Source organism: Pannonibacter sp. CBAS1226, from assembly GCF_055685825.1.
This window is the reverse complement of the sequence record NZ_JBVOUO010000001.1, coordinates 683,160-740,097: the sequence shown is the minus strand read 5'-3', so window position 1 is coordinate 740,097 and position 56,938 is coordinate 683,160. Positions and strand designations below refer to the sequence as shown.

At 62.4% G+C, this 56,938-nt stretch carries 48 protein-coding genes, 1 pseudogene, 1 CRISPR repeat array and 1 riboswitch (2 of these 51 only partly in view); of the genes and pseudogenes, 20 read left to right on the top strand and 29 right to left on the bottom strand.

What is annotated here, in order from left to right; translation table 11 throughout:
• The 3 genes from AC0CMF_RS03305 to AC0CMF_RS03295 all read right to left on the bottom strand — a co-directional run.
• Window positions 1–207: the 5' portion of a hypothetical protein gene (locus AC0CMF_RS03305; RefSeq protein ID WP_198585981.1), read on the bottom strand. 15 nt of this gene lie to the left of the window's left edge; only the first 207 of its 222 coding nucleotides appear in the window; the start codon lies at window positions 205–207; its stop codon lies off the left edge, out of view.
• Window positions 208–475: 268 nt separating this feature from the next.
• Window positions 476–1,033, bottom strand: coding sequence for a flavin reductase family protein (locus AC0CMF_RS03300; protein ID WP_099866420.1), 558 nt, complete (start codon window positions 1,031–1,033; stop codon window positions 476–478).
• Between the two features lie 62 nt (window positions 1,034–1,095).
• Complete coding sequence (locus AC0CMF_RS03295; protein WP_030091721.1) at window positions 1,096–1,950, bottom strand: SDR family oxidoreductase; 855 nt, start codon at window positions 1,948–1,950, stop codon at window positions 1,096–1,098.
• A gap of 203 nt (window positions 1,951–2,153) precedes the next feature.
• Between AC0CMF_RS03295 and AC0CMF_RS03290 the strand changes: the two genes are divergently transcribed.
• Complete coding sequence (locus AC0CMF_RS03290; protein WP_030091720.1) at window positions 2,154–3,095, top strand: AraC family transcriptional regulator; 942 nt, start codon at window positions 2,154–2,156, stop codon at window positions 3,093–3,095.
• Between the two features lie 382 nt (window positions 3,096–3,477).
• Here the strand turns inward: AC0CMF_RS03290 and AC0CMF_RS03285 are convergent, their stop codons facing one another.
• A complete protein-coding gene (locus AC0CMF_RS03285) occupies window positions 3,478–3,876 on the bottom strand; it encodes a YciI family protein (RefSeq protein ID WP_081876263.1) in 399 nt (132 codons plus the stop codon).
• 117 nt (window positions 3,877–3,993) lie between these two features.
• Here AC0CMF_RS03285 and AC0CMF_RS03280 point away from each other — a divergent pair, with 117 nt between their 5' ends.
• Both AC0CMF_RS03280 and AC0CMF_RS03275 read left to right on the top strand, forming a co-directional pair.
• Window positions 3,994–4,881, top strand: coding sequence for a LysR family transcriptional regulator (locus AC0CMF_RS03280; protein ID WP_472480967.1), 888 nt, complete (start codon window positions 3,994–3,996; stop codon window positions 4,879–4,881).
• A 15-nt stretch (window positions 4,882–4,896) separates the two neighbouring features.
• A pseudogene (locus AC0CMF_RS03275) lies at window positions 4,897–5,233 on the top strand (transposase family protein); the annotation flags it as partial.
• A gap of 248 nt (window positions 5,234–5,481) precedes the next feature.
• A CRISPR array of direct repeats spans window positions 5,482–8,133; the repeat unit is 29 nt; unit sequence GGGGCTATCCCCGCGGTTGCGGGGGAACC.
• Window positions 8,134–8,212: 79 nt separating this feature from the next.
• Here the strand turns inward: AC0CMF_RS03275 and cas2e are convergent.
• From cas2e to AC0CMF_RS03215, 12 genes are all read right to left on the bottom strand, one after another.
• The gene (cas2e, locus tag AC0CMF_RS03270) at window positions 8,213–8,527 is read right to left on the bottom strand and encodes a type I-E CRISPR-associated endoribonuclease Cas2e (RefSeq protein WP_374628205.1); all 315 of its coding nucleotides are present in this window, start codon (window positions 8,525–8,527) and stop codon (window positions 8,213–8,215) included.
• Window positions 8,528–8,532: 5 nt separating this feature from the next.
• Window positions 8,533–9,438 carry a type I-E CRISPR-associated endonuclease Cas1e gene (cas1e, locus tag AC0CMF_RS03265; RefSeq protein ID WP_122520092.1) on the bottom strand — a complete coding sequence of 302 codons (906 nt, stop codon included), beginning with the start codon at window positions 9,436–9,438 and terminating at the stop codon, window positions 8,533–8,535.
• Between the two features lie 14 nt (window positions 9,439–9,452).
• Complete coding sequence (locus AC0CMF_RS03260; protein WP_374628204.1) at window positions 9,453–10,235, bottom strand: type I-E CRISPR-associated protein Cas6/Cse3/CasE; 783 nt, start codon at window positions 10,233–10,235, stop codon at window positions 9,453–9,455.
• Window positions 10,232–10,951, bottom strand: a complete 720-nt coding sequence (cas5e, locus tag AC0CMF_RS03255) for a type I-E CRISPR-associated protein Cas5/CasD (protein ID WP_374628203.1) — start codon at window positions 10,949–10,951, stop codon at window positions 10,232–10,234. Before cas5e ends, AC0CMF_RS03260 begins: the two co-directional genes overlap by 4 nt.
• Window positions 10,944–12,116, bottom strand: a complete 1,173-nt coding sequence (gene cas7e, locus AC0CMF_RS03250) for a type I-E CRISPR-associated protein Cas7/Cse4/CasC (protein ID WP_374628202.1) — start codon at window positions 12,114–12,116, stop codon at window positions 10,944–10,946. Before cas7e ends, cas5e begins: the two co-directional genes overlap by 8 nt.
• Entirely contained in the window at window positions 12,113–12,634 is a 522-nt protein-coding gene (gene casB / locus AC0CMF_RS03245; protein WP_163001263.1) for a type I-E CRISPR-associated protein Cse2/CasB, read from the bottom strand. The genes cas7e and casB overlap by 4 nt, the downstream gene beginning before the upstream one ends.
• Complete coding sequence (locus AC0CMF_RS03240; RefSeq protein WP_374628201.1) at window positions 12,624–14,216, bottom strand: hypothetical protein; 1,593 nt, start codon at window positions 14,214–14,216, stop codon at window positions 12,624–12,626. The genes casB and AC0CMF_RS03240 overlap by 11 nt, the downstream gene beginning before the upstream one ends.
• Before the next feature lie 283 nt (window positions 14,217–14,499).
• Complete coding sequence (gene cas3 / locus AC0CMF_RS03235; protein ID WP_374628200.1) at window positions 14,500–17,112, bottom strand: CRISPR-associated helicase Cas3'; 2,613 nt, start codon at window positions 17,110–17,112, stop codon at window positions 14,500–14,502.
• A gap of 625 nt (window positions 17,113–17,737) precedes the next feature.
• Entirely contained in the window at window positions 17,738–18,874 is a 1,137-nt protein-coding gene (locus tag AC0CMF_RS03230) for a hypothetical protein (protein WP_374628199.1), read from the bottom strand.
• Between the two features lie 169 nt (window positions 18,875–19,043).
• Window positions 19,044–19,202 (bottom strand): toxin-antitoxin system HicB family antitoxin, encoded by a 159-nt coding sequence (locus AC0CMF_RS03225; protein ID WP_374628198.1) that lies wholly within the window; start codon window positions 19,200–19,202, stop codon window positions 19,044–19,046.
• Complete coding sequence (locus AC0CMF_RS03220) at window positions 19,142–19,375, bottom strand: hypothetical protein (RefSeq protein WP_374628468.1); 234 nt, start codon at window positions 19,373–19,375, stop codon at window positions 19,142–19,144. The genes AC0CMF_RS03225 and AC0CMF_RS03220 overlap by 61 nt, the downstream gene beginning before the upstream one ends.
• Before the next feature lie 139 nt (window positions 19,376–19,514).
• Entirely contained in the window at window positions 19,515–21,038 is a 1,524-nt protein-coding gene (locus AC0CMF_RS03215; RefSeq protein WP_374628197.1) for an MFS transporter, read from the bottom strand.
• Between the two features lie 175 nt (window positions 21,039–21,213).
• Between AC0CMF_RS03215 and AC0CMF_RS03210 the strand changes: the two genes are divergently transcribed.
• Window positions 21,214–22,092, top strand: coding sequence for a LysR family transcriptional regulator (locus AC0CMF_RS03210; protein ID WP_374628196.1), 879 nt, complete (start codon window positions 21,214–21,216; stop codon window positions 22,090–22,092).
• On the opposite strand, the gene AC0CMF_RS03205 is transcribed toward AC0CMF_RS03210, so the two are convergent.
• From AC0CMF_RS03205 to ndk, 3 genes are all read right to left on the bottom strand, one after another.
• Window positions 22,073–22,621 (bottom strand): GNAT family N-acetyltransferase, encoded by a 549-nt coding sequence (locus AC0CMF_RS03205; protein ID WP_374628194.1) that lies wholly within the window; start codon window positions 22,619–22,621, stop codon window positions 22,073–22,075. The two genes, AC0CMF_RS03210 and AC0CMF_RS03205, sit on opposite strands and share 20 nt — an antisense overlap.
• Window positions 22,622–22,858: 237 nt before the next feature.
• Entirely contained in the window at window positions 22,859–24,616 is a 1,758-nt protein-coding gene (locus AC0CMF_RS03200; RefSeq protein ID WP_374628193.1) for a hypothetical protein, read from the bottom strand.
• Window positions 24,617–25,383: 767 nt separating this feature from the next.
• Complete coding sequence (gene ndk, locus AC0CMF_RS03195; RefSeq protein WP_050471485.1) at window positions 25,384–25,806, bottom strand: nucleoside-diphosphate kinase; 423 nt, start codon at window positions 25,804–25,806, stop codon at window positions 25,384–25,386.
• 249 nt (window positions 25,807–26,055) lie between these two features.
• Between ndk and AC0CMF_RS03190 the strand changes: the two genes are divergently transcribed.
• Entirely contained in the window at window positions 26,056–27,927 is a 1,872-nt protein-coding gene (locus AC0CMF_RS03190; RefSeq protein WP_050471484.1) for an ABC-F family ATP-binding cassette domain-containing protein, read from the top strand.
• A 477-nt stretch (window positions 27,928–28,404) separates the two neighbouring features.
• Here AC0CMF_RS03190 and AC0CMF_RS03185 read toward each other — a convergent pair whose 3' ends face one another.
• On the bottom strand, window positions 28,405–29,349 hold the full coding sequence (locus tag AC0CMF_RS03185) for an AEC family transporter (protein WP_374628192.1): 945 nt from the start codon (window positions 29,347–29,349) through the stop codon (window positions 28,405–28,407).
• Between the two features lie 241 nt (window positions 29,350–29,590).
• Between AC0CMF_RS03185 and AC0CMF_RS03180 the strand changes: the two genes are divergently transcribed.
• From AC0CMF_RS03180 to hspQ, 3 genes are all read left to right on the top strand, one after another.
• Window positions 29,591–30,475 (top strand): lysophospholipid acyltransferase family protein, encoded by an 885-nt coding sequence (locus tag AC0CMF_RS03180; RefSeq protein WP_374628191.1) that lies wholly within the window; start codon window positions 29,591–29,593, stop codon window positions 30,473–30,475.
• Between the two features lie 90 nt (window positions 30,476–30,565).
• A complete protein-coding gene (locus tag AC0CMF_RS03175) occupies window positions 30,566–31,612 on the top strand; it encodes an HpcH/HpaI aldolase/citrate lyase family protein (protein ID WP_374628190.1) in 1,047 nt (348 codons plus the stop codon).
• A 103-nt stretch (window positions 31,613–31,715) separates the two neighbouring features.
• Entirely contained in the window at window positions 31,716–32,039 is a 324-nt protein-coding gene (gene hspQ, locus AC0CMF_RS03170) for a heat shock protein HspQ (RefSeq protein ID WP_050471480.1), read from the top strand.
• 108 nt (window positions 32,040–32,147) lie between these two features.
• Here the strand turns inward: hspQ and AC0CMF_RS03165 are convergent, their stop codons facing one another.
• The gene (locus AC0CMF_RS03165; protein ID WP_050471479.1) at window positions 32,148–32,771 is read right to left on the bottom strand and encodes an invasion associated locus B family protein; all 624 of its coding nucleotides are present in this window, start codon (window positions 32,769–32,771) and stop codon (window positions 32,148–32,150) included.
• Window positions 32,772–33,082: 311 nt separating this feature from the next.
• On the opposite strand from AC0CMF_RS03165, the gene AC0CMF_RS03160 reads away from it, so the two are divergent.
• The 4 genes from AC0CMF_RS03160 (at window position 33,083) to AC0CMF_RS03145 (ending at window position 38,558) form a co-directional block, all read left to right on the top strand.
• Entirely contained in the window at window positions 33,083–34,960 is a 1,878-nt protein-coding gene (locus AC0CMF_RS03160; RefSeq protein WP_472480960.1) for an extracellular solute-binding protein, read from the top strand.
• A 22-nt stretch (window positions 34,961–34,982) separates the two neighbouring features.
• Window positions 34,983–36,614, top strand: a complete 1,632-nt coding sequence (locus AC0CMF_RS03155) for an AMP-binding protein (protein ID WP_374628188.1) — start codon at window positions 34,983–34,985, stop codon at window positions 36,612–36,614.
• Window positions 36,615–36,617: 3 nt separating this feature from the next.
• On the top strand, window positions 36,618–37,790 hold the full coding sequence (locus tag AC0CMF_RS03150) for a PleD family two-component system response regulator (RefSeq protein ID WP_374628187.1): 1,173 nt from the start codon (window positions 36,618–36,620) through the stop codon (window positions 37,788–37,790).
• 93 nt (window positions 37,791–37,883) lie between these two features.
• Window positions 37,884–38,558, top strand: coding sequence for a DsbA family oxidoreductase (locus tag AC0CMF_RS03145; RefSeq protein ID WP_050471475.1), 675 nt, complete (start codon window positions 37,884–37,886; stop codon window positions 38,556–38,558).
• Between the two features lie 33 nt (window positions 38,559–38,591).
• Here the strand turns inward: AC0CMF_RS03145 and AC0CMF_RS03140 are convergent, their stop codons facing one another.
• The 4 genes from AC0CMF_RS03140 to AC0CMF_RS03125 form a co-directional block, all read right to left on the bottom strand.
• Entirely contained in the window at window positions 38,592–40,121 is a 1,530-nt protein-coding gene (locus tag AC0CMF_RS03140; RefSeq protein WP_050471474.1) for a Ppx/GppA phosphatase family protein, read from the bottom strand.
• The gene (locus AC0CMF_RS03135) at window positions 40,114–42,246 is read right to left on the bottom strand and encodes an RNA degradosome polyphosphate kinase (protein ID WP_050471849.1); all 2,133 of its coding nucleotides are present in this window, start codon (window positions 42,244–42,246) and stop codon (window positions 40,114–40,116) included. The genes AC0CMF_RS03140 and AC0CMF_RS03135 overlap by 8 nt, the downstream gene beginning before the upstream one ends.
• 133 nt (window positions 42,247–42,379) lie before the next feature.
• Window positions 42,380–43,060: a P-loop NTPase family protein gene (locus AC0CMF_RS03130; protein ID WP_050471473.1), complete on the bottom strand. Its 681-nt coding sequence runs from the start codon at window positions 43,058–43,060 to the stop codon at window positions 42,380–42,382.
• A 20-nt stretch (window positions 43,061–43,080) separates the two neighbouring features.
• On the bottom strand, window positions 43,081–44,172 hold the full coding sequence (locus AC0CMF_RS03125; protein ID WP_374628186.1) for an AI-2E family transporter: 1,092 nt from the start codon (window positions 44,170–44,172) through the stop codon (window positions 43,081–43,083).
• Between the two features lie 231 nt (window positions 44,173–44,403).
• Between AC0CMF_RS03125 and purM the strand changes: the two genes are divergently transcribed.
• Together purM and purN are read left to right on the top strand one after the other, a co-directional pair.
• Window positions 44,404–45,492, top strand: a complete 1,089-nt coding sequence (purM, locus tag AC0CMF_RS03120; protein WP_374628184.1) for a phosphoribosylformylglycinamidine cyclo-ligase — start codon at window positions 44,404–44,406, stop codon at window positions 45,490–45,492.
• Complete coding sequence (gene purN / locus AC0CMF_RS03115; RefSeq protein WP_374628183.1) at window positions 45,489–46,151, top strand: phosphoribosylglycinamide formyltransferase; 663 nt, start codon at window positions 45,489–45,491, stop codon at window positions 46,149–46,151. Before purM ends, purN begins: the two co-directional genes overlap by 4 nt.
• A gap of 3 nt (window positions 46,152–46,154) precedes the next feature.
• Here purN and AC0CMF_RS03110 read toward each other — a convergent pair whose 3' ends face one another.
• On the bottom strand, window positions 46,155–47,579 hold the full coding sequence (locus AC0CMF_RS03110) for an amidase (protein WP_374628182.1): 1,425 nt from the start codon (window positions 47,577–47,579) through the stop codon (window positions 46,155–46,157).
• Between the two features lie 368 nt (window positions 47,580–47,947).
• Between AC0CMF_RS03110 and AC0CMF_RS03105 the strand changes: the two genes are divergently transcribed.
• Genes AC0CMF_RS03105 through AC0CMF_RS03095 form a run of 3 tightly spaced genes read left to right on the top strand, consistent with a single transcriptional unit; the run spans window position 47,948 to window position 49,004 of the window.
• Window positions 47,948–48,283, top strand: coding sequence for an NHLP leader peptide family RiPP precursor (locus tag AC0CMF_RS03105; RefSeq protein WP_050471847.1), 336 nt, complete (start codon window positions 47,948–47,950; stop codon window positions 48,281–48,283).
• 32 nt (window positions 48,284–48,315) lie between these two features.
• A complete protein-coding gene (locus AC0CMF_RS03100) occupies window positions 48,316–48,648 on the top strand; it encodes a hypothetical protein (RefSeq protein WP_050471846.1) in 333 nt (110 codons plus the stop codon).
• Window positions 48,649–48,662: 14 nt separating this feature from the next.
• Window positions 48,663–49,004 carry an NHLP leader peptide family natural product precursor gene (locus AC0CMF_RS03095; protein ID WP_123194313.1) on the top strand — a complete coding sequence of 114 codons (342 nt, stop codon included), beginning with the start codon at window positions 48,663–48,665 and terminating at the stop codon, window positions 49,002–49,004.
• A 56-nt stretch (window positions 49,005–49,060) separates the two neighbouring features.
• Here AC0CMF_RS03095 and AC0CMF_RS03090 read toward each other — a convergent pair whose 3' ends face one another.
• Complete coding sequence (locus AC0CMF_RS03090; RefSeq protein WP_374628180.1) at window positions 49,061–49,741, bottom strand: energy-coupling factor ABC transporter permease; 681 nt, start codon at window positions 49,739–49,741, stop codon at window positions 49,061–49,063.
• A 47-nt stretch (window positions 49,742–49,788) separates the two neighbouring features.
• Window positions 49,789–50,010: riboswitch (cobalamin riboswitch) on the bottom strand.
• Between the two features lie 270 nt (window positions 50,011–50,280).
• On the opposite strand from AC0CMF_RS03090, the gene AC0CMF_RS03085 reads away from it, so the two are divergent.
• Window positions 50,281–51,441, top strand: coding sequence for a hypothetical protein (locus AC0CMF_RS03085; protein ID WP_058899805.1), 1,161 nt, complete (start codon window positions 50,281–50,283; stop codon window positions 51,439–51,441).
• A 142-nt stretch (window positions 51,442–51,583) separates the two neighbouring features.
• Complete coding sequence (locus AC0CMF_RS03080) at window positions 51,584–53,743, top strand: hypothetical protein (protein WP_472480950.1); 2,160 nt, start codon at window positions 51,584–51,586, stop codon at window positions 53,741–53,743.
• A 169-nt stretch (window positions 53,744–53,912) separates the two neighbouring features.
• On the opposite strand, the gene AC0CMF_RS03075 is transcribed toward AC0CMF_RS03080, so the two are convergent.
• Complete coding sequence (locus tag AC0CMF_RS03075) at window positions 53,913–54,299, bottom strand: Ig-like domain-containing protein (RefSeq protein ID WP_050471465.1); 387 nt, start codon at window positions 54,297–54,299, stop codon at window positions 53,913–53,915.
• A gap of 158 nt (window positions 54,300–54,457) precedes the next feature.
• Between AC0CMF_RS03075 and AC0CMF_RS03070 the strand changes: the two genes are divergently transcribed.
• Complete coding sequence (locus tag AC0CMF_RS03070) at window positions 54,458–55,315, top strand: hypothetical protein (RefSeq protein WP_374628178.1); 858 nt, start codon at window positions 54,458–54,460, stop codon at window positions 55,313–55,315.
• Between the two features lie 46 nt (window positions 55,316–55,361).
• On the opposite strand, the gene AC0CMF_RS03065 is transcribed toward AC0CMF_RS03070, so the two are convergent.
• Window positions 55,362–56,938: the 3' portion of an ABC transporter ATP-binding protein gene (locus AC0CMF_RS03065; protein WP_374628176.1), read on the bottom strand. It continues 196 nt past the right edge of the window; 1,577 of the gene's 1,773 nt are visible here — the last part of the coding sequence; its start codon lies beyond the right edge, outside the window; it ends in the stop codon at window positions 55,362–55,364.

Genomic DNA, 56,938 nt, shown 5'->3' with positions numbered 1-56,938 from the left:
AGGACGCACGACGATGCTGCCGATCTCGACATCGTCGGGCTGCTCGACGGCAAAGGCGATGGCCCGTGCGATGGCGTCAGGAGAGACGGCCATTTCCTCCTTCCGCTTCAGTATGGCTGCCTTGACGGCAGGATCGTCGATGGCCGCATCTGCAAAACCCGTATCTATGAAGCCAGGCGAAATCTCGGTGACGCGCAGGCCTCTCACGCATTTCTGCCGTAGCGCTTCCGTGGCGGTCCTTAGGCGCGAGCCGGCCTGCACAGTTAACGGCGAACTTCGCGGCGCTTTCGCTGCATCTGTCCGAGGATCACCGGGCGCGGCTTGATGCAGCCAGAGTACTGCCGGTCATCAATCCGTATTTTATCTTTCAACTGCCGATGCCGATGTTGTTTGGCGGGATGGATGTCCAGTCCTGGCGGCGGAACTGATACCTCGCTGAGCCGCAGTATCGGCTCCGCTATCTCTGTCCGCGGGATCAGTCCATGAGATAGCGCCATTTGACCATGCGTTCACCAAGATCGATGGTTCCGCCATCGACGCTGAAGCGTCCGTCACCCTGATGGTGGATCAGCCGCTTTTCGCGGCGCTTGGTGTCAGCCCAGATGCGCTGCACTTCCAGCACCACCATGTCATAGCGGTTTAGCCAGCCATCATCGGCGATGCGGCATTCCAGATTGGCCCAGCATTCTGTGACGAGCGGCGCGCCCACGGTCTGCGCCGGTAAGGGCGTCAGGCCGAAATGATCGAACTTGTCGATTTCATCGCCCGAGCAATTGCCGATATCGACCACCGTCTCGGCCAGATCAACGGTCGGCACCGCAAGCACGCATTCGCCGGTTTCCAGCAGGGCCTTCTGGCTGTGATCCCAGGACCCGATGACCGCGCCGACGAGCGGCGGCGCGTGGCTGATCATCATGTGGAAGCCCATGGTCATCAGATTGGCCTTGCCCGCGTGCGAGCGGGTGGAGACCATGACGATGGGGCCGGATTCGAGAATGCGATAGGCTTTTTCTGGCGGGATTTCGTCGAACATGGCAAGCTCTCACAGGGTTGGCCCCGGGCAGGTACAGGATGGGCCTGCCCGGTGCTTGAGGTTCAGTCCTCAAAATCAGTGGCATCCGAGGCTGTGCGCCAGGCGTCGAGATCCGTCTTCACCGCGTTCATCTTCTCATCAGCCAGCGTGGTGGCGATTTTGCCTGCAAACAGGTGCAAAGGCGGCTCGGCAACCTTTGAGGCCTCAATAATCAGTGCCGCCACCTTTTCCGGGTCGCCAGCCTGCTTGCCATCCAGCGCATTCAGATGCAGGTCGAGCGAGGCCTGCGCCTCGGTATAATCGGCAATCGCGCGTTCGGCGACGACGAGGCTGTCCTTCGACAGGAAGCCGGTGCGGACGGGGCCGGGGTAAACCACCGTGGCCTTGATCCCCAGTTCTGCCACCTCGGCGCGCAGGCTTTCGGTCAGACCGGCCAGCGCGAATTTGCTGGCGACATAGCTGCCCCAACCCGCATAACCGCCCTGAAAGCCGACGATGGATGCGACGTTGAAGATATGCCCGCTACGGGCGGCGCGCAGATGCGGCAGCGCATGGCGCAGCACGTTGAGCGGGGCGAAGACGTTGACGTCGAAATTGCGCCGCAGCTCGGCATCCGACAGCGCCTCGATCGCGCCCTGCTGGCCGTAGCCTGCGTTGTTCACCACGCGGTCGATGCGGCCGAAATGGGCGATGGTGCGCTCAATGGCGGCCTTGGTGCTGGCATCATCGGCCAGATCGACCGCGAGCGCCAGAAACTGCGCGCTGTCTTCGCCAAGCGCATTGCGCAGGCTGGCAAGATTGCGCGATGTGGCGGCGACGGCATCGCCCCGCGCCAGAACCTGACGGGCCAGCGACAGGCCGATGCCGCGTGCGGCCCCGGTGATGAACCAGATGTTTTTGGGAGAGATGTTTTGCATGGAAGGCTCCGTTCGTTCACTGCGATGCGCCCGCCTGGGGTCGGTGTTGCGATGGTGGGAACCTAAGGAGCGATAGAAGGCCGGACTAGGCCGAGGGCTATTTCATAATTGCCTAATCCTATTTGGTATTCATAAATTCATAGATTGAAACGCATATAATATGCCATGTTCATCTTGAACTTAAATTTTCAGGACCGTGCAGCATGCATGCACCCGACCCAATGCTACAGCAGGAGATGATCGCCCTGATTCAGCAACTGGCCCCGCATGAGGGCCACACCAGAACCGCGCTGGACGGGGTGCGGCTGATGCGCACCGATCACCCTTTGGGACGCACGCCGGTGCTTTATGAGCCGAGCATCGTCATCGTCTGTCAGGGCCACAAACGCGGCTATCTGGCGGATCAGGTCTATCATTATGATGCGCAGCATTATCTGGTGCTCTCGGTGCCGCTGCCGTTTTCGACCGAAACCGAGGCGAGCCCGGAGGAGCCGCTGCTGGCCGTATCGGTCCGGCTCGACATGACGGCGCTGGCCGATCTGGTGATCGAGGTCGATCAGAGCGCCTCGGTGCCGCCTGCCACGCCCGTGGGGATCCTCTCGACGCCGCTCGATGCCACGCTGGCCGATACCACCTTGCGACTGCTACGCGCCCTGCAATCGCCGCTTGAGGCGCGGGTACTGGGGCCAGCAATCATGCGCGAGCTGTGTTTTCGGGTGCTGATTGGGCCGCAGGGCGGGGCCATCCGCGCAGCTTTGGCAAGTCATGGTAATTTCGGGCGCATCGCGCGGGCGCTGCGGCGCATCCACAACGACTACGGCCAGTCGCTGGATGTGGCGACGTTGGCGGGCGAGGCAGGGCTGAGCGTCCCGGCCTTTCACGCGCATTTCAAGGCGGTCGCTGCGACCTCGCCCATTCAGTACATCAAATCCGTGCGTCTGCATCAGGCGCGGCTGATGATGATCCGTGACAATCTGACGGCAGCGGCGGCGGCGGCGCGGGTGGGCTATGAAAGCGCTTCGCAGTTTAACCGTGAGTTCAGGCGGCTCTTTGGCCGTTCCCCGGGCGAAGAAGCACGCGAGATGCGTTCGGCCTTCGCGTTAATGGCGCCCACGCAGCTTGAGGCGCTGGCCGTCACGCATTAGCCCCGCGCGAGGCTGGCGCGGAAAAGCCCTGCGCCGTAATCGGCGCCAGGCAGCTGGAGCGGTTTTGGTGAACAATATCCGGTAGATCACCGGGGCCACGACCTGATCGAGCAAGGTTTCTGCTAGGAATGACTCGCACCTCACTCAACGATCGGACCGCTTTTGCCGCCGTCGTGCGCCGCCAGAGCTTTACTACTGCTGCGGCCGATCTCGGAGTATCACCCTTCCTACACTCCGCCACGCGATGCGATGACTGGAGGAGCGCCTAGGAGTGCGGCTTCTGGCGCGCTGACTCGATCCGTCGCGCCCACCGAGGCCGGCGCGGCGTTGCTTTCAAACTTGCAGCCCGCACTTTGCAGATCGAGCAGGGCTGAGCGCGCTATCACATTGTCCGCCCTAGATCAGGGTCGCGTGGATCGGCACCGGGGAGCCGACCCCAGGCGTACCCAAGTTTTTCGGCAATCGCATTGAGGTCCGGCGGCAGAGTTCTGCTGGATTCTTCGCCGAAGACGCCGAAGAGTGGATCCCATTCTTCAATGGAGAGCGACACGATCAGTTTTTCCCGGCTGAAGGGATCTTCTTCGATCAGGGCTTCGACCTCCGTCCTGCTGTTCGCGACTATGATCAGAAAGCCTGACCGCAACGGCGATCCCTTCAGCGGGCCGGAGGCCTTCAGCTTTTCCTTCTCGACCAGTTCCAGCAGATATTCGACATGTTCAGCGACGTGACGGTTCCATTCCGGTCCGTCGGGATGAGACATGGTGACGATATAGAATGCCATGATCGATGTCCTTTTATTGCGAAGGCACGACTAACATTGGCAAACAGTAATGATAAATCGTAGTTTCTACCGTACAGAAACAACCAATGGTGTTGAATGCCTGACCGGCTCGAAAGCATGGCCGCCTTCGTCAAGGCGGCAGAACTAGGCTCCTTCGCCGCAGCGGCTGAGAGCCTCGGAGTATCGCCGCAGATGGTGGCAAAGCATGTTGCCGCTCTTGAAAGCCGCCTCGGCCTGCGCCTGATCAGCCGCACCACACGGCGGCAGAGCCTGACCGAATTCGGTCAGCGCTACTGTGAAAGCTGCCGGACGATCCTTGGCGATATCCAGGACGCAGAAGCCGAGGCGACCGAAGTCCGCAAGGTTGCGCGGGGCGTCTTGCGGATCAATGCTCCCGTGACGTTCGGTACCCATGCGCTCCTCCCGGTCATCACCCGATATCTTGTGGAGAACCCCGAAGTACAAGCGGACGTCGTCTTGTCAGATCGGTTGGTTGATCTGGTCGAGGACGGCTTCGAAGCCGTGATCCGTATCGGTCCACTTTCGGAAACCAGCGCACTTAGCGCGCGAGAGCTCAGCCCTTATAAATTGATTGCCTGCGCCGCACCTGGCTATCTCGAAGAGCGCGGCGTCCCCGCCACACCTGACGATCTGAGCCGGCATGAATGCCTAGGCTTCAGTTACTGGTCGCAGGCGATGGCGCGTGAATGGACTTTCCGGAAAGCAGGCACGCTGTTTCGTATACCCGTCCATGGCAGGTTGAGGGCGAATGACTGGAAGGGCCTTCACCATGCGGCGCTGGTCGGCTTTGGAGTGACGCTCGGGCCAATGGTTGCGCTGCGCGACGACATCGCAGCCGGTCGTTTGGTTCAGGTTCTTGCCGACTACGACGGGCCTTCCCGCCCTATGCATCTTCTCTATGCGCAGGATCGCCGGATGACGCCCAAGCTGCGGCACTTCATCGACACGGTGCTGGCTGCGTTCCCTCGCGAGCCGGAGGCGTAGCGGCAAGGAGTTCGCTACCTGACCTTCGACAGGACCATCGCGCAGGCCCACCGACACGCAGTAGGCGCAAAAATGTCTGATAATTCAGTATATTGTCCGCTCCCGCGGCGACCTTAGCACCAAGATCCACCTGGCCGTGCGCAGCCTTGACTGCCCGGCCAGGATCATCCTGACCGCCGGTCAGCGCGGCGATGCGCCCCAGGCTGCTGCCCTGCTCGGTGAGGATCGGCCCGACGGGCGGCTGGCCGATGCCGCCTACGGCGCAAATCACTTCCGCGAGGCCATCACCAAGGCTGGCGCTGTCGCGATCATCCCCAACAACCCGTCACGGATGAAGAAGCGTCCGATCGACCGCTTATTTGGGAGGGTAATAGAGGGCTATGGAGTAGATATCGTTCTCATCGCTATCCCGCATGGCCCGCCATCGCCCGCTGATCTTCCTCTGTGGTCCGATATTGCTGCCGATTACCGCACCTGCCGGGTAGGACAGCAAATCGCTGATTTGACGCTACAACCTTGCAAATCCTGGGTGCAGCGGCGCGGATTCCACCCCAATTCGGTCGGGACGCATTCCGAGAAACGGCCGATTGCTTGCCTTTGGAGGCTATCCCCGCGGTTGCGGGGGAACCGCCTCAATGGCACGCGCGGCGTCATGCGGATCGGGGCTATCTCCGCGGTTGCGGAGAAACCATGGCACGGCGATACTTGCTCCTTGCGCTCATGGGGCTATCCCCGCGGTTGCGGGGGAACCGATGACACGGCGTGGCTGGGTAACAGCGGATGGGGGCTATCCCCGCGGTTGCGGGGGAACCTGCGTCAAGTAACGCCTGGGCCAGGTCGAAGCGGGGCTATCCCCGCGGTTGCGGGGGAACCCGGCAATATCCGGCTGCCGCAGTGTCTGCTGCGGGGCTATCCCCGCGGTTGCGGGGGAACCTGGGACGCTAACCCGTGGGTCGCTGCCTACACGGGGCTATCCCCGCGATTGCGGGGGAACCGACAGCCCGCGCGACTGGCGGATGCGCTTGATGGGGCTATCCCCGCGATTGCGGGGGAACCGGCGCGCCGCCCGTCAGCCATTTGCTGGCAAAGGGGCTATCCCCGCGATTGCGGGGGAACCCCCGGCTTCACCTCTGCCGGTGAGGCTGATCTGGGGCTATCCCCGCGGTTGCGGGGGAACCCGTGACCCTGTGTACCGGATGGAAGCAGCGGAGGGGCTATCCCCGCAGTTGCGGGGGAACCACCCCTAGTTTGTTCTGACCGGATGCAGTCTGGGGGCTATCCCCGCGGTTGCGGGGGAACCATGTCTGACATTCAGGTTCTACGCGTTGACTCGGGGCTATCCCCGCGGTTGCGGGGGAACCGAAGTCACGTACAGAAGAGACGGCCTGGACAAGGGGCTATCCCCGCGGTTGCGGGGGAACCAACGAAATGCGGTTGAACGGCACACTCGCAGTGGGGCTATCCCCGCGGTTGCGGGGGAACCCATAGTAGCCGCTGCGGCTGCGGTCTATCACGGGGGCTATCCCCGCGGTTGCGGGGGAACCGTACTGTCAAACATCAGAGCCAGGTCATCGCCGGGGCTATCCCCGCGGTTGCGGGGGAACCCGTGAAACGGATCCAGGGCATCACAGCGCGACGGGGCTATCCCCGCGGTTGCGGGGGAACCGCGGCTGCGGCAGGTCTCGCAGGCTCATGTCAGGGGCTATCCCCGCGGTTGCGGGGGAACCTTGGTCGCGTAATTTCATACGCCACAATAGGCGGGGCTATCCCCGCGGTTGCGGGGGAACCTCCCGCTTCCAGCTTGAGACGGTCCGCTTTGCGGGGCTATCCCCGCGGTTGCGGGGGAACCTCCAACATCGAGGGCGGCGAGGGCTTCGACTGGGGGCTATCCCCGCGGTTGCGGGGGAACCGGGGTTCAATCTCACTAAATGCCACCAAGTCGGGGGCTATCCCCGCGGTTGCGGGGGAACCATGTCTGACAGTACGGTTCTACGCGTTGACTCGGGGCTATCCCCGCGGTTGCGGGGGAACCGCGTTGCCGAAGCTCTTCCAGAAGCTCTCGCCGGGGCTATCCCCGCGGTTGCGGGGGAACCACATAAGGCCGAGACGGCACATTTTGCTTGAGGGGGCTATCCCCGCGGTTGCGGGGGAACCCGCTATCAACCGAGGGCGCTGTCCGCCTCCCGGGGGCTATCCCCGCGGTTGCGGGGGAACCGTGAGCGATGCGGTGATGGGCACGATCCGCAAGGGGCTATCCCCGCGGTTGCGGGGGAACCTCACCCACCCAGCCGCTGCCAGTGCCCGCTGCGGGGCTATCCCCGCGGTTGCGGGGGAACCGCCGATTCCGTGCCGGTAAAGGTTGAAGTCCAGGGGCTATCCCCGCGGTTGCGGGGGAACCGACTATTTCGCGCAGGTGCAATCCTCGGACCTGGGGCTATCCCCGCGGTTGCGGGGGAACCTGGAATGCCTCTGAAGTCGACCTGCGCGGCAAGGGGCTATCCCCGCGGTTGCGGGGGAACCGCGACAACGAGGCGCGGGTAGCGCCGAAGGGGGGGGCTATCCCCGCGGTTGCGGGGGAACCAGCCGCGAAGCGCCGACATCATTCGTCCGGCCGGGGCTATCCCCGCGGTTGCGGGGGAACCTTTTTCTGCCTCTGCTTTCTCGCGCTCTGCACGGGGCTATCCCCGCGGTTGCGGGGGAACCTGAACGGTGAAGCCGTAGACTGCGACAAAGGGGGGGCTATCCCCGCGGTTGCGGGGGAACCTGGCCATCCTTCACGAGAACGGATCCCAGCGAGGGGCTATCCCCGCGGTTGCGGGGGAACCGCATCGGGTGTCAGGCCCAGGCGGATGATCGCGGGGCTATCCCCGCGGTTGCGGGGGAACCTGGATGTTGCCGGCCGTCACCACGACATTGCCGGGGCTATCCCCGCGGTTGCGGGGGAACCTCGATCACGCTGCCGCGCTCGCCGGTGGCCGGGGGGCTATCCCCGCGGTTGCGGGGGAACCATTACCCTGTACAGGGCCGCATTGCCGCAACGGGGGCTATCCCCGCGGTTGCGGGGGAACCGGCACGGTCTGCACCGCCGCCACGGCAAATTCGGGGCTATCCCCGCGGTTGCGGGGGAACCGCCTCCTATCAGGCCTCGAATTCGAGGACGCCGGGGCTATCCCCGCGGTTGCGGGGGAACCGGAATGGCGACCATCCACAGATCCGAGCTGCGGGGGCTATCCCCGCGGTTGCGGGGGAACCTCTGATGCTTAACCGATTGAGATCTATAAGCAATGTCAAAGAACAGGGAAAGATTTAATGTTTACCTTTCACTTTGATTCTACCTGCAATTTGCTGTTTCCGGTGGCACCGGGCGGCGTACCAGAAGCATTGCGTCGTGGGCTACGATATCCTTTGGTGGCTCGCCCAGAGCGGAAAGACCAAGGCCGCCGTTCGCTGCACTGTCGGCCCAGATCATGACGATGCTTCCCCGCCCCAATTGGGCGTACCAATCGGTCAGCACGGTCCAGATTCGTGCTCTCACCCCGGCGCTCATGCGCGGCCCGGCGTAAACGCCTGGAGAGAGTTCGAGCATGGCAGAGCCCAGGAAGCCGCGATAACGCGATTCCACATCGCGCGTGATGATCACCACCATCGGCATCATTCTTCCCCTTGCCCGGCCTCTGTTTCCGGCTTGGTGTGGTCCCGGTCAGGGCCGATCAAAGTCTTGATCCGATCAATCATCGAGGGAATGATGGAGCGTTGACGCATAAGCTTTGCCGCCCTTTTGCGCGTCACTCTCTCGACGGGTTCGCAACTGCTTGAGGCTTCCTTTGCGGCGCCGAAGGCGATGTCGAGCGTTATGTCATGCCGGTAAAGGTCAGCAATGTCGAGGACGAAGGATTGGCCGGAATCCTCATGAACAAAGCCCAGTTGCGGGATTGCACCCACGCTGGCCACCGCTACACTCGCCGCCGCACGCATAGCGCTGGCGGCATGGTTGAGAGCCTGGTTGGGAGTGTCGCCCGCGTTTGGATTATTACGATCATAGTTGCGGCCTTTCCATGAAATGCCATGCCTTTCGGCCGCTAACTGATAGCTGCGTTTGATGCGTGCGCCCTCCTGCCCGCGCAGCACTTCGATGTCGCGGGTGCGCACGATCTCGCCAAAGCGGATGGCATACATGGCGCGGGCGACTTCCATGCGCTTCTTGAGGTCGGCCCAGAGGCGCACCTGCTCACGGGCCAGCGCAGATGTATCGGGCATCAGGGGCGGGGCGGTGTAAAAGCGCACCGCCCCCTCGCCAATTGCCGCGAGCGCACAACCATGGCGGGCCAGCAGGCGCAAGGCATCATGGGTCACGCTCGATCCGGGACCAAGCAGGATGATGGACAAGGACTGGTGGGGGATTTGATAATCGCCCGCCGCCAATTCACCGCCACCGGCGGTGACAAAACGCAGGCAGCCATCTTCCACTTCCAGGCGGCCGCGATCCAACCAGACGAGGCCATGCCGGTCGGCATGGGGGATGCGGGTTTTCTCCAGACCAAGACGCCCGATCAGCATGGATTATCCCCCTGTCATTTTCCTTGGGCTGGGCGCAAAAGCAACATGCCATAGCCATAGGCTTTGTGGCGCCCGATGCCACCGGCCAGACGCTTGGCAAAGGCTTCGCTGTTGGTAATCGTCAATTCGCCGTGGAGAGTAGCGTCCGGACCCTCCTGTATTTCACGGCGCTCGATTTTCGAGCGGGCAAAATGGGCAAGGTGCGTACAATTTCGATCCAGCAGCGCTCCGCCAGCCAGCCGCTCTTCCAACCAGTCGATATAGACGCGTTCGCGTGAAAACCCGTCTGCCTCTTCCGGCAAGCCATCCGGGAATTGCCGTTGCCGGGAGATGATGAAGGCGTCAACCTCGGCACCTTTCTTGAAGGGGGGCGGTGTTGCCTCCCCACGGGCCTGCTGGCGTCCTACATTCCGGCTCCACGCCTGCATGGGTTTGATGAGCCGGCGCACCGGGCGCACACGGACATCGAAGGCCAGGCGGCGGCCTTGCGTCCACTGTGCCGGCATTGTCTTGACGGCAAGGCGGGAAAGGCCGAGCGCGGTTTCCAGTTCCGGCGCAGCGGTCTCAGCATTCTGTTTCAGGGATGCCTCATCAATCAACGTATAGGCATAAAGCGAGGCTCCGCTCTGCCTGGGCGCAACCATCAGGCGGAATGGTTGCGCTATGGATTTGCCGAAAACCTCGCACAGGAAATGATGCAGCGCGCGGCCTTCATCGGCGGCGTAGCCACGGCTAGCGGCAAGGCGGCGCAAGGCGCGCAGATCCACCGGCAGACTCATCATATGCAGGAGATTCATGGGGTTGTCCTCTGCGGAGCTATACGACCTTCCACCACCTTGCGTACCCCGCCATGCAGGCCAGTACGCCAGTTGCGCAGATCAGGCAGATCAATGACGCGATCCACGCATTGGCCCTCCGCCGGACCTTCACCGAGCGGCCACAGGGCGCGGGTTTCCTCGGGCAAAGGGCTCTTTTCCAGCGCCTCATAGGCGTTTTTTGCCGTGATGAAGCCGCCCACAACCCGGCCTGTGGGCAGGCAGGTCTTTCGCCCGATGAACAATGGCCGCTTTGGCCGATCGAGCGCCTCGGCAAGGTGGTCTAGATCAGGACCATCTGGAGATGATTCGAGCCGCACAGCCAGGCTCACCCGCGCGTCCATGTGATAATCGCGAAAGCGGCGATGGGGGCCGCCATAGCTGTCACCACCCCGCTTTTCGACACCACCCCATGTCGTCCAACCCCTGTCGTTTTTTTCCAGATTCACGTTCTGGGTATCGGTCAAGAGACCCGAGGGATTTTCCCGCTCCCGCCTTGCGGCGAAAATCAACCGGTCCTGCAAGGCCTGGTGCTCTTCCCATTGTGTGCGCCGCCAACCCAAAGCATTGGCGAACAAGCCGGTGAGCATGGATAGCGAGGGGAAATCCCGCGTGACGCCGATGGCATCGATCGTGACACCACCAAAGGACAGCAGTGGCGCTTCGAGGTTGAGGATAAGCCAACTGCGTTCAGGCATCAGGCGCATCCTTCACCTTGGCGGCAGCCCATTCCGCCAGTGGGGTAAGTGCCTTCTTCTCTATCGCCTCGAGACTACCGGTCAGGCACAGATGCGCCCGCGCTTCGTCGGTGGCATAGGCTTCGTCATGGTTGGCAAGAGCTTGTTGCAATGCCGTGCGCGCAGCGTCGATGTCATTCTTCACGGCCTTGCGATAGGCAGTGGCCAGCGAGCGCGGCTGGCGATCGCCCGCTTCGACCAGCATCAGGTCGGCCCGGCCATAAGGCGCGGTGGAACCGTGCTTGGCCCCAGGCGAAACTTCGGCGATGAGATGGACGAGATTATGCACCACCCGGGCGGCCAGATCGCGATCCGCTCCGCAATTGGCGATCAGACCGGGCAGGTCAATGACCACATAGCCATAGAACAGGCCACAGGTGAGTTCGGTTTCCTGAATGGTGTCGGCGCTGCTATCGTCTTCATCGCGCTTGAGGTCGTCGACGGCGGTAAAATAATCGTTCTCCGTTTCCGCCCTGTGAACGGTGAAGGCATGGGCGACATGAACAGGTGCTTCGATATTGGCATCTGGATCTGAGGTAACCATGCGCCCGAACAGGGCCGCAGTAATGCCGGCGTGAAGCTTATTGTTTTCACGCCAAATTTTGATTGTCTCTTTATAGTGATCAGCCCATTTCCCCCCAAGCTCGAAAGCCCTGTCCGCATCCTCCTTGGCCTTATCGGCCAATCCTGCAAATTCTCGTTGGAGCCAATTCAGTTCCGGTTCGCCAAATAGCAGGGTCGGGCGATTTTTCTTGTCTTCTGCCTTGGCTTTCTCTCCACGTCTTTTCGGTTTATTCGTCTTGTTCCCGCTGTAGATGATAAACTGGAACCATTGTTCCAGCGCATTCACCACATCATCGGGAAAGCGCCCGCGCAGCGGCGCGATGACCTTCTGTGTCACCAGTTCACGCGAACGGAAGGAAGCGGCGAACCCTTCGATTTTCTGTATGGCATTCGGATCGGTATCCGCCATCCGCCAATGCCGCTTGAGGCATTGCGAGGAAATGCGGGTGCGGCTGACATCGCCATAGCGAAGCCGCTTGGCTTGGCCGGTATCATCGCGGTTGAGCAACGCAGCAGTGTAGGAATGCAGGGTGTGAATTTGCAGAAAACGAGGAGAAGTCATGCGGCAGCGTCCTTCTTCGGGTCTTTATCGAATTCTCGGTAATAGCTTTCGGCAAGAGTGCGGGCATACTTCACATCGCCCGAAAACAGCAGACAGGCGATATCGCGGCAGTTGACGGGCGTACCACCCCTTGCTCTCAGCCAGCGTGCCATGCGCTCCAGCGCTTCGGCACGCTCTTCAAACTGCAGTTCAAGAAACCGCGACAGACGTTTTTCGGAATATTGGGTCTCAGCGAGTTTTGTGCCGAATGATTGCTCAAAATTGTGGAACTGAGTTCGGCTACCCGGTTCGCCTTTGGGGGCCAGAATGGCCATGATCCTGACCAATTCCATACCCTTGTCATCAGTACGCAAGCCGCATGAAATGGCCAGTTTCCAGAAAATCAGTTCGCCGGGCCCATCAGCTTGCATCCGCCTGAGCCGCGCCAGTTCACCTGGGGCAAGCCGCAACATGGCGCTTGCCAGCCGTCCGATGGCTTCTCCCAGTGTTGGTGTTATTTCTTTTTCGTCAGACGGCATTGTTTTTCTCCTCCCTCTTGAATAAATCGGGATAGTTTTTGCGCAGATTCCTGTTGCCATAAAACTCCCGCCGCGCCCGAGCTTCAGCGCGATGACGATAAAGCGATGGGTATGGCATGGCTGGCAGGGCCTGCTCGAAGATCTCTTGTGTGCGCTGCCAAAGCTTGCGCAAAAAAGCCGTATCTTCGGCCTTTCTTACCTCCCCTTTCGCCTCAAAACGCCGCCAGAGATGTTCAAAGAAAATGCTATCGGCATAGCGATCGAAATGGGCGCGGGCATTCTGGACATATTCACCAAGCTTTTGTCTGTTAGACTCGCTTTTTTGCTTTTCTTTCAGAACCTCTGTATCGCCCCCAACAGCAGCGAGTTTGAGTGCGTAGGACAAGGTACCATCAAGCGCCGAGATCGCCTCGGCCTGCCATTTGCCCAGTTCATGCAAAGCCTTGCGCTGATCCCCTAAAGCCAAAGCGACCTTGCCAGAGAGGGGAAGGGCACGGGATTTGAACCCTTCCGTCTTGGAGTTTCCGCGCGCCAAGGCCTGCGCAATAATGACCATCGGCTCGCTTGCAGTTTCGAACGAGGCCGCATGTGCCAGAAGCGGCTTTATCCACTCCCCGCCAAAGAGCAACTCACTGAGGGTGCGATAGTGGAAGTCACCGCCACCGAGTGTAAAACTCTTGTTCTTCGTCTTGTGCTCAGGTGCCCACGGGTCTCCGAGAGCTCCTGCGAGGTGCTTCGCATTGATCCGCGTTTCCCTGGATGTGCCTTTGACTGCCGACAGGTTCTCACTCCGCCTGGATAGCCGGATACGGCGGCACACCTCTATGAACCAGAGATCCAGCTCCTTTATCTGAAGCTGTTCGCCCTCCAGCCAAGGGGCAAGCCATGTCAGGCCAAGACCGCGCATTTCAGGATATTCTGTATACGTCTCCAGCGCCTTTTCACGCGTCTCCAGCAGCATAGATACATCACGCCGGAACCATCCACCGGGACGCGGCATCATCTGTTTGCCATTAGCAGAGGGGCGCGGCGCCAGCGTCAGCATCGAGCGCGAGGATGAGCCGCCATTCATGCGAGCAATGCCCTGATTGCCTGCGCCGCCATACCCCTCCCCGGTTTGCAGCGTCACCAGCGCAAAAACCCAGTCCTCCTCCAGCCCTTTACGGCCAATACTCTGCTTGAGATCATGGTTCTTAGAGGTAATCAGAAGATCGAGCGCATCCGCTGTCGGAACGTCATTGCCAAGCTTCACTCCCTCCGGCACCGGCGGCTGCATGAAGGCGGGCTTCTTCCAGTCATCGACAATAAGGCACCACGGCTCGTCTCCGGCAAAACCGGCGGTTAAGCCCCGCAATAGGACTGTCCACTGCGCTTCCTCCATTGGTAAATCAACGCGTTCCGCCCTATGTAGGGCCAGAGCCCCAAGCTGAACGAGAAACATATGCCAGAACATTCCCTGATGCGCCCGCAGCGCCGGGAAGTTCTCCACCTCGTCTCGGGTGAGTGCCGCAAGCACGCCGGGCAGAGTGAGGAAGCCGAGCGGCACGGTGTTGATGAGCGGTTGAGTGAGTAGATTAGTCATCTCACCCATCCAACCGGTTTTGATTTCCACGCGAATGCGTGGGAACGGCACTATCCTGGGCATTTGTCAGAGCAGAATAGGGACTATCCCAAGGTCGTTGGTCTTGGGGAGTGGAGCCGGACAGCACGACCTCCGCCTCACTTTCAGATCGCACGCTAGCAGAAACGCCGAAATCTCTCCACGCTATGCCCCATTCGGTCAACAATTTCCATCTGAAGATCATGCTGAGATTCCCTCGTCGTTTCGCCTGCCACCTCTGAAGATACGGAGAGAACGTCAAATTTCAAGAACTATTCTGCTCTAACCCCGTTCGTGCATAACGAAACGCTTTCCCGTTCACCTCGAACCACAGCGCCTCGCCCTCAATGACCACCGGCACCGGCTCCGCCGCCAGAACGCCTTTCGACCAATGGGCGGGCAGAGTGATATTGCGGATCGTCTGCCCGAACGGGCCTATGACCGGAGTAGCAAAACAGATCACCGCACCTTCCGCGCCAAGGCGGGTACGGATTTTTTCCTCGTCTCCGGCAAACAGATTGGGCTGCCCCTCATCCCCAATGAATGTCCTATCCACCTTTAAGGCGACACGGCGCGCATTGAGCACCTCGGCCATACCCGTGCCGGAAACACCATTCCAATACTCTTTCCACGTCTTTCCCAATTCCGCATTGAGCGCGTTAATCTTTTCTTCGTGTGTTGCACTCTCGACCAGAAAGCGGTTCATTTCCGGGATGCGCCATTCGTGATGATCAATCACCAAGCGTCTTGTCAGTTCACAGGCGTGCAGATTGGTATAAATGCCACCGCCATTCCTGAGCCACCCAAGTCCATTATCAAAAGCCGGTGCGGCCAACCGTTCCAATCCGCCTTCGGGGGAGAGCACCACGCATTGCGGCGTCTCAAAGTCGGCCGGACGCGGCAGTGTGTGGCGGTGCAGGCGGCCGATGCGCTGCAACAGCACGTCAACCGGACAGAGATCGGTGATGAGAAAGTCGGCATCAATATCGAGTGATTGTTCAAGCGTTTGCGAGCCGATGAAAATGGCGCCGCCATCCGGGCGTTTTTCCTGATCCGGTGAAAGGGCAAGTTCCACCGCTTTATCGAGAACTTCACGATCCTCCGGGGCAAAGCGGGCATGATGCAGCGCGGGAGCGCCCGCAACCTGCCATAACCAGCGCCCCTCCCCCGCCTGGAGCACAGCTTCAAACGTTGCCAGCGCCGCCGTCACGGTATTACGGATCACCAGCACTTTTGCGCCTCTCTTCGCTGCCGCAATGGCGCGCGCCGAAGCTTCCCCTGCCCCCCATGAGGTGGCAAGCGTCATCGAAACAGATTTGTTCTCTCCACTGCCTCTCACCCTGTGGGGAGTTTCATCCTGCCCCCAAACGGCCGGATAGGGCGTGGCAACGGCATCATCAAATATGGGCGGGATATAGCGTTTATGCGGGCTGAGCCATTTTGAGCGCGCATCACTGCCCAATGTCGCCGACATCAGCATGGCATATCCGCCGCGTCGTATATGTGTCTTCAAGAGTCCGTTCTGCACTTCGCCCATATAGCGGTCGGAAGCATGGACCTCGTCAATCACCAGCAAGGAACGTGACAAAGCCGCGCTGCGCAAATGCGCATGCTTCACCTCCAATGCAGCCAACATTGCCTGATCAATCGTGCCCACGGCGACAAACGCAGCGAGATAACGCTTGGCATTTTCCGCTGCCCAGCGGCTGAGCCGGGCTTTTTCATCTCCATCATCATCCCAGAGCACTTCAAAATTTTCCAGCGCCCGGCCTTCCACCTCTCCGGCCTTAAAATAACTGGGCACGGCAAGAATGGCCTCGGGTGCGCCCGTGCCCAGCAGGTTATGCATCGCCTTATGCACACGCCCTTGAATCTGGGTGGCAGCCGACCGTGTCGGCAGCGCGAAATAGAGGCTCTCCACCTTGCCAGCCTGAAATAATCGGGCGAAATGCCAGAGCGCAGCTTCAGTCTTGCCTGATCCGGTTTCCGCTTCAAGAATGATGAGTTGGTCGTCAACCGGCAATTGCCCAACGGCCTCTTGCGCCGGACGCGGGGTCTTACCGGGGTTGAGCTGCGAAAATAGCCCCGCTTTGCCAGCAATGACCTGACGCCAACCGCGCGTATCGAGACCGATGGACGAAGCCGCTTCGGCCGCCCGTTCGCGAGCCGTTTCAATATATTCCGGGCTCAATTCGCCTGCGAATTTAAATATCCGCGTGTCCGACCCCAACCAGTCGGCAAGCGTGACCAAGCCGCAAAACAGATGTTGAAAACCGGGTGAATCCGGCAGTGGCGTACCCCCTTCAACAAAGGCTTGCGCAAACCAGACAGGCAGTAATTCGCCGAATTCTTTTGAGGCAGCCAACGGATCATAGCCCGCCTCTCGAACGCGGCACCATCGCAGCGACGCTCCCTCTTCGATCTTGAACGGTTGTCCGTGATGGGCAAGGGCGGCATAAAGCAGGTTTGCTACCGTTGCCTCGTTACCCCATGTTTGAAGCCGGTCGCAATGCATATTACCGGCAAGTTGCCCATTCATCACGCCGCCGAAGAAGATCGCCGCCCCTTCTTTTACATGACCGTGAAGGAAGTCTTTCCAGATACCTGCCGGCCAGCCCTTGGCCTGGAATCCCGGATGCAGTTTTCCACAATCGTGCAGAAAGACGAGAACCGCCAGACGCGCAATGTCGGTTTCGGAAAGCGCGCGCCCTGCCGCTTTCTCCAATCGTACGCGTACCGCGGGCAAAGCGACAATTGCCTCAAAACATGCCGCCACATCGGCACAATGATGAGCAAGATGATGGCGGCCTTGCTCGCCAGTTTTGCCCCAAGGTTCTTTTCTTTGTGCCCTCACTAATTTCTCCAGGAAGAAAATCAATAAGAAATGCAGGGTTAAAATTATTATTACCGAACCAAACGTGAAACTGCAGGGGGATTATGCTCTACATTCTATGCTCGGATCAAGACATGCGTGGACTATTTCTTTTGGGCTGCAATTAAACCGGTCTTGAATCAGAAGATTTCGTTTCCAGCTTCCTGAATGTGGCAGCGGAAAGCAGGGAGTTGAGCGAGGCGTTGGTCATCTTGGCGAGCCGCCGCACTCGTTTATATGCTCGTAACGATAGATATTTGGGTAAACTATCAATATATGAAGCGCGATGTAAATAAATTATGGATTAAATATCAATTATTGTCGCTGACTTAAATCGATAAATATATGTATACCATATCTGGAAATTTGCGATGGCTCTTACGATGTTGACGCATGACGCCTTGGCATAAATTTCAAGAGCGAAAGCGGTGACAGCTTTCTCACCATCGATCTCAGCTGCATTGTTCATTGCTTTGCGCTGTGGTCGCCCAGCCATTTCCGGACGCACGCAACCGCGTCTTTGTCTGTCTGCGGTGAAGGGGGCGAGCGATGAAAGACGCCGCTTCGCCGAAGAGCAATACGCCTGTTTTCAACCGCACGTGACCCCTGGCATGTGTCAGTCTGGTTCCGGTCACCCCAAATCCGCAAATCTCTCCAGAAAACGCTCTTTTCTTGCGTGAAGATCGCGAATTTCCTGAAGGCGCAGCCTGAATTCGTCAAGCGATCCGTTTTCTTCATAAATGGACCTGAGTGCTCGGATCAGATTGGCGGCTGTGTCATAGCCTGACGCATTGCGCCGTTCGGCCTCTGAGTTGATTTCATCCCAGACGTTGTACCCGTGCCGCATCAATTGATCGGCCCTGGTCCGGAAAAACTGCAGCTGTTCTTCCTCGCGCCGCCTGCTCTCGGCCGCCGCCTGCTCGGCCTGTTCTGCCTCACGTTCCTGGCGGATCACCTTGGCGCGGGCACAAAGGTCACCTGCCGTTCGCGCGGCAACGGGAGAGACTGTATTGGCAGATTTAAGGCTGTTGCGGACAAGGGCACGCAATTCGCTGGCAACATGCGCATCGCCACTGACAAGGCGGACAAGAAAACCGGACTTGTCCGCATCAGGCAGCCCGGCAATAACCTGCGCTGCGGTCTCCGAAGATGCGTCCACGCTCGTATAAGCGTCGTCTTCCCGTTCGGCGGCGGCAACCACGAGATCGCAGTCAATTCCAAAGAAATCTGCGAAAGCTTCCAGCGCATCCGATATTGGTCCGATACCGGGCATTGGCTCCATCTGGTCCGCCTCCGCAAGCCCCAGATCAACCTCCATCAGCCACATAAGATAGAAAAGCCGCAGATCACCGGCGAGCACGTCAGCACGCAACGGCGCAAGTGCTGCCAGCCATCCCGTGCCATCCTCCCAGCCATCCAATTCCATCTCATCAATGGAAATATCCAGAATGAGGTTTTGGCCAGCGGCACGCAGCTCTACACAATGGAGGCTTCCGGCCAACTGATCGAGCCGGGCGCGGCCGGGCAGATCGGCAGGCAAACGCATCATCAGCCGGCGGGCTCCCCAGTTCGCCAGATAGAGATGCAAGTCGAACCAGCGCTCCATCATGCTATCCGGATCCCCCCGGAATGAGCCCCATTCATAGGAGTTCGTGAAGCTGGTGGAGGAAATCCGGGCACGCGTGGACAAGGACCTCAGAGCCTCCAGATCTGTCCTGGTAAGCGGCTTGTCGACGGCCAGAAAATCATAAAACTGATACTCGCTCATAATCCACCCACTTCTGGAAACGGCTTATCTTCAACCGGGTGATATGGCTCTGCAAGCCTCTGGTACAGATCATCACGCTCACCTGTCATGGGTGGGGAGAAGCGGAGCCGTTTTTCCAGGCAAGTTCGCCTGCACCTTTGTGCCGCCAGAGGTAGACTGCCCGCCCCCCCTACTCCGCAGCCACACGGATTGCCGATGCGATCCATTCGTTCAGGCTTTTGCCCGCAGCGGCGGCTGCAGTGACGGCGGCTGCGTGGTCGTCCGGGCTCAAGCGGACATTGAATTTTCCGGAGAATTTCCGGCGCGGCTCGATGCTTTTTCCCGGCACATTTCAAGATAGACAGCCAGTGACTTGCGGCCCTCTTCCATCAATTCGTGGACGCTTTCAGCATAGAAGTCTGCCCCGCCACTCAGGCCCACGAACTCGCCGCGCAGCATCTGAAGCTCCGGGTCGAAAGCGATGACGGCTTTCTCGCCATTGATCTCGATGACATCGTTCATGGTCTTGCTCCGTGCCTGCTCAGCCATTTATGCCAGTCATTCCCGGAGACTGGCAACGGCGCCAGCTGCCGGTCACATGACGCCCTTCTCCAGGAAACAGCCACCGGCGGAAACCCGCCAGCGGCTTTTCTCGTCCCTGTTACCTCAGACAGGCATCTGCCGGGATTGGCTTGCGGCTGGCGAAGGTGAGGAGTGAGAGGCCGGCGAAGCACCAGGCGGCGATGGCGCCGTAGAGCGTGACCCAGCCGGTGCCCTGTGTCAGGGCACCCCGGGCCTCAGCGAGGGAGAGACCGTGAGCACTGGCAGCGGCGAGATTTCCGGCGGATACGGCGTCGGCAAGGCCCACCAGCACGCCGTCAGCGGGCGCCCCGGTGAAGACATTGGCCAGATGGGCGTGGACGCCGCTCCACAGGATCAGCCCCATGACCGCGATGTTGACGGCGAGCGAAATGAACCTTGCGCTCATGTCCATGCCCGAAGCCATGCCGGCCCGCTCCGGCGGCACGGCAGCGGTTGCGGTGTTGGTGACGGGCGTGTTGGTGAAGCCAAGGCCGATCCCGGCCATGACGCAGCCGGGCAGCAGCGTCAGCCAGCGGGCCTCCCCGCTGACGATTGCCAGATGCAGCAGCAGGAAACCGGCGCCGGTCAGGAAAAGCCCAAGGGGGATGACCATGCCGGGGCCGCGGCGCAGCAGCAGCTTTTCGGCCAGCGGCGGCACCAGGATCGTCGGCACGGTATAGGCCAGCACGGTCAGCCCGGCGCCGATGGCATCATATCCCAGCACGGCCTGCAGATAGATCGGCAGATAGATGACGAAGGGCCAGAAGCTGAAATTCATGCCGCAGGAGCCGAGCAGCGCGCCGGAGAAGCTGCGGATCCGCAGGGCGGCAAAGTCGAACATCGGCCGCGCGATGCGCGTCTCGATCAGAACGAAGAGACCAAGGCAAACGATGCAGGCCGACAGGATGGCAAGGCCCTCCGGATTGTCCAGCCCCGGCTGCTCCCCTTGCGTGATCAGATAGACGATGCCGAGCACCGCCAGCGACAGGGTGATCATGCCGCCAAGATCGATCTGCACCGCGTGGGGATCGCGTGATTCCTCAACGCCCTTGAGGGCAAACAGCACGGTGAGCGCGGCAAGGCCCACATGGATGAGAAACACCCATTCCCAGCTGGCCAGCGTGATGATGCCGCCCCCGGCGATGGGGCCAAAGCCGAGGCCGATCCCGAAGATGATGCCCCACCAGCCAAAGGCCCTGCCCCGGCCCGCGCCGTCCGGGAACTGATGCGACAGCACCGCCACCTGACAGGCGAGCATGGCGGCGGCGGCGACGCCTTGCAGGAACCGCGCCGCGATAAGCAGGGGCGCGCTGGTGGCAAGCCCGCAGATGAGTGAGGCCACGCCGAAAACGGCGACACCGGCAATAAAGATGCGCTTGCGGCCGAACCGGTCGCCCAAAGCGCCCATGGCCATCAGAACCGCGCACATGGCGATGGTGTAGCCGTTCATGATCCATTGCAGCTGGCGGAAATCCGCCGGCAAAACATGCTCGAGCGTGGGAAGAATGGAGGGAATGCTGGTTATTTCCAGCCCCAGCATGAGCGCCGAAAGACACACGGCGGCCAGCGCGAAGCTGTTTCCGGAGGAGGTGGCTGATTTCATTATCTGACCCTGCAGTTGAATGCCGCGCAAGCCGGTTCGTTGCCGCTGGCAGCATGCGCTGCCCGGCTGATCCACTTTGTGCGGCGGTAAGGTTCACTTGCAGGAATGCCGGACCTATGATCATTTGGCAATCGCATGGCAGGGCATATTAGAGATAACGAAATTGGATGGATAGATGAGCGCGCTTGAGGTCGAGGCCGTGCGGGCCTTCGTGATGATCGCCGATCTTCAGAGCTTCACCCGTGCGGCGGTGGCGCTCGGCTCCACACAAGGGGCAGTCAGCGTGAAGCTGAAGCGGCTGGAGGAGCGGCTCGGCAAGAAGCTGATCGAGCGCACGCCCCGGCAGGTGCGCCTGTCGGCACAGGGGGAAACCTTTCTGGCGCCTGCAAGGGAGTTTCTGGCGGCCCATGAACGGGCGCTCGCGGCTCTTTCGGCCGAGCGCCGCCGCTTCCGGCTGGGCATCGCCGCCCATGTCATGGGGCCGGAGGTGCCGGCGCTGCTGGCCCGGCTCAAATCGCTCGATCCCTGCCTGACGGTGGAGGTGATCGTCGACAATTCCCGGGTGCTGATCGAATCCTTCGAAAATGGTGCGCTGGATGCGGTGATTGCCCGCAGCGATGATGGCCGCCGCGATGGAGAGGTGCTGGGGCCCGAGCATTTCGGCTGGTATGCCTCGCCCGCCTTCGAGCATCACGCGGGCGAGCCCTTGCGGATTGCCAGCCATCCCTCTGTCTGCACTGTGCGCGAAGTGGCGGTGCATCTGCTCAACGGGGCGGGCATTCCCTGGGTGGAGGTCTTTGTCGGCGGCACCACGGCCGTCATTGCGGCGCTGTCTGCCGGGCTGGCGGTGGCCGCCTTCCCCTGCCGCCTGGCGACGGCTGACATGGTGGAAGTCAGCGAGGCCCTGAACCTGCCGCCGATCCCCTCGCAGTCCATCGTGCTGCATTCGTCGCTGACTGACGCCAGAACCCGCGAAACCCTGCGCGCCATCACGGCGGTGTTCAGCGAACACCGCCGCAACAGCAACCGGCAGATCAGCCTTCCGGCAGCGTGAGACCTCTCACCCATTCCTTGCGCAGCAGGGCGAACTGGAATGTGTTCTCATAGACCGGATTGCCCGCCGCATCATTGCGGAAGCTGATGTAGTCCAGAAACAGGCCTTCCTTGCGCATGCCGAGCTTTTCGCACAGGCGCTGCGAGGCCATGTTGTGGTCTTCCACATAGGCATAGACCCGGCGGGCCTTGCAGGTGGTGAAGAGATGGGTGAAGAGCGCCCGCGCCGCCTCCAGCGCATAGCCTGCGCCGCCATAGGCGGGATTGAAGTTCCAGCCCACGGACCAGGTGTCTTCTTCCTGCATGGCGAAGACATCGCCGATCAGTGCGCCGGTCTCCTTGAGGGTAACCGCGAGATACTCGTCATCCAGGCCGCGCTTTCCGGCCTCCGCTTCGGCGGCCTCAAGGCTCTCCAGCCGCATCGACAGGAAGCAGCTCGCCACAGGCTCGCGCAGATAGGCATAGAGCCCTTCGCCATCGCTGCGGCGGAAATTGCGGATGATCAACCGGGCCGTTTCAATCGGCTGCATGAAAACTCCATGGTCAAACGTCTGTCCGGTGCCGCTGCGCCCGGCCGGGCCACTGCAGCACCGCCCCGCAGGTGGGGCTTTGTCCCTGAAGTTCAATGCTAAGAATGCCGCCAGCGCCTGCAGTCGCGCGTCCGGGCAGGCAGCTCGGCGATCAGGTCCCTTGTCAGACCTTTCATGGAACGGCGCCGAGCCTGACAAACCCACATCGTCCTGGGTCTCGCCGTCCCATCTTTCAAGCTATTCCCCCTTCAGGAAAGCCAGAGGGTTACGCTGCCAGAATTCGGCTATGCGCTGCACAGTGGGGTTTGTGGCGGCTGTATCGCGTTCGGCCTCTGCCTGCAGGCGGGTGTAGTCGCTGTCGATGAGGAACCAGGACATGGTGGTTGGATCATCAAAGGTAAAGTTGGCGATGGTGACGAAATCCTGGCCGATCTCCCGCCAGGGCTTTGGCGGCGTGACGCCCGGATTGGCCTCTTGCAGGGCAAGGCCATAAAGGTCGCGGGTCATGCGCAGCATGTCCCGGTTACGGATGGTCTGGGATGAGCCGCGCGCATTGAACACGCCTTCCAGCGGGCTGGTCAGCCACCAGAACAGCCGCGCAAGGGCGCTGGCCGGCTTCGCCCGATCCTGATCGGGAAAGGCCCTGACATTGACGATCAGCACGCCGGACGTGTTGCGCACCACCCAGTTGCGCACGGCTCGTGCATTGATGAGGCCCGTGGCGGCCATCACGCCGTAATTGTCGTAATAGCCTGCGTCCACCACCCGCCGCTGCGGCATCGCGGGCAGGGATACGGCCGGCGAGACATAGGGAAAGGTGGCGCTGAGACGCACAGCCGTGGCAACGGTGAACTCATCCTTGCCCCGCTTGCCCGCGCGGACGGCATGTCCCTCCTCCCCGGATCCGCCCGCCTGTGCGTATGGGTAGACGCGGAACATCTCCGCCGAGTGCACATCCGGATCCTCCGCCGCGAAATGCTTGCGCATTTCCAGAAGGTCGAGATTGGAAATGAACAGCGGCGCGCCGGTTTCCACCAGCATGGGCGAGAAGACGACGGAGGGCCTGAGGCCTTGCCGCTCCTCCTCCTTCCAGCCGTTGAAGGGAAGGCGCAGCGTGCCCCACTGGGCCTCCAGCACACGCCCCCTGTCGGCCCGCCGCACGCGCGGCAGCAGGCCTGCGCCCACGTCCCGCACCATCTGCCGCGCCACCGGTGAAATGCTGTCACGCGGCACGATCACGCCTTCCCTTGCGGGATAGCGCATGCCGGGAGGCGCCTGCGGCGGCTGTTGCTGCTGCCAGGCGGCAATGTCGTCCTCGATCATGCGGGCCACCGGGCGGACGGGCAGCCCCTGTGCCGCCTTCGAGGTCTGTTCGGTCAGGTAAGCACCCGCCACCATGCCGCCCGAAGCCCCGGTGATGAAGCGGATGGCATTCATGAAACCGGGCAGTTGCACATTGCTCTGCGTCCCCTGCCCCTTGCCAGCCTCCGCGGCCGCCCCCGCCCCCGCCCCCGGAAACAAAGGGTCATGACGGCTGAGGCCGTCGAGCACGGCCGCTGTCCAGAAGCCTGCCCGGTAGGCGCCGCCTGACGTTGCCAGCAGCACGAGCTTGGGCTTCAGGGGTTCCGGATCATCCGTCTTCTGCCCCGCATCTCCATCGTGGCCAGCCGGGTTTTCTGCACCGAGCCGCGCGGCCCAGGCAGCCAGAACGGCCTCCGGCGCCAGCAGCGCTGGCGGTTCAGGGCGGTCAGCCCAGACAGAGCCGTCCTGTCCGGGATTTGAGGGATCCGGCAGCTCGCCGGAGTAGTCAAGACCTGGAATGCGCAAGCGGAATACGGGCATGCGCCACGCCAGAACCCCGATCCCAGCGGCAAGGCCAAGGGTCAGGACCAGCACATCAAAGGCGGAGGCCAGCGCCACCAGCGCCGTCACTAGAAGCAGCAGCAGGAACCAGGCCGCGCAGGCTTGTAAATACCGGTATTCTGCACCAATCAAGGCTATCAGCACCGCGGCGGCCAGCTGAAGGTGCGTTCCCCATGGTGGCAAATAAGGCCCAATAAACGGAAGATAAACGTAGATCACGCTAAACGTGAGGGCAACGCCGAAGACAGCGCCTGCGAGCCTGCGCAACGGCTCTCCCGGCTGCCATGGCGTTGCCCGAGGGTGTGCCCAGATGGCCGCGCCGCCGCCCAAAAGTAACCATATACCGGCAGCGAAACACAAGTTTGCGGACACCCCTGCCATTCCTTCGCGGAGGGGCGGATCCTGTGCTACAGGCAGAATTCGCGTGAAATAAAGCGCCACGCCAATCCAGATGAACAGCAGCAGCGTCGCGGTGAAGGAAGGGCTCAGATACAGCCGCCAGAACCCGTGCCTGCGGATCGCCTCTTCATGGGCGCGCTGGTCGCAAAACAGCTGCATCAACCCGAATCTAGAACCAATCTTGCCACGCATGATTAGAATTGTCACGGCATAGGCCACAACCGCAGCCAGTTCCCCCGCCCCAACCGCATCGCTGAGCAAGAACCAAATCCTCACCAAACATTCGAACACGGTCATGCGGCGCCCCCTGCCTGCTGTCATGCTCACGCAGGAGTTGAGCATATGAGGGGCGCACTATCAATCGGGGCCTTGCGTGAAAACGGCCCGTACCGCGATGTTTTGAAGCACCATTTTTCACGGGACGGACGGTCTGCCGGCAAGCAAAAAGGCCAGCCTCTTGCGAGGCCGGCCTTTCCGCGTTTCCGGAAATGTCAGGCAGATCAGCCGACGATTTCGTGACCGGCGAACCAGAAGGCGATTTCTTCGGCAGCGGTTTCCGGAGCGTCGGAGCCGTGCACGGAGTTTTCGCCGATGGACAGGGCGAAGAGCTTGCGGATGGTGCCTTCGTCAGCATTGGCCGGGTTGGTGGCGCCCATCACTTCGCGGTTCTTGGCAATGGCGTTCTCGCCTTCCAGAACCTGCACGACGGTCGGGCCGGAAGACATGAACTCGGTCAGTTCGCCGAAGAACGGACGGTCCTTGTGGACGGCGTAGAAGGCTTCGGCCTGACGCTGGCTCATCCACACGCGCTTGGAAGCAACGACGCGCAGGCCGGCTTCTTCGAGCTTGGCGGTGATGGCGCCGGTCAGGTTGCGCTTGGTGGCGTCCGGCTTGATCATGGAGAAAGTGCGTTCGATGGCCATTGGTCTCATCCTTTAAAAATACGGGTGCCGCGCATGCGGCGGTGAAGTGTGTGAAGGCCGCCCTTTGGGAGCGGCCGCGTTGCGCTGCGCCCCATCGGCTGACGGGCGCGGAAACTTGGCCGTTCCTATAGCTTTGCCTCGCGCGCCCCGCAAGGGGGGCGGCGCGAAAGACATGGGGCCCTTGCGCAAACACGCTGGCCGCACGTTGCCCTCTTGCAATGCGGGCCAAGCTCCCCCAAAGATCCGCCCATGTTGCAGATTTCAGACCTCACCTATCGCATCGGCGGCCGTCTCCTCATCGACAATGCCAGCGTCACCCTGCCCGCCCGCAGCAAGACCGGCCTTGTGGGCCGCAATGGCGCGGGCAAATCCACCCTGTTCAAGCTGATCACCGGCGATCTGACGAGTGAAGGCGGCTCCGTCAGCGTGCCCCGCCTTGCCCGCATCGGCCAGGTGGCGCAGGAAGCACCGGGCACGGAGGAAAGCCTGATCGAGGTGGTGCTGGCCGCAGACACGGAGCGCGCCTCCCTGATGGCTGAAGCGGAAACGGCGAAGGACCCGGACCGGATCGCCGCCATTCACACACGCCTTGCCGATATTTCCGCTCACACGGCAGAGGCCCGTGCCTCCGCCATTCTGCACGGCCTTGGCTTTGATGCGGAGGCGCAGAAGCGGCCCTGCTCGGCCTTTTCCGGCGGCTGGCGCATGCGCGTGGCGCTGGCGGCGGTGCTCTTCTCCGAGCCGGATCTGCTGCTGCTCGACGAGCCGACCAACTATCTCGATCTGGAAGGCACGCTGTGGCTGGAAAGCTATGTGGCACGCTATCCGCATCAGGTGCTGCTGATCTCACACGACCGCGACCTCCTCAACAAGGCGGTTGATTCCATCGTGCATCTGGACCGGGGCAAGCTGACCTTCTACCGCGGCGGCTACGACAGTTTCGACCGGCAGCGGCGCGAGACCATGATGCTGCAGCAGAAGGCCAAGGAAAAGCAGGACGCGCAGCGCAAGCACATGCAGGCCTTCGTCGACCGGTTCCGCGCCAAGGCCACCAAGGCCCGGCAGGCCCAGTCGCGCCTGAAGATGCTGGAGAAGATGGAGCCCATCGCCGCGCTGACCGAGGAAAGCGGCCGGCCGATCCATTTCCCCGATCCGCAGGGGCGCCTGTCGCCGCCGATCCTGAAGCTGGAAAATGTCTCGGTGGGCTATGACGGCAAGCCGGTGCTGTCGCGCCTGACGCTCAACATCGACACCGATGACCGCATCGCCCTGCTCGGCTCCAACGGCAACGGCAAGTCCACCTTCGCCAAGCTGATTTCCGGCCGTCTGGCAGCGCTGTCCGGCGAGGTGACCAGCGCCACCAAGCTGAAGATCGCCTTCTTCGCCCAGCATCAGCTGGATGAACTGCGCCCGAACGAAAGCGCCGTCCAGCATGTGCGCATGCTGATGCCGCAGGCGGCCGAAGCGCAGGTGCGCGCCCGCGTGGCCCGCTTCGGCCTGCCGACCGACCGGATGGAAACACCTGCCAAGGATCTCTCGGGCGGCGAAAAGGCACGGCTGCTGCTCGGCCTTGCCACGTTCGACGGGCCGAACCTGATCATCCTCGACGAGCCGACCAACCATCTCGACATCGACAGCCGAGAGGCGCTGGTTCTGGCGCTGAACGAGTTTCAGGGCGCCGTGGTGCTGATCTCGCACGACCGGCATCTGGTGGAAGCCTGCGCCGACCGGCTGTGGCTGGTGGCCGATGGCAAGGTCAGCACCTTCGACGGCGACATGGAAGACTACCGCCGCTACATCCTGCAAGGGCCGGATGCGGTGAAGAAGGCCCGCGAGGACGAAGCCAAGGCGGCCTCCGCCACGGACAAGCGGCGTGAAGCTGCCGAACGGCGCGCCCGCGAGGCCCCCTTGCGCAAGAAGATCGAGGCGGCGGAAAAGGAAATGGCGCGGCTTTCCGACAAGATCGTCATGCTGGATGCCACCATGTCCGAGCCGGATTTCTTCACCCGCGATCCCGAGCGGGCGGCGAAATTCGCCAAGGAACGGGCCTATATCGAAAAGAAGCTCGTCACCACGGAAGAGGAATGGCTGCTGCTGTCAGCGGAGCTGGAAGAAGGGTAAGTGGCCGTCCTGCGGCAGGCACCATGCCCGCCGCACAGGCTCCGGCCCATTGTTGAGATTTGAGGCTGGGGCGGATCGGCGGCTGCAACTGCTCACAGGGAAGCACAGGCGGGCCGCAAACTCGGTGTCACCCCGGGCGGAGCGCAGCGCAGACCCGGGGACCACTCGCTTGCAGAGCGGCGAGTTGAAACGCCGAAGGCATAGCGGGCACATCAGGCCATCTATGTCTCACTTGCGAAGAGTTTCGGCATCCCTCTGCAAATGAGTGGGCCCCGGCTCGAAGGCCGGGGCGACGCTGCGGTGAAGGGCAAGGCAGAGCATCCCTCACAGTCAGCGCCGTCAATCGTTCTACAGCTTCTCACCTTGTCATCCCCGCGAAGGCGGGGATCAAGCTCAACCGGTTGGGCTACAGGCTTTGCCTCAACGGCCCTGGATTGCGCAGGCGCGTCCTGAATGACGCTGGAGAGGCAAAGCCCCCTAAAGCCACCCGTACTGGATGGCCCAGATCACGCCCGTCACCGTCACCACGGATGCCATGGTGCCGATCATGACGAGGCTGGAGGCGCGGTTGACGTAGACCTGATACTGCTGCGCGATGACGAAAACGTTGGTCGCGGGCGGCAGACAGGCCATCAGCACGGCGGTGGCGACCCAGACCGGGTCAAAGCCGCCGACCCAGGTGAGCATCAGATAGACCAGCACCGGGTGCAGGATCAGCTTCACCGCCAGAATGACCGGCAGCTCCAGCGGCACCTTTTCGATGGGGCGCTGCGCCACGGTCACGCCCATGGCAAAGAGCGCGCAAGGGGCTGCCGCACCGCTGAGGAATTTCAGCATGGTATCAAGCCCCTGCGGCGGCTTGAAGCCGATGAAGGCGGCGCCGACACCCGCGATCGTCGCCAGAATGAAGGGATGGGTGAAGACACGCACCGCCACCTTCTTCATGGTCTGCGACAGATGCTCCTTTTCCGTTCCGGCCATGGCCATCATCAGCGGCGCCAGAATGAACATCAGCGTGTTGTCGAAGCACAGGACGAAAGCGGTCGGCACGGTGGCGGCAGGCCCCAGCACCGCCATGGTCAGGCCCGGCCCCATGTAGCCCACGTTGGAATAGGAGCCGCCGATGGCCATGATGGTGGATTCGGGGATGCTGCCCTTGGTCGCCAGCACGCCGATGCAGAAGCAGATGGCAAAGACCGTGTAGGTGACGAAGGTGGTCGCAGCCACGTAGCTGAGGTCGGTCAGCTGTTCCACCGGCGTCTCCGACAGGAGGCGGAAGAACAGGGCGGGCAGCGCAATATAGATGATGAAGAAATTCATCCACGCCATGCCGGACGGCGGAATCTTGCTGAGCTTGCCCGCTCCGAAGCCCAGAAAGATCAGGCCGAAGAAGGGAAAGGCGAGCGCGATGACATCTTGCATGGCAGGATCCGGGACCTTTGGCCAAGACTTCGGGGCCAAGACGTGAGGGGCCAAGACAGGGTGAGGAATGCGCAGCGTCAGAGGATCTGCCGCTTGCAACCGGCATGTGGCTTGGGTAATCCACGCCTAACCTGTTCGCGCCAGACGGTCAATGAACCCTCTGGCTATGTGACGCGCCGGCCGGGCACATGTGCCATACGTGCATGCCCTGCCGGCCATGATCCGGATCCGACCACAGCCGATGACCCAGCGCTCTCCGTTCCGCACTTTCGCACTGAAGGCTGAATGGGCCGTGCTGGCGGCTGTTGTGTTCCTGTTCCGCCTCGTGCCGGTGGACCGGGCTTCGGCTGCCATGGGTTTTCTGTGGCGCAAGCTTGCCCCGCTCAACAAGCGCCACAAGCGGGCACTGAAGCATCTGGAACTGGCCATGCCGGAGCTGACGGCTTCAGAGCGCCGCCAGATCATCGACGGCATGTGGGACAATCTCGGCCGGGTGACCGCCGAAACCTTCCAGATCGACCGGATGATCCGCGACGAAAGCCGTTTCGAGCTGCAGGTGGATGCGCGGACCGATGCCATTCTCAACGGCGCTGGCCCTTGCGTCTTCGTGTCGATGCATTCGGCCTGCTGGGAACTTTGCGTGACGCCCGCCTTCCAGCGCGGCCTGCCGATGGCCGGCGTCTATCAGGCGTTGAAGAACCCCTATTCCGACGCCTTGCTGCGCAGCCTGCGCGGCACGCTCTATCCGCTCGGGCTCTATTCCAAGGGGCATCAGACGGCACGCAAGCTGCTGTCCATCCTGCGTTCCGGCGGCGTCTTTGCGCTGATGGCGGACCTGCGCGAGCGGCGCGGCGTCAAAGTGCCGTTCTTCGGGCGGGAGGCCTATGCGACGCCGGTGCCGGCCACCCTCGCCCGTGCCTGCGGCGTACCGATCGTCATTGGCCGCGTGGTGCGTCTGGAAGGCGCCCGCTTCCGCATCGAGGGAATCTGCATCGATCCGGCATCGGATGGGGACAAGGAGGCCGATATTCTGGCGACGACGGCGGCCATCCATGCCCAGTTCGAGGCATGGATCCGCGAAGTGCCGGAGCAATGGATGTGGATCCACCGCAAGTGGGCGGATTGATCCGCTGCTTGCGCTTCCGTCTTTCGGTGAATTGCTGCTCCGCACCATGATGCTATAGCTGTGGGTCATGAGGACCGGAGGAGCCGCAGCATGACGAAGACACCACGCGCCTTTTATGCCCCGCTTGCCATTGGCGCGCCGGCGCCCTTCCGCGACCTGCCGGTCCGGCTGGAGCGCATGATCCATTTCGTGCCGCCGCATCTGGAAAAGATCCGTGCCAAGATCCCGGATCTCATTTCGCAAGTGGATGTGATCCTCGGCAATCTGGAAGACGCCATCCCCGCCGATGCCAAGACGGCAGCCCGGCACGGTTTCATCGAAATGGCCAGGGCGAATGACTTCGGCAGCACGGGCTTGTGGACCCGTGTTAATTGCCTCAACAGCCCCTGGTTTCTCGAAGACATGCTGGAGATCATTCCGGCGGTGGGCCACAAGCTCGACGTGGTGATGCTGCCGAAGGTCGAAGGCCCCTGGGACATCCATTATCTCGACCAGCTGCTGGCCCAGCTTGAAGCCCGCGCGGGCCTGACGAAGCCGATCCTCATTCATGCCATTCTGGAAACGGCTGAAGGGGTGAAGAATGTGGAGGCCATTGCCACGGCCTCTCCGCGCATGCACGGCATGAGCCTTGGACCGGCGGACCTTGCCGCCTCGCGCGGCATGAAGACGACCCGCGTCGGCGGCGGCCATCCCGGCTATGCGGTGCTGGCGGATGAGGACGGCAGCGGCGCGCCCCGCGCCCGCATGCAGCAGGACCCATGGCACTACACGGTGGCCCGCATGGTCGATGCCTGCATGTCCGCCGGCCTCAAGGCTTTTTATGGCCCCTTCGGCGACTTTTCCGATCCGGCGGCCTGTGAGGCCCAGTTCCGCAATGCCTTCCTGATGGGCTGCCTTGGGGCCTGGTCGCTGCATCCGTCTCAGGTGGACATCGCCAAGACCGTGTTCAGCCCGGACCCGGCGGAAGTCGCCTTTGCGCGCCGGATTCTGGACGCCATGCCCGACGGCAGCGGCGCTGTGATGATCGACGGCAAGATGCAGGATGATGCCACCTGGAAACAGGCCAAGGTGATTGTTGACCTTGCACGCCTTGTTGCGGCGCGCGACACCAAGTTTGCAGAGGTTTACGGACTCTAGACGGTTCCCTATTATAAGGGAAAGTCTTCACCGCGCGCTGACGCCGCATCGTGCCCCTCCACACCATGGGGCGTCTCCGCCGGTTCAAGCCACGGTGACAGTCATGCGTACGGCAAAATTCAAGATCGGACAGGTCGTCCGCCACAAGGTCTATCCCTTCCGGGGAGTGATCTTCGATGTGGATCCGACCTTTTCCAACACCGAGGAATGGTGGAACGCCATCCCCGAGGATGTCCGCCCGAGCCGCGATCAGCCCTTCTATCATCTCCTCGCGGAAAACGAGGAAACCGAATATGTCGCCTATGTGTCCGAGCAGAACCTCGTGCCGGACAACACGGGCGAACCGGTGCGCCATCCGCAGATCGAGGAAATCTTCGAAGAGCAGGATGACGGCTCCTATCTGCCGCGCTCGACCGGCCTGCACTAGGCAGGCTGGCGTGCCCGGCTCGCTTGCGGGCATCTGCAAGGCCCAAATGAAAACGCCGCCCGGTTTCCCGCGCGGCGTTTCGTGTTCATGTAAGGAAAGACCGGCCGATCAGTTGCCCGACTGGGTCTGTTCCTTCTGCTTGTCGATCAGCTTCTGACGGGCTTCGTCAGCGCGGCGCTGCAGCTCGCTCTGAAGCTGTTCCTGCTTCTTCTGGATCTCGCCCACATCCATGGCGGCGCCGTCATAGACCTTGGTGAAGCCTGCGAGCGTCAGTTCCAGCGGAACCGGCTTTGCCTGCTGGTTCAAGGCGGTGATGACGAGCTTGGAGCCCTTCTTCAGCTGGGCGACGAAGGCATCATCAATGACGAGCTCCGAATAGCACGCATTCGGGAAGCAGATGCCGTACTTGGCTTCCGTCTGCTTGCCGGCATCGACCTGCACGCGCATGCCCGGCTGGATCAGCATACCGGTCGGCACGGCGATGAGCAGCGTCTTGCGCGCTTCGCCGGCGATCTCGCGAATCGCAACCGACGACAGGAACTGGCCCGTGGCAGTCCGCAGCTCCTGCGTCACAAGGCAGATTTCCTTGTTCACGTTCGGATCGGTATTGCACACCTTGACCCAGGGGGAATCAGCCTCGGCCTGCTGCGCCGAAACGGCGGCCGTGCCACCAAGCATGGCAAGCGCAGCGACCGCACAGCCCGCCATCCCCCTCATCAGAAAACTCTTCATTCGAAACATCCTCGATTGTGCGTTCGCTCGTCCAGGCCTTGCGTTCCCCACGGCCCCGCGCGTCCAGCGGAACTGCCGCCGCCACGCTGGCCGACATCACCAGCCCCGATGCCGGAAGATTGCGGCAACAGGGTGACCCTTCACCTGCGCGGGCCCATGTTTAACCGCATCGTGAGCGGATTTCCAGCATCTCCGGGCGCGGAATGCGCGGGTAGCCACTGGTGTGTTACCATTCCAGCGACAGAATCAAGATGGACATGCATCACACAATGGCTTTTTCCCTGAAAACTGTTTCTGGAAAGACCGGACGCATGACGGCTTTCCGCCGGTTTGCGCTGGCTTTTCCGGTCTTTGTGCTGGCAGCGGGCGGTTTAACCTTCACGCAGGATTGCCGCGCTCAGACCCCGGAAACAGCTGCCGCGGGTGAGGAAAACCCGGCTCCCTGGGTCCATGGAATCGCAATGCATGGTGATCCGGCCCTGCCTGCGGACTACTCACATTTTCCTTATGCGAATCCCAATGCGCCCAAGGGCGGCACTTTGACGCTGGGGGTGCAGGGCACGTTCGACAGCCTCAATTCCTTCGTGGTGCAGGGCGGCTTCACCAGCGCGCGCGGCATGAAGGAGCGGCAATTCGGCGAAAACATCATCGAAAGCCTGATGGTGCGCTCCAACGCCGAGGCTTTCTCGCTCTACGGCCACCTCGCCGAGGCCGTGCGCATGGCCGAAGACCGGTCCTGGATCGAATTCCGCCTGAACCCGAAGGCCAGGTTCTCGGACGGCAGCCCCTTCACGGTCGAAGATGTGATCTTCTCGCTCGATATCATGCGCGAGAAGGGCCGCCCGCCCTTCCGCAACTGGTATGCCGAGATCGAGAAGAGTGAAGTCACCGGTGAAAGAACCGTCCGCTTCACCTTCAAGAACAACGAGAATCGCGAGCTGCCGCTGCTCATCGCGCTGGCGCCGATGTTCTCCAAGGCCGCTACGAACCCTGACACATTCGACAAGTCCAGCCTGAAGCCGCCGCTTGGCACCGGCCCCTATGTCTTCGCCGAGATCGTCCCCGGCCGCCGCGCCGTGTACCGGCGCAATCCGGATTACTGGGGCAAGGATCTGCCCTCCAAGCGCGGCATGGACAATTTCGACGAGATCCGCATCGAATATTACCGCGACGAGACCACCTTGCAGGAAGCCTTCCGCAAGGGGCTGATCGATGTGCTGCCCTTCAACAATCCCTCCCGCTGGGCCAATGGCTTCGACTTCCCGGCGGCGAAGGAAGGCAAGGTGGTGCGCAAGGAGATCGTCAAGGGCATCCCGCCGGTGATCCAGGGCCTTGCCTTCAACACGCGCCGCCCGGTCTTCGCCGACAAGCGCCTGCGCAAGGCGCTGTCGATGCTGTTCGATTTCGAATGGATCAACCGCAATCTCTATGCGGGCCTCTATGACCGCACCGCCGGCTACTGGGACAAGTCGGAGCTGTCGTCCATCGGCCATCCGGCCAGCGAGCGGGAGAAGGAGCTTCTGGCCCCCTTCCCCGGCGTCGTGGATCCGGATGTGATGGATGGCACCTGGCGCCCTGCCGAAACCGACGGCTCCGGACGTGACCGGGCCGTGCTGCGCGATGCCATGGCCGTGCTCAAGGAGGCCGGTTACACCCTCGACGGCCGTATCCTGAAGGGGCCTGACGGCCAGCCGGTCAGTTTCGAGATCATGACCAAGAACGAGGACGAGGAGAAGATCGCCCTCGCCTATGCGCGCAATCTGGATGTCATCGGCATCAAGGCAAACGTGCGCACGGTGGACCCGTCCCAGTTCGAGGACCGCCGCATCAAGTTCGACTTCGACATGGTGTTCCACATGTGGAGCTCGTCTCTCTCCCCCGGCGGCGAGCAGATGGGGCGCTGGTCGATCGCCGCAGCCGATACACCCGGCTCGTTCAACATCACCGGCGCAAAGGAGCCGGCGATTGACGCTATGATCGCCGCGATGGTCGCATCACACAGCAAGGAAGACTTCATATCGGCCGTCCGGGCGCTCGACCGTGTTCTGATTTCAGGCCGTTACGCCGTGCCCTTGTTCCATCCGCCTGCGGAATGGCTTGGACATTGGACCAGAATCACGTCACCTCAGATAGACCCGATTTACGGTTTCGAAACCACGACGTGGTGGAAAACCGAAGGCGCCAACTGAGACCCGGCAAGGGACCAGGATCATGATTACAACGCCTGCAGACTCCATCGAACGCAACCGCCTCAGCGCTTTCTGGGGCCGCGTGACGCTCGACGAGATCTTCCGCAAGACGGCCGCCGCCAATCCGGACCGGCTCGCCCTTGTGGACGCGCCCGACCGTTCCTCCTGGACCGGCGGTGAAGCCCGCCAGCTGACCTATGCCGAAGCCGAGCGCGAGATCCAGAAGCTCGCCGCCTTCTATGCCGCCGTTGGCCTGTCCACCGACCATGTGATCGGCATTCAGGCGCCGAACACCGTGGATACGGTGATTGCCTTTCTGGCCGCGCTGAGGGCCGGGCTGATCGTCTCGCCCCTGCCCCTGCATTGGCGGCAGAAGGACGTGCTGGAAGCGCTCAACAGTCTCGGCGCCAAGGGCCTTGTGGCAGCGGACAGATTGGAGACAAGGCAGGTGGCCCATGCCGCCCGCGATGTGGCAGCCGAGCTGTTCAGCCTGCGCTTCGTCTTTGGCCTGGGCAAGGACATTCCCGACGGGCTGATCGAACTGGGGCCCGTGCTTGCCGAGATGGGCGACGACATGCCCGCCCCGCAGCTGTCGCGGCCCAATTCGGCGGAACATACGGCAACGGTCACCTGGTCGCGCAATGGCGCAGAGCCGATGCCCGTGACCCGCAGCCACAATCAGTGGATTGCCGCCGGCTTCATGCCCTATCTCGAAACACGCCTGCCGGATGGGGCCAGCATTGTTGTTCCCTATGCCTTCAGCGGCATGACGGGTGTCGGTGCCGGGCTTGTCCCGTGGCTCCTGTCCGGCGGCACCATGCACCTGCATCATCCCACCTCGCTGCAGCGCCTTGCGGCCCATGCCGAGGCCGTGGAGGCCGATTATGTGCTGACGCCCGGCCCGCTGGCCGAGGCGCTGGATGTGCGGCTGGGCCGCAAGTCCACCAGCATCGTTGCCTGCTGGAGCATTTCCTCACCGCAGGCCACCACCTTCGTGCCGCGCCACCAGCTGGTGGACCTGCATGTGGCGGATGAATATGCGCTGGTTGCAAGGCTGCGCGGCAAGTCGGCCCGCATCCACCCCATTCCGCTTGGCAGCTTTGGTGCCCCGGCCGGAACCGATATTTCCGCCGGCGTCCTGGAGATCAAGACGGAAGGCGGCGAGAATGGCAACCCGCACAAGCTGCTGGCCCGCGGCCCGATGGTTGCCGATGCCGGCTGGAAAGCCGGCCGCAAGGCTGGGCCGGGTCCACTGACTGACGCGGCCGGTTTTCTCCGGACAGGCGTTTCCGTGATCCCCGTTGAAGGCGGACTTGCCGGGTTCGGCATTCCGGGCGAGCTGGCCCCTGGCGCCGGTGCGCTGGAAGGGATCGATCAGATCTACGCCGCCTATGACGAGGTGACGGAGGCTGCCGCTTTTTTGGTGGATGATCCGATCCTGGGCGCAAAGCTCTACGCGGCCCTTGTCATGCGCCCCGGCTGCTCGCCCGATGCCCGTGCCTTCTTTGCCTGGCTCGATACCGAACGGGTGGATCTGGCCAAGGTGCCCACACGTGTCCTGATGCTGCAGGCGCTCCCCAGGCAGGAGGATGGCACCGTCGACCGGCACCGGCTGGCGGCACGGCTTCAGCGCCAGGACCGGCAGGTGGCATGATCAATGGCGGCCTTTGACGGTGATGGCGACAGTGCCCTCGTCTGGCAGGGGCCCGTCTGGCGCATTGGTCCGGAGCCGGTGTTTGGCGCTGGCGCTCCCGGCTGGCCGCGTGAACTCGACCTGCTGACGGCGAGCGATGACGATCTGGCAGAACTGCCGGCGGCTGTTGTGGTGCGGCTGGACCAGACGCTTGCGCCGCTCGCCCGGCTTGCGAGGGCCGAGAGCAAGCTGCCGGTGGAGGTTCCTGCCCTGCTCCTGTGCGGCGCCGGAAGTGCTGTCGGCCTGCCGCTGCGCCGCTCCCACGGCCTTGTTGACGCGGATATCCCCGAAGCAAGCCTGTTCCGCATGATCTGTGCGCGCCAGCGTGCCATCCTGCGCAGTGACGAGGCGCGCATCCGCCGGCTCGTTTTTGGCCGCGTGCCGAGCTATGGCTCTGCGCCGCATCAGCAGGGCGGCTCCAGCCTTCTGGTCGCGGGCCTTGGCCGCCGTTTCATCGAGCTCTTCGACGCCCGCGCAAGAAACGTGGATCTGATCGGTGCCTTGTCCGCCGACATGGCGGAAAACTACCTCTCCCAGCGCGCGTTCGACGCGGTGATCATCGAGGCCGGAATCGACGACAGCCTCGATCTGGTCGAGCGCATCCGCCGCGATGCCCGCTTCTCCCAGATCCCCGTGCTGGCCTTTGCCGAAGACCGGCAGGAAGTGGCGGCCCTGTTCGAGATGGGCGCCAATGATGTGCTGCATGGTGACCTGACGCGGGCCATGCTGTCAGCCAGGATTGCCAGCGCCATCCGCATGGGCAAGCGCCGCCGACTCGCCGACCGCCTGCTCGCGGAAAGCCGTGTCTGGCTGCTGCGGCAGGCGGGCGAGGAAGGCCTGCCCATGCCCCTCTATCAGGCTTATCTGCATCGCAGCGCCGATCAGGCGGCCTTGCGCGGGCTGATGCTGGATGAGGTACGGCTGTCCCCGGAAGCAGACGCGGCCAATATCCCCGTCACCCAGCTCGCAGGCGATCTGTCCGGTACGATCCTCTCCATTGCCGATGCCACCAGCCGGGAGGAGGACCTCATCTGCTATGTGGCGGGCCGGGGACCTGTGGCGGTGCTGAAACATGATCAGGCCGGACCGAACCTGAAGCGGCGCATCAACGCCATTCTCGGCTCAACCCTTTTGTAAGCAGTGCAGCGGATATCCGTTCTGGTTGCCCTTGCGTGGCTCAACAAGTCTGTCTAGCCTGACCCTACATGAGCCCGCAGCCAGGAGGCAGCCATGGCGGAACAACCGCCCCTTACCGTCGATGTCATCTCAGATGTCATGTGCCCCTGGTGCTACATTGGCAAGCGCAGGCTCGAAAAAGCCATCCGGCAGGTGCCGGACCTCAACATCGAAGTGCGCTGGCATCCCTTCCAGCTCGATCCGTCGCTTCCGCGTGAAGGCAAGGACCGGGAAACCTATCTGAACGAGAAATTCGGAGGCCCGGCCAAGGCAGCCGCCATCTACCAGAAGGTGAGCGCCGCAGGGGCGGAAGAAGGCATTGCCTTCGCCTTCGACAGGATCCGCGTGTCCCCCAACACGCTCGACAGCCACCGCTTGATCCTCTGGTCCCGGGCGGACGGGCTGCAGGATGACGTGGTGGAGCGGCTGTTCCGGGCCTATTTCATCGAAGGACGCGATCTGTCCAAGGCCTCGACGCTGGTCGATATCTCGGCAGAAGCGGGCATGGAATCCGATCTTGTTGCCCAGCTTCTGGAAACGGACAGCGACCTTGCCAAGCTGCGCAGCCAGATCGAGCAGGCCGGCGGCATGGGTGTCACCGGCGTGCCCTTCTTCATCATCGACGGCCGCTTTGCGATTGCCGGGGCGGAAAGCCCGGAAACCATCTCTGCGGCCCTCCTGCACGCCGATGCGACACGCACGGCCGACGAGCCCGTCACCGTCAACTGACTGCGAGCGATCTGCCGCAGTCACTTCAGTCACTCACGGCAGCGGCAGAACTTCGCCCTTGGCGCCGACCAGCTTGGCAAATTGCACCATACGCTTGCGCAGGCGCTCGCCATCCAGCATCGCCAGTTCACCGGGCAAGGTCAGCGTCAGGCTGTCCTCGTCGCGCTGGATCAGGGTCTTCAGCAGCGTGCCGGGCATGGAGGCGGAGATCAGCGATGCCACGCGCAGCGCCGCACCCAGAATGCGCGCCCGCTCCTTCAGCCGGGTCGGGGCCAGCTCGCGCAGACGCGGCGACAGGGCGTCGTCAATCAGCCCCTGATGGCGGAAGAACACCGTCATCGCCAGATAGGCGCGGCCCGCATGGTCGATACCGGCAAAGGCGGCGTTGGAAATGATGTTGAGGCTCTGCTCGCCGCGATAATCGGGGTGCGCGCGCCAGCCGATATCGGACAGAAGACAGGCTGCATGGCGCAGGCGCAGCTCTTCCTCGGTTTCATCCACCCCGATCACCGGCATGAGCTGATCGGTCCATGTGATTAGTTCCTCCGCATATTGCGGCGAACGGGCGCGCAGATGCGCCAGCTCACGGGCTGATTCCAGCAGCGGATCCTGACGGCGGATGGCAGGCGGCAGGTGCTCGTAGAGCAGCCCCTCGCGCACACCGGTGGCCGACATGACCACCCGGTCGGCCTTCATGGCCCGGAGCACCCGTTCCATGACGATGGCGCCAAAGGGCAGCAGGGCGCGGCGCTGGCGGGAGATGACGTCGATGAAGTCCAGCGTGTTCACGTCCCGGGTGGAGACCACCCGGCAGAACTCGATCGCCTCTTCCGCCGGAATGGCATAATTGTGCATCACATGCAGCGGATAGCCCGCCTGGAAGAGATGCAGCCGGGCCAGAGAGCGCCAGGTTCCGCCGACCGCATAGAACGTATGGCGCGCCGCGCGGGCAGGCCAGTTGGCTTTCGCCAGCGCATCATCCACGATCTTCTGGGCGCGCGGAATACGCCCGCCCGAGGCTTCCTGCAGGCGCAATCCGCCCAGCGGGAAGGTTTCCCCCTCGCCCGGGCCGCGGGCGCCGATGCTGACCAGCTCCAGACTGCCGCCGCCCAGATCGCCGACGACGCCATGCGGCTTCCAGAAGCCGGCCATGATGCCCAGAGCCGAGTAATAGGCCTCTTCCGCGCCGTTGAGGATGCGTACCGTCTGGCCGGTCACACGTTCCACTTCGGCAACGAAAGCCGCGCCATTGCTGGCATCACGAGCGGCTGCCGTTGCCAGGACATAGACCGCCTTTACGTCCAGATGGCTGCACAGGAACCGGAACCGGCTCAGCGCCGCCAGGGCCGAAGCGGTCGATTCTTCGGCAAGTTCCCCGGTGGTGGCAATGCCGCGGCCAAGGCCTGCCAGCACCTTTTCGTTGAACAGGATCGTCGGGGAGCGCGCTTCCCGTTCATAGACGACAAGGCGGACCGAATTCGATCCGATGTCGATCACTGCGACCGGCCCGCTGCCATTGAAACGGCCGCGGGCCGGGGGATGCTTTTCGCTTGAATCAGCCACGCTTTGGCCGCTCCATGAAGGGTTTAGGTCTGTCAGCATTGAGCGATTTGCCACGGCCCGAGAGTGAAGGGTTTGTCATGAAATACCGGTGGGCGTTGAAAGGTTCCTCGCCCGGTCCCGGAATGATGCGCTCGTGGGTGCCATCGGCCAGAATGCGCCAGCTCTGCTGATTGTCCCGCAGATTGGCGACCATGATCTGGTCCAGCACCTGTTCATGCACCGTCGGCGTCAGCATGGGCGCAAGGATTTCCACGCGCCGGTCGATGTTGCGGGGCATCATGTCGGCCGAACCGATGTAGACATGCGCCTGCGGCGAAGGCAGGCCATGGCCATTGCCGAAGCAGAAGATGCGGCTGTGCTCCAGGAACCGCCCGACGATGGACTTGGCCCGGATATTCTCCGAAAGGCCCGGAATGCCGGGCCTGAGGCAGCAGATGCCGCGCACCACCAGATCGATCTGCACGCCTGCCTGACTTGCCCGGTAGAGCGCATCGATGATGCCGGCATCCACCAGCGAGTTCATCTTCATCCAGATCTGCGCCGGCCGCCCTGCCCGCGCATGTTCGATCTCGGCTTCCGTCAGCTCCATGATGCGCTTGCGCATGGTCACGGGCGAAACGGCGAGCCGCTTCAGTTCGGCGGGTTCCGCATAGCCGGTGATGTAGTTGAAGACGCGCGCCGCATCCTGACCGATTTCCGGATCGTCGGTGAAATAGGACAGATCCGTGTAGATACGCGCCGTGATCGGGTGATAGTTGCCCGTGCCGATGTGCACATAGGTCTTCAGCTCGCCATTCTCGCGGCGGACCACCATGGAAAGCTTGGCGTGGGTCTTCAGCTCGATGAAGCCGAACACCACCTGCACGCCCGCCCGCTCCAGATCGCGGGCCCAGCGGATGTTGGCTTCCTCGTCGAACCGTGCCTTCAGCTCCACCAGCGCCGTGACCGACTTTCCGGCCTCGGCAGCTTCCGCCAGCGCCTTGACGATGGGCGAGTCCTTCGAGGTGCGGTAGAGCGTCTGCTTGATGGCCACCACATCCGGGTCCTGCGCCGCCTGGCGCAGGTACTGCACCACCACATCGAAGGATTCGTATGGGTGGTGAACGATGATGTCCTTCTGCACGATGGAGGCGAGGCAGTCGCCGCCATGTTCGCGGATGCGCTCGGGGAAGCGCGGCGTGTAGGGCGTGAACTTCAGGTCGTCCCGGTCCATGGCGACCAGCTGGGACAGGTTGTCCAGCGCCAGCAGGCCATCCACCAGGAAAATCTCGTTATCCGTCACGCCGAGCGCATTGGCGACGAAGGCCCTGAGCGAGGCCGGGGCATTGGCATCGATCTCCAGCCGGATCACCGAGCCGCGGCGGCGGCGCTTGAGGGCGGATTCGAACAGGCGGACCAGATCCTCCGCCTCTTCCTCGATTTCAAGATCGCTGTCACGGATGACACGGAAGGTGCCCTTGCCGCGAATCTCGTAGCCGGGGAACAGCCGGCCGATGAAGAGCCCGATCACCTTCTCGATGGTGATGTAACGGACCTCGCCCTCGCCCTGCCCCAGATCCGGCAGGCGGACGAAGCGGTCGATATGGGCCGGCAGGCGGATCAGCGCCGTCATGCCGCGCCCGCCCTTCACCGGCACCAGCTCGAACACCAGCGAGAAGCCGAGATTGGGAATGAAGGGGAACGGATGCGCCGGATCGATCGCCAGCGGCGTCAGAACCGGGAAAATATGGGCAAGGAAATGGCCTTCCAGCCAGTCGCGTTCCGCCTCAGTGAGGTCTGTCGCCAGCAGAATGCGGATGCCGGCGCCGACCAGCTCCGAACGGATCTGCCGCCACAGGCGCTGCTGCTCGCTCTGCAGGCGCTGGCAGGCCGCGCCGATCTTCTCCAGCTGTTCGGCCGGTGTCAGGCCATCGTCGGAGCGCAGGCTCACATCGGCGCGCAGCTGCCCCCTGAGGCCTGCGACGCGCACCATGAAAAATTCATCGAGATTGTTCGCCGAGATCGACAGGAAGCGCAGGCGCTCCAGCAGCGGGTGATCCTTGTTGATGGATTCCTCAAGCACCCGGTGATTGAACTGCAGCCAGGAGAGCTCCCGGTTCATGAACCGGGCCGGCGACTGCATCATCTGCTCCACCGCCGCAGGATCAACACCATTCGGCGCTGTCCTGGCCTGAGGTACAGGCTGGGCGCCCTCCGCTTGCGGTGCTGCCGGTGTCTCTTCCCTGTCAACCAAAATGCTGCTCCCGTTTCAAATGACGTCAGGCCTTGCCGGACTGCCGCTCCAGCACCTTGCCAGCAAGGCTGCGGGTGATGCGGCTGCCTGCGGCCAGTGCTTCTGCGTCAAGCGCGGCCACCAGACGGCCCGCGACGCCCAGCGAGCGTTCCATGCGCACGACAAGATAGTCCACCACCCCTTGGTCAATGGCAACCTGCCGGTCGGCAAAGAGCTTCACAAGGACACAGCGCAAAAGCCCGTCATCCGGCTCCAGAATTTCCACAGGTGTCGCAGCCCTGAGGCGCGAGACCAGATCCGGCAGAGTCAGCGGCCAGCTCGACGGCCACGTGCGGCTGGTGATCAGGAGGCTTGCCCCCGCCTGCCGCGCCGCATTGATGAGGTGGAACAGCGCCGTCTCGTCAAAGCCCCGATGGGCATCTTCGACGGCAACAGCCCCGGCCGCCACCAGATCCGCCACCTTTTCAGAGGTGAGGTCACGGGCCTGGATCACCACCGCCCCCGATAGCGCCCGCCAGATCTCCACCAGATGCGTCTTGCCGCTGCCCACGGGCCCCGCCAGCACGGTGACGGGGGCCGGCCAGTCAGGCCAGGACTCGATCATCTCCAGCGCGGCATGATTGGCCTCGCCTTCCAGGAAGTCATCCCGGCTCAGGGCCTGCTCATGCGGCAGGATCAGGGGCAGCTGGCGCGGTGTGTCAGCCATGGTCTCTTGGGCTTTGAACTCTACTCGTCAGAAGCTCCGGACTGTTCCGGAACGCCCGTGCCCTTGTACAGGGCACTGGCTAGGTACTGCCTTAGCGCGAAACGCGCAAGCACGCCCACCATGGCAGCCGCCGGAACAGCCACAAGCATACCAACAAATCCAAAGAGATATCCAAAGGCAAACAGGGCAAACATCAGCCAGACCGGATGCAGGCCGACGCTGCTGCCCACAAGCTTCGGCTGCAGGATGTTGCCTTCCAGAAACTGCCCCACGGCAAACACGGCTGCCACCGCTGCAATCCAGTGCCAGTCGGGCCAGAACTGCACCAGCGCGACCGACATGGAGGCGATGAACCCGAGCGCCGCGCCGACAAAGGGAATGAAACTGACAAGCCCCGCACCAATGCCGATCAGCAGGCCGAAATTCAGCCCCAGCATCACCAGCGACACGGCATAGAAGAGGCCCAGCAGCAGGCAGACGGACACCTGCCCGCGCACGAAGCCGGCGACGGCATTGTCCATCTCGCGCGCCAGTTCGCGGATGGTTTCCGCATGCTGGCGCGGCAGCCAGCTGTCGATGCGCTCGATCATGTTGTCCCAGTCGAGCAGCATGTAGAAGGCAACCACAGGCGTCACCACGAAGAGCGACAGGATCGACATCAGCGCCTGTCCGCCGCTCCAGACCGATTTCAGCACGCCGCCGATCCAACTGGCCGCCTTGCCCATGATGTCGCCAAGAGACGACTGCATGTCCTCGACCTTCAGGCCGCTGAACCTGGTGAGCCGGTCGCCCAGCTGCTCGGTCAGGAGGTCCTGCAGCGAGCGGACCAGCGAGGGAAGCCGGTCGACAAATCCCAGCATCTGGTTGCCCAGAACCGGTACGAGCAGCACCAGAACCACGATGAGAAGAATGACGAACAGCAGCAGGATCATCAGCGTGGCCGCAAGCCGGCTGAAGCCCCGGCGCTCGAACCAGTCTGCCACCGGATCCAGCAGATAGGCCAGCGCCATGCCCGCCACGAAAGGCAGCAGAACCGCGCTGAAGACCATCATGAACAGGATGAAGGCCAGGAGAGACAGAAGCCAGAACTGGACCTGCCGGCGTAACGTCATGAAGCAACTCCGTTATGCACCGCAACACAGGGCATATGAGCGCGATAGGGGCAGTTTCAGGCCGCAAGGTCAAGCCGGAAGCTGCCCGCCTGCTCCCTTGGCCGCCGCCGTCCACGGCTCATGCGGGCGCAATCGGCGGTTTTTCGTGATGTGCACCCTCTCAGCCGTTGCAAGGCGCCCGAAAATCGGGCATTGCGCTGGCAAACCGCAACCGGCACGGAGACTTGACCCATGAGCGCGCAGGACAGCCAGGGGAAGAACGGCCTCACCTATTCCCAGTCAGGCGTCGATATTGACGCAGGCAACGCTCTGGTCAAGCGCATCGCGCCGCTGGTCAAGGCCACCGCCCGCTCCGGCGCGGACAGCGCCATCGGCGGCTTCGGCGGCATCTTCGACCTGAAGGCTGCAGGCTTCTCCGATCCGCTGCTGGTTGCCGCCAATGACGGCGTCGGCACCAAGCTGAAGGTCGCCATCGACACCGGCTGCCACGACACCGTGGGCATCGATCTTGTTGCCATGTGCGTCAATGATCTGGTTGTTCAGGGCGCAGAGCCGCTGTTCTTCCTCGACTATTACGCCACCGGGGCGCTGGATGTGGACACGGCAACCGCCGTCGTTGGCGGCATCGCGGAAGGCTGCAAGATCGCCGGCTGTGCGCTGATCGGCGGCGAAACGGCGGAAATGCCGGGCATGTACGGTAAGGGCGACTATGACCTTGCAGGCTTTGCCGTCGGCGCCGTCGAGCGCGATGGCCTGCTGCCGCGCCTTGACGTTCAGGAGGGCGACGTGCTGCTTGCCCTCGCCTCCTCCGGCGTCCATTCCAACGGCTATTCGCTGGTACGCAAGATCGTCGAAATTTCGGGCCTTACCTATGAGGATGCCGCCCCCTTCGCGGAAGGCCGTAAGCTGGGCGAAGCCCTGATGACGCCGACGCGCATCTATGTGAAGCCGCTGCTGGCCGCCCTCAAGGCCACCTCCGGCATGAAGGCGCTGGCGCATATCACCGGCGGCGGCCTGCCCGAAAACCTGCCGCGCGTGCTGCCGAAAGGCACCAATGCGCGCATTGATCTGTCCGCCGTTTCCGTTCCCCCGGTCTTCGGCTGGCTTGCCAACACCGGCAACGTCGCCGAAAAGGAAATGCTGCGCACCTTCAACTGCGGCGCGGGCATGGTCGTGGCCGTTGCCGCTGACAGCGTGGAAGCCGTGAAGGCAGCCCTTGAGGCCGAAGGCGAGACCGTTGCCATCATCGGCCGCATGGAAGCCGGGGCCGAAGGCGAAAGCGAAGTCATCTTCGACAATCACCTCAGCATTTTCGCATGACCGTGAGCCGCAAGCGCACCGCCGTTCTGATTTCGGGCCGGGGCAGCAACATGCTGTCCCTGATCGAGGCTGCGAAGGACCCTGCCTATCCGGCCGAGATCGTCCTCGTTGTCTCGAACCGGCCGGATGCGGGCGGCATTGCCCGGGCGGAGAGCTTCGGCATTCCCGCCAGGGTTCTCGATCACAAGACCTATGGCCGTGACCGGGAAGCCTTCGAGCGCGAGCTGGACGCCATGCTTGTGGCAGAAGGCATCGAACTGGTGGTTCTCGCCGGCTTCATGCGGCTGATGACGCCCTGGTTCGTGGAACGCTGGAACGGGCGGATGATCAACATCCACCCTGCCCTGCTGCCCTCCTTCAAGGGCCTGCACACCCATGAGCGCGCTCTGGAAGCGGGCGTGCGGCTGCATGGCGCGACGGTACATTTCGTCTCGCCCGGCATGGATGAAGGCGCGATCATTGCACAGGGCGCCGTGCCTGTGCTGTCCGGCGACACGCCCGAGGCGCTGGGGGCAAGGGTGCTGACCGTCGAGCACCAGATCTATCCGCAGGCACTGGCGCTGGTCGCCTCCGGTCAGGTGCAGCTGGAAGACGGCAAGGCCGTCTGCCGCGCTGCGGCTGAGGATGCCGAAGGCCTCCTCACCGCGCCGCGCTGGTAATCGTCACAACTCCAGCCCGCCTGTCCCGATCCCCGCCGCTTCCTCATAGGCCAGCGCAAACTCCAGCGTCTGCCGGTCCGCCCTTGGAGGGCCGATGAGCTGGACGCCGGCCGGCAATCCGCCCGCCCCAAAACCGGCGGGAACGGCAGCCACGGGAAGGCCTGCCAGAGTCGGGCCGATGACCACTTCCATCCAGCGGTGATAGGTGTCCATCGTCCGCCCTCCGATCTCACCGGGCCAGGGCAGATTGACATCGAAGGGAAACACCTGCGCCGACGGCAGGATCAGGAAGTCGTAGGTCTCGAACATGCGCCGCATCGCGGCATGCCAGCTGGTGCGCACCACGGAAGCGGCATGAATGTCTTCCGCGCTCTTGCTCAGGGCCAGCTCGAACTCGTAATGCATCTGGGCATTCAGTTTCGCCCGAGCCTCCGGCTTGTCGTAGAACCCGCGCAGGCCGTGGGCGACGGAAAAGCTGCGCAAGGTGAGCCAGCACTCCCACAGCTTTGCAAAGTCGAACGGCGGGGTCACCTCCACCACCTCGCAGCCCATCGCAGACAGCACATCCAGCGCCTTGCGGCAGACCTCCAGAACGCCCGGTTCAAACGGCAGATAGCCGCCCAGATCCCCCAGCCAGGCCACCTTTCGGCCCGTGAGATTGGCAGCTCCGCGCAATGTCAGGTCTTCATCGGCAAGCGACAGCGGGTCAACCGGATCATATCCGGCCTGCGTCTCCAGCAGCCGTGCCATGTCGGCCACCGTGCGCCCCATGGGGCCGTTGATTCCAAGCTGGCTGAAGAACAGATCCGGGCTCTTGCCGTTCGGCACCCGGCCGAAGCTGGGGCGGAAGCCGTAGACATTGTTGAAACCGGCCGGATTGCGCAGCGAGCCCATCATGTCCGAGCCATCGGCCACCGGCAGCAGCCTTGCGGCCAGTGCCGCAGCCGCGCCGCCGCTGGAGCCCCCGGCACTGCGTACCGGATCATGCGGATTGCGGGTCGCCCCATGAACCGGATTGCGGGTGTGGGAGCCAAGGCCGAATTCCGGCGTGTTGGTCTTGCCGATGAAGATGGCCCCTGCCGCCCGCACCCGCGCCACGTGAATGGAATCAGCCGGGGACACATAGCCGGGGAACAGCGGTGAACCCCAGGAGCACGGCAGGCCCTTGACCTCCGCCAGATCCTTCACCGCCTGCGGCATCCCGTGCATCCAGCCGCGCGAATGCCCATCCGCCAGCTCCCGGTCGCACAGGCGCGCCTCTTCCAGCAATTCCCTTGCAGGGCGCAGATAAATGAGCGCGTTGATCAGCGGATTGATCCGCCCGATCCGCTCCAGATAGTCCTCCATCACGGAGACACAGGAGATCTGCCGTTGATGGATGGCAGCGGACAGCTGGACGGCGGAAAGCGTTGTAATGCCGGTCTGCATGATGGTTCGGCGGCTCCTGATCCTTTGCGCGGCTTCGCGGGCGTTGCAATCGTCCTCCATTCCGGCGGCACTTGTCGAGGCCATGATTGCGGCAGAGCTGCCCCAATGCCCGCTCCGGCGTGATTTGGAATTTTTCAGGTCCAATCACCAGAAGCTGCCAGCCATGCAATAGAAAAGAAACATCAGAAAGCGGGCACGCACCGAGTAATGCGCGGCTCGATTTTCCAGAGTTGCTTTTCACCTCCCGTTGTCTCTGCGAAGCCCGCAGATCAACGGCAGAACAATACGATATTTCAAAGGTCAATGCTTGGATTTTGCGGCGGCGCTGGCTGCCACAAGCAGCAAGCAAAACGGAAAAGGCCATTCACATGACCAGTTCAACAGACCCGATGGCTCGCGCGCGCCAGCATGTCGAGGAAGCGCTGCTGGCGAAGGCTGGCGAAGATGCCGCCTTCCGCACCCTGCTGCTGAGCGATCCGCGCGCTGCCCTGAAGCAGCTGCTTGGCGTGGACCCGATCCCCTCGCTCAAGATCCGCATCATCGAGGAACAGGCCGGCGAGGTCACCCTGGTGCTGCCCCGTGCGATCGCCCAGGACGAACTGCCGGACGAAATCCTCGACTATGCCGCTGGCGGCAATGCGCAGGAATGCTGGAACCAGTTCAAGAACGACTGGCTCTTCGGCCGGTTCGACAAGAAGAAGTAACCACTCATCACTTGATCAGAAAGGATATTCAGATGACGTCCATGACCGAAGCCGTTGCCGGTGCACGTGCGCACATTGAAGCCGCGCTCGTTGCCAGGGCAACCTCAGATACTGCCTTCCGCGAGCTGCTGAAGAGCAGCCCGCATGCCGCCATCCGCGAGATGTTCGGCAATGATCCGATCCCGTCGATGAAGATCAGCGTCGTCGAGGAACAGGCCGGCGAAGTACTTCTCGTGCTGCCGCGCTCCATCGCCGAAGACGAGCTGCCGGATGAACTGCTCGATTATGCCTCGGGCGGCAGCCTCGACAAATGCCTGCGGGATATCGGGTTCTTCAAACCGATCGAGGGCCGCGGCCTCTGGTAATCAAGGAGAAGACCATGAGCGACATCATCGCCTATCCGTTCGAGAAAGCCCGCGCCCTGCTGGAGGCCGAACTTCGAGCCAAGGCACAGTCAGACACGGCCTTCCGCGCTGCGCTTCTGAGCGATCCGCACGCAGCGCTCGTGGATCTGCTCGGCACGGATCCGGTGCCCAGCCTTGCGATCCGCGTTCTGGAAGAGGCCGCCGGAGAGATCGTGCTGGTTCTGCCGCGCCGCATCGAAGCCGATGAACTGCCGGACGAGCTGCTCGATTACGCCTCCGGCGGCGCCTACAAGGGCTGCAAGGGCGACGGCTGGACCCAGGACAAGCTGGGCCGCATCGGCATCGATCCTTTTTGATCAGATCATGTGCATGGAGGCCGGGAGTTCCCCGGCCTCTTTCTCATGCCAAAGGTTCAGCCCGCCACATGAAGCCTTGCGTTGAACAGCGGGCTGCGGCTCAGCTGCTTCAAGGCTTTTGCACCGGCCAGCACGCCAAGATCCACCAGCGGCTCCAGAATGATCACGGTCATGTAGGCCGCACCGAAGCTGGCCACGTCTGCCAGGTTCTCCGCTGAGAAGCCATGGCCATAGATGGCCCAGAAGGCCACCCAGGCGACGATGCCGCCCTGATAGGCGGTGGAAAGCGCCAGCGCCTGCGAATATTTCAGGTCCACATAAGGCGTTGACGGCGCAATGATTCGCTTCGCCAGCAGGCTGATGCCAAAGAGCGGCACCAGCAGCGTGGTGACATTCATGCCGTATTGCGGCAGGTCGAAGGGCGCAAAGAACAGCCCCTGGATCAGCAGACCGGCCGCCAGACCGATGGCGGCAGCCCCTGCCCCGAACAGCAGCAGCAGGGTCGAGCCGAGAATCAGATGCACCTCGGATACACCCACGGGGTGATGCGGCAGCACCTCGAAGAAGCAGAACACCAGCGCAGTCGTCATGATGCTGCGCAGGAGAAGCGGAATGGCGCCGCCATTGGTCCGCAGGTCGTCAACGGCGAGTTTTACCGCAAGCCCGAAAGCCGCTGCCGCCGTGCCATAGCTCAGGATGATCTTCGCGCCTTCAACGACGCCTTCTTCGATATGCATGCTCGTTCCTTTCTGCGCCCGCCGCGCATGGGACTGGGTGGGACTTTGCGCCCGGTCATGTGATGGACAGGTATCCTGGCTCACGGTTCACTGCTTCGCCTGCCTTCCCAGCCTTTTGGGGCCAGTGGCATCGGGGCGTCGCTCGCCGTTTACAGTTGCGGGGGCAGCCGGGGAATCAGGCCTTGCCTCATGTGCAAGCCCTTCACCCCGTTCCCTGATTTTTGCCGCAGCAGACCTCGTCTGTGCAGCCCATCAGCGGCACTCTAGCTCACGCGGAAACAATGCCAAAGCATTTGTGCAGGCGCGCAAGGCCTCCACACACCAGCAAAAAGTATGAGCCTGCCGCGGCAAAGCGCCGTGAAATCGCCCCCTTTGACAGATCATTTCACAAAGCCGTTATGCCGGAGTAGTTTAACCTGCCTTACGGACGGTCATGTTCCGGCCAAAGACCTGTGTGTGACGCAAGTCACGGACCCGGATGGCAAGGTTGGGACATGGTTCCGGCGGTTTAGATTTCAGTTCTCAATCTGGAGCTTCAAATGCGATCCTTTCTGATGCGCGGTGTCAGCGCTTCTGTCATGACCCTGGTGCTGGCCCACGGCGCACTGGCCTTCGAAGCGACCGGCAATGACATTGCCGACGCCTTCCTGACCCGTCTTGAAGCCGGGGAAGTGAAGGTTCTGTCGGTCGGCGGCGTGTCTGAGGATGGCAGCGAGGTCACCATTGAAGACGTCGCCCTCGAAGGCAAGACGCCGGATGACGGCTCGGGCTCCATCGGCATCATCACGCTGACCAACGGTGTGGTGCAGGCTGACGGCACCATGACACTGGACGGCCTCGCCTTCGAGGAAGCCTATCTGGAAGACAAGACGGGCACGGCCGTTTCGGTGGCCTCTTTCGTCGCCAGCGAGGTGGTCCTGCCTCCGGCCGACGGCTCCAAGTCCTTCGAGGATGTGGCCGATTACAAGAGCATCGAGGCCGAAGGCATCGAGATTACGGAAGGCGACAGCACCAAGGCGCGCCTGGAATCGGCCTATGCCGCCATCAACAGCCGCGAAGACAACCTGCCGACCTCGGGTGAACTGACCCTTTCCGGCCTGACCATGGCCGTATCGGAAATGGATGCCTCCTCGGCAAAGCAGCTGACCGATCTGGGTTACGAGACCGTCACCGCTGATCTTTCGACCGACTTCAAGTGGGACCCGGTGACCGGGGTTCTGGACCTGCAGAAGCTGGACATCACCGCCGCCGACATGGGCGGTGTTTCCCTCGCTGTCCAGATCGGCGGTTTCACCAAGGAAGTGGCCGAAAAGCTGTCTGCCGCCAAGGACAACAGCGAAGAAGCCATGGCCATTCTCCAGGGGCTGACGGTCAACTCCATGCGCCTGCGCTTCGACAACGGCTCCATCGTCGACCGTCTGCTGGACCAGCAGGCCAAGACCGCCGGTTCGGACCGTGCCGCAGTCGTAAGCCAGCTCAAGACCGGCCTGCCGATGATGCTTGCCCTGCTCCAGAACCCGGAGTTCCAGGCCAAGGTGGCAACCGCTGCTGCCGAGTTCCTGGACAACCCGGTGTCGCTGCAGGCTGACGCCAAGCCGTCTGCACCGGTCTCCATCGCGCAGATCTTCGGAACGGCCGTCATGGCGCCGCAGGGCCTGCCGCAGATCCTCGGGATCGACGTAACGGCCAACAAGAAATAAGCGCCGTTCGACGGTCCCGCATCCGGCGATGGTTCCCCATCAACGGAACCATAGACCGGACGCCTGAATTCAGAACCAGCCAGCGCGGCGGTTTGACTGAACTGCCGCGCTTTGCATTTTCACAAAAGGAGGCCAAGCCTTGTTGCCGAACCCGATCTTCACCCGCTTCAGCGCCCGCACCGCCACGGTGGTGCTGGTCATGTCGCTGCCCTCGCACGCTTTTGCCAACCAGGCCAGCGTGCTGGTGGACCGCTGGATGGCGGATTTCACCAGCATGGGGGCTTCCGTTGCCAGCTATGAACGCGCCGAAGACGGTGCAACCGAGAATGACGTCACCATCCATGGCGTCAAGATCGAGTTCGCCATTCCGCTGCCCGGCGGCGAGGACAAGGTGGACGTGAAGCTGGGCATCGATGCCGTTTCCTTCGAGGGCCTGACCGAGACGGACAAGGGCTACGAGGCCGCCAGGATTTCCGTGCCGGGAACAGCCCGTGCAGACGTTGAAATCCCCGGCAAGTTCTTCGACACGTCCTCACACCGGCAGACCACGCTGGAGATCCCGGACCTGGAAGACGAGACTGCGGATGCACCGGCAGAAGGCGAAGCCGGGGAAAGCGCTGAAGCTCCCGAGGCCGCCGCACCGGAGGCAAAGCCTGCCGAACCGGTGAGGATCATCCTCAGCCAGACCGGCTATGTGGCCGAAGGCATGGCCTGGAGCCGCATCCCCGATGTGCCGGAAGATCCGCAGCGCCCGGTGACCCGTTACTTCGACATTGCCCGCACGCTGCTGGACGGCAAGGGTGACCGCTATCACATCGAGACGATGACACTGGAGATGACCGGCCCGGACGGCATGAACCAGAAGACCGTCTACGAAGACTATGCGATGACCGGGTACAAGGACTTCCGGATCGACGAGTATTCGGTCGGCAAAACGGTCCAGACCCAGGACTTCATGCCCCTGGAACCCGGCGGCCAGATGGCCCAGATGACCATGACGATCGGCAAGCAGGTGGTGAAGGACATCGACTTCATGCCGCTGCTGACCCTGATCGGCCAGGGCTCCGACCCGAGCCGCTTGACCATCATGGGCAGCCAGACCGTTGAAGAGATGACCGTCAACGTCGCCAGCGTCGACGTCAAGATCGACAGCCTCACCGCTGATCCCATGAGCATCACCAAGGCGGAAACCCTTCCCCTTTGGCCTTATCTTGACCAGCTGGTGCTGGATGAAGATGCCGTTGACAGCGATGAGGCCGGCAAGGCCGCCCTCGCCTCGCTGCAGTTCTTCAAGGCCGATGGCATGGCCGTCAATGGTGTCAGCTTCACCGCTCCGGACGTGAGCGGCGGTCTCGACAAGTTCGAGATGAAGGACATCAGCAGCAACGGCCTCGGGATTGTTGCCTTCGACGGCCTCAAGGTTGATGTGACGAAGCCGCAGGAAAAGGTCGAGATCAATCTTGGCCGCATCGCGGTGGGCGAGATCGACTTCCCGCTGATGGACTCCCTCGTGCGGATCTCCATTGCCAGCATGAGCGGCATGGAGCCCTCCGTGCAGGACATTCTCGATGCCCGTCCGATCATCGGTCTGGCCGAGGTTCTGGGCGTTTCGGTCAAGGCGGCCGCCATCGGCGATCAGGAGATCGCTCTGGACACCTACCGCCAGACCGAGAAGGGCCACATCAACCGCATCCCGACCGAGGCTGGCCTTGTCATCAAGGGCCTGCGCTTCCCGGCGGCGATTGTGCCCGACCCGCAGTTCCAGGACCTTGCCGCGCGCCTCAACATCACCGAAGTGGTCATCGACCAGAACTTCGAAATGAACTGGGATGAAGCAACAGGTGACCTGACGCTCAAGGACCTGAGCCTTGAGATGAAGGACGGCGGCAGGATCCACATGACCTTCACCATCGGCGGTATCCCGAAGGACATCTTCGAGAACCCGGAACTGGCGCAGCTGGCCCTGGCAACCGCCAGCATCAAGTCTGGCCGTATCGAAGCTGAAAATCTCGCTGTCCTGTCGGCCTTCATCGGCGTTCAGGCGGACGAGGCGGGCCTCACCCAGGAAGAGCTCGCCGCCGGCCTCGTCGATGCGATGGCGCAGGACATGGGTCCGCTCACCGGCACCCGCTTCGGCGAGGAACTGCTGGAGGCTGCCCGCACTTTTGCCGCCGACCCGAAGAACATCGTGATCGAAATGGCCCCGAAGGCACCGGTCCCGGTCACGCAGCTTCTGGGTGCAGGCGCCACCGCTCCGCAGACCCTTCCGGATCTGCTGGGCGCAAGCGCCACGGCCAAGTAACCCCCGTTCCCGGCGCGCCTCACGCACCGGGAACAGCACAGCTGACACAGCAAACAAGAACGCCGGGCAGATCCCTCTGCCCGGCGTTTCTGTTTTCCGGTCGCATATTGCCAATCCGGCAGCTCCGGATCAGCTCACGCCGCCATCACGTTGACAGGGTCAGCTCTCCTTACTTCACCATGACGGTGATACAGCCGGAGAGGCTCTTGCCCTTCACCTTGGGCGTCGTGTTCTTGGTGCAGAACTGATCTTCACCCTTGAAGTTGCGTGCAGGCGTATAGATCAACCCCTGCCCCTTAACCACCGACACCTTCCCGTTTTTCGGCTGCCGGGTGATGGTTACATCCGTGGCAGGTTCGCGTGTTTTCTTCACCTCGTCAATAAATCCGGGAAAGCTGATTTTACAAACCTTGTCGGCGGAAGTCATTTCGAAGCTTCCCTTGCCATTTCCCGTTCCCCACCCGCGGCCGTTTGAACCACTACATTCTGCGTGAGCAGAAGCGGTAACTGCCACAAGGGCGAATGCTGCGATTGAAAGTCTGATAACGGGGCTCATCAGATGATTTCCTTTTCAGTATGACTGACAGGAACCATTGGTTTATTCTAGCCCCACCCAAGTCAATTGAAAAACCTGATAGCAACGGTAAAAGCGGAAAATTTCCGGATGTTTAGATTTTGAATTCAAACACTTGAACTATTTCTTGGAGGGCAGGAATGGGCGAAGGGGAAGCTGACAACGGGCCTGAAATCGACAGATGGCACCTCTTGCTGGATGAGCTGTGCAACCAGTCGGGTGATTATGACAATGCCCGTCTGGGTAGCGAGCTTTGCCGCCGCCTTGGCAAAAGAGAAGATACGCACTTCGAAACGGCCGTCAGGAACCTGCGCAACTGGCGCGCCGGCCGGCATATTCCCCGGCAGCGGAATTTCATGATTCTTTCCGAGTTGATGAATGTGCAGCGCAGCCCCGCCCTGCGCGCCCGGTGGAACGCTCTCTATGCCAAGGCGCGGGAGCTTGAGGACAAAACTGGCGGCAGCACCGGCAACGGCACGGATGACGAGCTTGAGAAGGAACAGGAGGCGTTCGAGGTTGGGCCGTTGCAGCCGGCCCCGCCTCCGGGCCTGGTACCGCCGGCCTTGGTGGCGGATATTTCTCTACGGCCAGCAAAACTGCGTGGAGCCGCTTTGGGTCTTCTGATGTTCCTGTGCGGGATCGGCGCCTCGGAGCTCTACAGGGCGGAACCATGGCTCTGGTTTCACTCCGGCCCGGTTTACCCTCTCATCGTGCTACGCCCGCATGTGTCCATGGCTGTGGGCGAAAGCATCGTCATTCACGGCGAGCGCGGCGACTGTGGCAAGCTGCCACCAGACTGGGAGTATGTGCTGACCCGCTTGCCCGTCAGCCGCATCGGCGATTTCTCGGACGGCGGGATCGTCAGACGCAACAGCAATTTCTGCAAGGGCGAGACACCTGCACGTGCCGTCGTCTTCACGGCTCGCCGGACCGGCGTGGAGGAGTTCCTGGTGCTGGGCGACGTGATGCGGGTCACTGTCACGGACGCACCGCTTTGACCGTTTGGCCAGGCCCGAAAGGGCGTCAGCTGCCTGCCATCACACATCACCCCTTCGCCGTGTCGCGAAACTGCAGATCGTAAAGCCTGCGATAAACGCCGTCATGGGCCAGAAGCGCTTCATGCGTGCCGGTTTCCACCACGCGGCCCCGGTCGAACACGGCGATGCAATCCGCATCGCGCACGGTGGAAAGCCGGTGGGCGATGACGAGCGTGGTGCGGCCCTGCATCAGCCGCTTCAGCGCACCCTGCACCTTGGCTTCTGATTCTGCATCCAGCGCCGAGGTCGCCTCGTCCAGCAGCAGGATCGGCGCGTTGCGCAGCATGGCACGGGCGATGGCGATGCGCTGGCGCTGGCCGCCGGACAGCCGCCCCCCGCCCTCGCCCACCAGCGTGTCATAGCCCTGCTCCATCGCCTCGATAAACTCATGCGCATTGGCATCCACCGCCGCACGGATGATATCCGCATCCCCGGCACCGGGGCGGCCGAGGGCGATGTTGTCGCGGATGGAGAGGTCGAAGAGGAAGGTATCCTGCGTCACCAGCGCGATCTGGTCGCGCAGAGAGGCAAGTGTCACCTGCCGGATGTCCTGTCCGTCGATGAGAATGCGCCCCGTATGAATGTCGTAGAACCGCTCCAGCAGCGAGAAGGTGGTGGACTTGCCCGCCCCCGAAGAGCCGACCAGCGCCGTTACCTTGCCAGCCTGCGCCACCAGGTCGAGCCCGGTCAGAACAGGCTTGTCGCCATAGGTGAAATGCACGCCCTCGAAGCGGACCTCCCCTTTGCCGGTCTTCAGCTCAACGGCATCCGGCGCATCCTCGAAGGCGGGCGGGCGGTCCAGCATCTCGAACATGAGACGCACACCGACCAGATTGGAGCTGAGGTTCACATGCAGGCGGGCGAGGCGTTTCACCGGTTCATAGGCGAGCAGCAGCGCGGTGATGAAGGAGAAAAACCCTCCCGGATCCTTGCCCTGCTCGATGACGCTGAAGCCGCCATAGAGAATGACCAGCGCAATGGCAAAGCCGCCGAGAGTTTCCATCAACGGCGAGGTGCGGGCCGTCAGCGCCGCAATGCGGTTGGCGCGGCGCTCCACATCGGTGATGGCCTTGTCCATCTCGGCGCGCATCCGCTCCTCGACGCGGAAGGCCTTGACCACGCGCACGCCGATGGCGGTTTCCTGCACGGCGGAGACGATCTTGGTGGTGGAAACAAACTGGGATTTGGCGTGCTTGCGCACCCGCCGGACCAGCAGCGACACACCGAAGACGGCAGGCGGCATGATCAGCAGCGCGATGGCGCTGAGGCCGGGGTCCTGAATGACCATGACGGCGACCAGGCCCACGACGCTCAACAGATCGCGGCCGAGCGACAGCACCACCATGTCCAGCACGCTGCGGGCGGCTTGCGCATTGTGTGAAAGCCGCGTCGCCAGATCGCCCAGCGGCGTGCGGTCGAAGAAGGCCATGTCCTGCCGGGTGATGGTGCGGAACAGGCGCCGCTGGCAATCGGCAACGATGGCATTGCCGATCCGGCTCATCGTCACCTGCTGGCCGTAGGTCGAGATCCCCTTCACCGCGAAGATGGCCATCACCGTAAAGGCAATCAGCCGGACCATGGACT

What these genes read in the sequence shown, in the direction of transcription:
- AC0CMF_RS03280 (WP_472480967.1), top strand. Translation starts at nt 3,994, where the DNA reads ATGGCCGCCTTCGTCAAGGCGGCAGAACTAGGCTCCTTCGCCGCAGCG.
- AC0CMF_RS03290 (WP_030091720.1), top strand. Translation starts at nt 2,154, where the DNA reads ATGCATGCACCCGACCCAATGCTACAGCAGGAGATGATCGCCCTGATT.
- AC0CMF_RS03145 (WP_050471475.1), top strand. Translation starts at nt 37,884, where the DNA reads ATGGCGGAACAACCGCCCCTTACCGTCGATGTCATCTCAGATGTCATG.
- AC0CMF_RS03260 (WP_374628204.1), bottom strand. Translation starts at nt 10,235, where the DNA reads ATGAATCTCCTGCATATGATGAGTCTGCCGGTGGATCTGCGCGCCTTG.
- AC0CMF_RS03205 (WP_374628194.1), bottom strand. Translation starts at nt 22,621, where the DNA reads ATGCAGCCGATTGAAACGGCCCGGTTGATCATCCGCAATTTCCGCCGC.
- purN (WP_374628183.1), top strand. Translation starts at nt 45,489, where the DNA reads ATGACCGTGAGCCGCAAGCGCACCGCCGTTCTGATTTCGGGCCGGGGC.
- AC0CMF_RS03085 (WP_058899805.1), top strand. Translation starts at nt 50,281, where the DNA reads ATGCGATCCTTTCTGATGCGCGGTGTCAGCGCTTCTGTCATGACCCTG.
- AC0CMF_RS03070 (WP_374628178.1), top strand. Translation starts at nt 54,458, where the DNA reads ATGGGCGAAGGGGAAGCTGACAACGGGCCTGAAATCGACAGATGGCAC.
- AC0CMF_RS03150 (WP_374628187.1), top strand. Translation starts at nt 36,618, where the DNA reads ATGGCGGCCTTTGACGGTGATGGCGACAGTGCCCTCGTCTGGCAGGGG.
- AC0CMF_RS03215 (WP_374628197.1), bottom strand. Translation starts at nt 21,038, where the DNA reads ATGAAATCAGCCACCTCCTCCGGAAACAGCTTCGCGCTGGCCGCCGTG.
- AC0CMF_RS03075 (WP_050471465.1), bottom strand. Translation starts at nt 54,299, where the DNA reads ATGAGCCCCGTTATCAGACTTTCAATCGCAGCATTCGCCCTTGTGGCA.
- AC0CMF_RS03125 (WP_374628186.1), bottom strand. Translation starts at nt 44,172, where the DNA reads ATGACGTTACGCCGGCAGGTCCAGTTCTGGCTTCTGTCTCTCCTGGCC.
- AC0CMF_RS03135 (WP_050471849.1), bottom strand. Translation starts at nt 42,246, where the DNA reads ATGATGCAGTCGCCGGCCCGGTTCATGAACCGGGAGCTCTCCTGGCTG.
- AC0CMF_RS03090 (WP_374628180.1), bottom strand. Translation starts at nt 49,741, where the DNA reads ATGCATATCGAAGAAGGCGTCGTTGAAGGCGCGAAGATCATCCTGAGC.
- hspQ (WP_050471480.1), top strand. Translation starts at nt 31,716, where the DNA reads ATGCGTACGGCAAAATTCAAGATCGGACAGGTCGTCCGCCACAAGGTC.
- AC0CMF_RS03180 (WP_374628191.1), top strand. Translation starts at nt 29,591, where the DNA reads ATGACCCAGCGCTCTCCGTTCCGCACTTTCGCACTGAAGGCTGAATGG.
- AC0CMF_RS03105 (WP_050471847.1), top strand. Translation starts at nt 47,948, where the DNA reads ATGACCAGTTCAACAGACCCGATGGCTCGCGCGCGCCAGCATGTCGAG.
- AC0CMF_RS03165 (WP_050471479.1), bottom strand. Translation starts at nt 32,771, where the DNA reads ATGAAGAGTTTTCTGATGAGGGGGATGGCGGGCTGTGCGGTCGCTGCG.
- AC0CMF_RS03285 (WP_081876263.1), bottom strand. Translation starts at nt 3,876, where the DNA reads ATGGCATTCTATATCGTCACCATGTCTCATCCCGACGGACCGGAATGG.
- AC0CMF_RS03130 (WP_050471473.1), bottom strand. Translation starts at nt 43,060, where the DNA reads ATGGCTGACACACCGCGCCAGCTGCCCCTGATCCTGCCGCATGAGCAG.
- AC0CMF_RS03175 (WP_374628190.1), top strand. Translation starts at nt 30,566, where the DNA reads ATGACGAAGACACCACGCGCCTTTTATGCCCCGCTTGCCATTGGCGCG.
- AC0CMF_RS03295 (WP_030091721.1), bottom strand. Translation starts at nt 1,950, where the DNA reads ATGCAAAACATCTCTCCCAAAAACATCTGGTTCATCACCGGGGCCGCA.
- AC0CMF_RS03100 (WP_050471846.1), top strand. Translation starts at nt 48,316, where the DNA reads ATGACGTCCATGACCGAAGCCGTTGCCGGTGCACGTGCGCACATTGAA.
- AC0CMF_RS03095 (WP_123194313.1), top strand. Translation starts at nt 48,663, where the DNA reads ATGAGCGACATCATCGCCTATCCGTTCGAGAAAGCCCGCGCCCTGCTG.
- AC0CMF_RS03190 (WP_050471484.1), top strand. Translation starts at nt 26,056, where the DNA reads ATGTTGCAGATTTCAGACCTCACCTATCGCATCGGCGGCCGTCTCCTC.
- AC0CMF_RS03160 (WP_472480960.1), top strand. Translation starts at nt 33,083, where the DNA reads ATGACGGCTTTCCGCCGGTTTGCGCTGGCTTTTCCGGTCTTTGTGCTG.
- AC0CMF_RS03110 (WP_374628182.1), bottom strand. Translation starts at nt 47,579, where the DNA reads ATGCAGACCGGCATTACAACGCTTTCCGCCGTCCAGCTGTCCGCTGCC.
- casB (WP_163001263.1), bottom strand. Translation starts at nt 12,634, where the DNA reads ATGCCGTCTGACGAAAAAGAAATAACACCAACACTGGGAGAAGCCATC.
- AC0CMF_RS03155 (WP_374628188.1), top strand. Translation starts at nt 34,983, where the DNA reads ATGATTACAACGCCTGCAGACTCCATCGAACGCAACCGCCTCAGCGCT.
- purM (WP_374628184.1), top strand. Translation starts at nt 44,404, where the DNA reads ATGAGCGCGCAGGACAGCCAGGGGAAGAACGGCCTCACCTATTCCCAG.
- AC0CMF_RS03185 (WP_374628192.1), bottom strand. Translation starts at nt 29,349, where the DNA reads ATGCAAGATGTCATCGCGCTCGCCTTTCCCTTCTTCGGCCTGATCTTT.
- AC0CMF_RS03220 (WP_374628468.1), bottom strand. Translation starts at nt 19,375, where the DNA reads ATGAACGATGTCATCGAGATCAATGGCGAGAAAGCCGTCATCGCTTTC.
- cas1e (WP_122520092.1), bottom strand. Translation starts at nt 9,438, where the DNA reads ATGCTGATCGGGCGTCTTGGTCTGGAGAAAACCCGCATCCCCCATGCC.
- AC0CMF_RS03240 (WP_374628201.1), bottom strand. Translation starts at nt 14,216, where the DNA reads ATGACTAATCTACTCACTCAACCGCTCATCAACACCGTGCCGCTCGGC.
- AC0CMF_RS03230 (WP_374628199.1), bottom strand. Translation starts at nt 18,874, where the DNA reads ATGAGCGAGTATCAGTTTTATGATTTTCTGGCCGTCGACAAGCCGCTT.
- cas7e (WP_374628202.1), bottom strand. Translation starts at nt 12,116, where the DNA reads ATGACTTCTCCTCGTTTTCTGCAAATTCACACCCTGCATTCCTACACT.
- AC0CMF_RS03210 (WP_374628196.1), top strand. Translation starts at nt 21,214, where the DNA reads ATGAGCGCGCTTGAGGTCGAGGCCGTGCGGGCCTTCGTGATGATCGCC.
- cas2e (WP_374628205.1), bottom strand. Translation starts at nt 8,527, where the DNA reads ATGGTGGTGATCATCACGCGCGATGTGGAATCGCGTTATCGCGGCTTC.
- AC0CMF_RS03300 (WP_099866420.1), bottom strand. Translation starts at nt 1,033, where the DNA reads ATGTTCGACGAAATCCCGCCAGAAAAAGCCTATCGCATTCTCGAATCC.
- ndk (WP_050471485.1), bottom strand. Translation starts at nt 25,806, where the DNA reads ATGGCCATCGAACGCACTTTCTCCATGATCAAGCCGGACGCCACCAAG.
- cas5e (WP_374628203.1), bottom strand. Translation starts at nt 10,951, where the DNA reads ATGCCTGAACGCAGTTGGCTTATCCTCAACCTCGAAGCGCCACTGCTG.